This window comes from Dysgonomonas sp. 521 (genome assembly GCF_010501055.1).
In the GTDB taxonomy this organism is placed as follows: Bacteria; Bacteroidota; Bacteroidia; order Bacteroidales; family Dysgonomonadaceae; genus Dysgonomonas.
The window spans coordinates 1-41,805 of sequence record NZ_QVMO01000040.1; the positions used below are offsets into that span (position 1 = coordinate 1).

The following is a 41,805-nucleotide window of genomic DNA, read 5'->3' on the forward strand; positions in this document are numbered from 1 at the left end:
TTTTCAAATATGGACTTAATCACATAATGCAAGTGTTGTTAAATGCTAATAATCAGAATGATATTGATATCTTTAAATTTTTGTCATGTACTTAGAAAATATTTATTAAAAAACTCCGTGAAACTCCTTTTACTCCGTGGTTTTATAAAAGTCGAAGCGACTTCAAAAGAATAAAACAGAAAAAGTACGTATGAAAAAAGTATTATTATGCTTGGCCTTACTCATAGGGTTATCAGGCATCAATGCCCAAACTACAGGAAAAAGTAAATACACTATTTTATTGACAGGCGCATCATTTGCCTCGTCTAACAACGGATGGTTCGAATTAGGATGTAAGGAGCTGGATGCGAAATCTTTGAATAAGGCAGTGCCCGGCACAGCCATAGCGGATGCAGCCAACCTGATGGCAACGCAAGAGTTATATAGCCGCGAAGAACTTGAAGAAATTGACGCCCTTGTTATTATGCATGTACATGATAAAGATGTAGCCAGCGAAGCAGGACTAAAGAAGACGTTTATGGATTATCCTGTGCCGTTTGACAGGTCTAATTATGCCGCGGCATACGACTATGTGATCAAGCGTTATATTTCGGAATGTTACAATCTGAAGTTCGACAAGAACTCGAAATATTATAACACCCCAAGCGGTAAGCCCGTAATCGTGGTTTTGTGTACACACTGGCATGATGTACGCACCATATTCAATCCGGCGGTGCGCAAGCTGGGCGAAAAATGGGGATTCCCGGTAGTCGAGTTTGACAAGTATATCGGATTTTCGAAAAACTCGCCGCATCCCGTTACAGGAGAACAGTACAGCATCCTGTATTCCCGCAATAATGAGACTATAGGCGGAGTAGAATACGGATGGCATCCTTATGAGGGAGAGAACCAGTATATCCAGCAACGGATGGCTGCCATTTTTGTCGATTTGATGAAAAAAGTTTTACCTTTGGAAGCAGATAGTAACCGATAAATATATAGGCCTGCGACCTTATGTTATATTTCAAGAATTACATAACGGATTCTACATTGTTAGGAATATGGATAGTAGAGGAGGACAGGCAAGGACTGCTCTCCCTGCTCTCCCGTCACGACTGGATTCAGAACATATACACTGTAAGGTCTGAATCGCGTGTTCTGGAAATCCTGTCGGCACGCGTACTGATAAAGGAACTTACAGGAGAGGAAAAAGAGGTTTATTACAATAAAAGCGGTAAACCCTTTTTGGCTGATGACTCTTATTATATCAGCGTATCGCATACCAAAAAGTATGTCGCGGTAGCGATCAACAAAGAGAAGCCTGTCGGCCTCGATATAGAATACATTTCCGAAAAGATAAGGCGCGTACAAAGCCGCCTGGTAGGAGAAGGCGAATACATCGACTCCGGAAACGAACTGGCGCACCTGTTGCTTCACTGGTCGGCTAAAGAGGCCATGTTTAAGTTTCTTGACGCAGAAGGGGTAGACTTCCGGAAGCACTTGTTCGTCAGTAAATTTACTCCGCAGGAAGAAGGTATATTTTCGGCAAAGGAAGTTCGCTCATCCAAAGAGATTGACTTCAAGGCCTATTATAAGGTGGGGAAAGAATTTGTTATGGTCTGTATCGAAGAAGAAGATCAGAAACCATAATATACATAACGTCCTTTATATTGTCCTTTCTCTATAACCCACACGACTATATAGCCCCCAGCCCCGTCACTGTTTGTGCTTTGCAGGTAAAGTATATCATTATCCTTATCATGATTGGCTTCTGTATTTTCTAAATTCGGATTATACAGGTTCTCTAAAGCCGATTGCGGAAAATCTATATTTTTTTTACCCAGACGGATCGAGATGGATTTATATTCTCTTTTGGGTATTTCGCCATCCGTACCCCATATCTCCTTACCGTTTATCTTATAAACAAAGCCGTCTTTTCTGCTGATTTTATTTTGCATAGGGTCAAAGTCTGTTTGGGTCAGGGTTATAACGATAGAGTCTATTTCTAATACAGCCTTCTGTTCCTGAATAGCATCAATCATTTTGAAAGGAATTGAATCAAAACCGGATAAATCAAACAATCTGGATTTATGGATATATTGCCCGCGATTTTCCCCATCTTTAGTAACTGTTTAAATTTTATTCGTTCAAATTTTTAGAGATGTTTTAGAGATGCTTTTTTCTTCCTCGAAACGATAATAGCGGGCTATTTGAGTTGAGAGAAAGGAAAAAACAGCCGAAAACAGACTAAAAATGAACGAAGAAAAAGGTATAATAAAATATTCGTATAAAATTTAAACAGTTACTTAGTATAGTCAATACTTTCCCATCCATCCACATCTCCATAGCGATAAACGACTTCGCCGGAAGACAACTTATCTACAATCCGTTTGTCTTTATCACGCACATTCACATATCCATCCTTATCTACAACAATGGCCAATTGTGAAAAGGAGTCCTGAATAGCGAAAAACATTATTAGTAAAAGGATATATCGTATCATATTCTGATTAGTAACTCTTCAGTAATTTCGACGGAGTGGATTTGTTGATAAATATAATCAGGTCGTAGTCATTTACTATATCCGATTCATGAAACTCGTTATCAGTCTTCAATGCCCCGGTTGTTCTAAACGGTAATTTAGAATGGAGCCATTTTACATTCTCTTTTTTATTTTCCCTGACTTTGCGTAGGTCTAAAATGAATATAGGATAATCTACTTTGTTGAAATAATACTCATAAGTGCCCGGATAAGCAGCCTGTGCTTCATAAGCAGTTAGTCCGTTGCCTCCCATTGCAGTATAGCTGCCTTCATAGAACGTAAATCCTATATTGATATAATTGCCTAGTAATTCTCTCGACAGGTGGTGTCCCATTGCCGTGCCACCTTTCGATATATGAGCGTTATGCCCCCATATCACAAATTTTGATTCGGGCTTGTAATGATTCATAAGCCACAGGAAATTGTCGGCCATAGCCTTATCCCTGCCCTCATCGCTGGTATCCAGAGACTGCGTAATGACTCTGATTTGTTGTATTAGCCAGTCTTTCTCTTCCTTCGATTTTTCTGATTTTTCTATTTGTATAGATATCCTGTTGTTAAGTTCATCAATATTTTTCTTTAACGCAGGAGGTACAGAGTCATGAAAAGCCTTATTTTTCATTATCCTTTGCATATTTTCCGACAGCTTATTTTCCAGGGATTTAATCAGGGGTAGTGTCGCTTTATCGCTTAAGAAAGATTTTCTTAGTTCATCTATTGCACCCTGATATATCTGCATATCGAAACCTGTAAACACCATCTTATTGCCTGCCTCATTGTGTTTCTTCATCCAGGTTGTAAAGTCATACATCTCCTGTGTATTCCATGTCCAGAAGGACAAATTATCCAATAATGCGTTTACACTGTCAGCTTCATTGATTGTATATTCATTTATATTATGAGCTTTGGCCATATCCGCCTCTAAAGAGAAAATATTGAAATCTTTTTTCTCTGCCAGATATTTAATGATCCGGTGTTTCATCCTGAATATCTCGCTAGAGCCGTGAGTAACCTCCCCCAGGGCAACCACTCTAGCATCTTTTATCAGGTAATTCAGCTCTTTCAGGTCATCATCCGATGTGTCGTCAGGGTTATATGATTTTAGCGGATGAAGGTTGCTTTTCAGCCATACCAACTCACTGATGGCTGGCTCACCTCCTTTTTTATCGATGAATTTTTCGCCATCGATATATACCTCAAAATTATTGAACCATGCAACTCCTTTGCCATTGAGTACACCTGCAAAATTGAAGCCTTCGGCATCTTCGGAAATCAATTTCTCTACAGACATCTCTGTCCAGTCCGCGGTACCCGTTATGGCTGTCTCTTTCCACTCTGCAAAATCCATCGGCCCATATGGTTGGTTTATCCCGCACCATAAGCCTGCATGGCCGGAGGTAACGTTATCGGTTTTAATACGGGCTTTTATCAGCACCTTCTTCCCCTTAATAATATCTACAGGTATATGGTTGTTTATCATACCAAAATCGCCGGGTTGCGGAATTGCGCTATATATCTTCATCGCATAGGTTTGTCCATCGGGGTTCAGCATTCTCCTGATGTCATAGCCGCTTTCTCCCAGAAACCATCTTTCAGGTTTTTCTGTTCCGGATATTGTCTCTTTGAAGTCTAAATTAAGAAAAGGTAATCTACTATCTGAACTTATATTTCTCTTACATCCCGATAAAAGAATAAGGCATAATAGAATATTAACAAACAGGTATTTATTCACGGTGGTATGGTTTTACGATATTAATAATTATAAGTTTGCAAAGATACGGTTATTTAACAAAAAAATCCGATGTTCTTTTTCCATAAATTTAAAGAACATATACAGGCGGTATTCAAACTCCAGACCGTAATGTATTTTAGAGTCATAATCGATATTCACTTCATAAATATCGGGGTTATAATGCAAGGGCTGGTTATGGCGGTAGTTCCATTCATTTACCATAAATTGATTCTTTGTTTTCAGTGAGGATATTGAATAATATTCTTTAGGCTTTTGTGTCAGTATAAAAGTTTCGTAGCCGGGCTCGAAGACTTCTACTTCATATAATTCAGGATCAACAGAAGTATTGCCTTTTGTAGTTATTAATACTACACCTTCAAAACGATTAGAAAATATTGATGGCGGATTCTCCTTCATTATAGAAATAGACTCTATACTTTCAGCATTTAAATTACGTAAACTATCCGGATGCATAATTAATCCATCAACGATATATAAGGGCGGACTATTTGTAATTGTTGGCATATCTACAAAAGAGCCATTCCATTTAACCGGTTCGCCAGGTATATGTAGTTTGACAGAATTGTAAGATATTGGGTAAACTGCTAATACTTTCATCCTATTCTCTATCCTTATATCTGCATCAGAGACTTCTCCCTGCCCGAAGCATAAACACGGAATAACGAATAATAAAACAATAATCATCTTTCTCATAGCAGCACAGTTTATGTAGGTTGCTTTTTCAAATATAGTTATTTATGTGAATCAGTATTTCGTTTTGTTTAAATTATGTGTTCTTTTATTTTTTACACAAAGGCTATCCTAGGCTAAATACATTAGTTGCAGCTCCCTACTGCCGCGCCCTCCCGGGCTTGTCCCTTCTTTTGGCATTGCCCAAAAGAAGGCAAAAGGCTAGTGCTTTGTCCCTCGGCGACCCACCAACGGCTTGCCGGCTAAACGGGACGAAACTCGCCTTCGGCTCGGACAACATCCCGTTTCACGCCGCCTGCACCGGGTGGGTACCCCGCCTGCGGAACTTATGCACGGAGTCGCAACGCAACGTCAAGACAGAGGATAGACCCTGCAAATCAGGCGTCAGCCAGCGCCGTTAGCAAGCGTACGGGGTACCCACCCGGTGCAGGCGGCGTANAGGCGGCGTAGAATGAAGTGCGGGCGCTTTTAAGCATCGTCTGCCAATTATCGCAATGATGAATCTTTCATCACTTCATTCAGCCGGCCAGCCGATGGTGGGTCGTACGGCAAAGCGGGGCGCAATGCTTTTTTGCTTACTTTTGGAGCTTTGGCCAAAAGTAAGGTAAGCAATCTGCGATTGCGCGCAGGATAAAAAATAAAAGAACATTTAACTTATCAACTACTGATTGATATTATTTATAACAAAAATAGCAGAAAAAACGGGACTGCCTCTAAAGTCTGTCATTCCGCGCCTGACATGGAATCTCCCAAGAAGCCAGCCTGGATTATGAGGGTTTGCAGGTCGGGCCCGCAATGACAATTACTCTTTTTTTTGACTTTTGGTACCTCCCCATCTCAGTTCTTTTTGCAGAAAGGTTGTTAACTCAGCCGGCTGACCTCCTTAACTCCTTTTACTGTCTTTAGCTTCTTTATCAGTCCGTTCAGCATATCCGTGTTATTCAGCATTACGGAAACATTTCCCTGAAACAACCCGTCATTGGAATCGATGCTGATAGAACGCATATTGATACCGTTCTCCTTGGCTATGATAGATGTCAGGTTGTTGATAATGCCAATATCGTCATTGCCGATAACACGGAGAGTGACAGTGTAAGTAGAGCCCGACTTACCCGACCACTTGGCAGGAATCACGCGGTAAGCAAAACGCGAAAACATATCCTTCGCGTTCGGGCAGTTCATCCGGTGAATCTTTATTCCCTGCGATGATACAAACCCAAAAATCTCATCCCCATAAATAGGGTTACAACATTTTGCCAGCTTGTAATCCACACCTGTCAGGTTCTTGTCAATAATCAGTTCTTCCCGTTGTGACGATTCTTTCTTAGGGTCAGGGGCATGAACGACGTAATTCTCAGCGCTTACAGCTTCATGCCTTTCGTGCTGCTCGGTTTCTTTCTTCTCCAGTTCCAGATACTGGTCTATTACCGTATTCACATCAAGGCTTTCTTCAGCTATCTTGATATAAAAGTCTGTAATCGTTTTGAATCCGAGTTTCTTAATCAACCGCATCATAATAGACTCGTTAAGTTCTATCTTGCGGTTCTTTACCCGGCGTTTAAGCTGTTCTTTGGCTATCTCAACCTGCTTGTTCGCCTCTTCTTTCAGGCTCTGGCGTATTTTGTTTTTCGCTTTCGAAGTTACTACAAAGTTGAGCCAATCCTGCTTCGGCGATTGGTTCGGCGAGGTCAGTATCTCTATCTGGTCTCCGTTTTTCAGTTTATGGCGGATCGATACATTTCGACCGTTTACCTTACCCGATACGCAGGTAGACCCGATACGGGAATGGATGGAAAAAGCAAAATCGAGAACAGATGCCCCATAAGGTAATTTATGCAAATCCCCTTTCGGTGTAAACACATAGATTTCTTCGTCATAGAGATCCAGCTTGAAATTTTCCAGTTTTTCATCTGTGCCCAGATTTTTGTTTTCCAGCATTTCGCGTAACCCTGTCAGCCAGTCATCCATCTTCGACTGGCTTTTTACGCCCTTGTACTTCCAGTGGGCGGCAAGTCCACGTTCGGCTATTTCGTCCATCCGGCGTGTACGTATCTGCACCTCTACCCAGCGCGACTCATGTCCCATCACAGTGGTATGCAGCGACTCATAGCCGTTGCTTTTGGGTATGGAGAGCCAGTCTTTCAGGCGCTTCGGGTTAGGCGTGTACAGGTCGGTTACTATCGAATAAGCCTGCCAGCACTCGGCTTTCTCCTTATCTAAAGGGGAGTCCAGTATAATGCGTATAGCAAACAGGTCGTAGATGGATTCGAAGTCTATCTTCTGTTTCTTCAGCTTATTGTTTATCGATGATATGGACTTTACCCGTCCTTTAATATCATATTTCAGTCCGGTTTCTTTCAGTTTGGCGTCTACCGGGGCTATAAATTCGGCAATGTATTTGTCACGCGAAGCCTTGCTCTCGCTTATTTTTCCCACCACGAAATTGTAAGCCTCCCTGTCGGTATATTTCAGGTAGAGGTCTTCAAGCTCCGTTTTTATATTATACAGCCCTAGCTTGTGAGCCAACGGGGTATACAGGTACGAAACTTCAACAGCCAGTTGCAGACGGTATTGTTCGTTGTACTTTTCAGCATTGCGGATGCGGTGCAGGCGGCTGGCCACCTTGATAAGGATTACCCGCATATCTTCGGCCAGCGTAATCAGCAGTTTGATATAATTGTCCGAAGCGATAGCCGATTCTGTTACTTCCAGCGCATTGATTTTTATCAGTCCGGCAACGATATTGGCAATGTCTTCGCCAAACACCTTCGAAACCTCATCGAGCATTACAGACTTGTGCATTACCGGGCGATAAAGAAGCAATGCCAGTATGGAAGCACTCTTTAAACCAAGTTCCTCCATCAGGATAATGGTAGTGCTTACGGTCAGGTCGGTAATACTGCCAATCTTTTCGTCTTTGGCATAAACACCGTCAGTCAGGGCTTTTTTTACAACTTTCCTGATTTTTTGAAGTTCATCGGGCGTAAGATGGGTATCCAGCCCTTTTACCAGTCTTTTAAACTTGGAATAAGTTAGTCCGGCATCGTTGTATGTGGGGTAATTGCTATTCATCTCCTATTACAAATGCTGAGTATAAGTAATAAATTGACAGGCACAGAATATTATAACCATTTTATCTCCTATCCGGCTGTAAAATTAACTCTTTTTTGAATGTAATGCGTATTTTTTATAACAGATGTTTTTATTCTTTCATATTTAGAAACTTTATGTATTTGGGGCGTCATTTAATCAATAAAGGATTTTAACTTTGCTTTCATTAATAGAGTTTATATTCAATAAGATTATATATGGTTTATTCTCTGTGATTTAATTGCCTCCTGCTTTAGCTGGAGGATAATAGTCTAATCAGATAATGGCTTTAGCCAAAATGTTTTGACTAAAGTCGTTTTCTATCTGTATTATTATCCACGACTTGAAAGTCGTGGCAACTAAAACTCCTAAAAATATGCATCTTACTCTTTTATTGAATATAAACTCTAATATTTAACATAATTATTCTAAAGAATAGAGCTTGTAGGGGCAAATGTATAATTGTTTAAAAGTCAAACCAATATCATTCTATTTGATAGAGTATCTAATTTAAATGACATAATATGAAATCGAACGATTTTGCCAAACTCGAAAAAAATTACGACTTCAAAAGAAGTTATTTCAATAATACACTGTGGTGGAAAACTTTATCGATGCTACCGCCTGTTCTGCTTCTCTTTGTAGGATTGGTCGGCATTTTATACCTGTTCAATAGCGATATGCTGGTATCATGGTATGTTATTCCCTATCTGCTGTTATTCATCGTTGGCACTATCTGGCTGAAAGCGATGAAGAAGTACATACTGAAGGCATCGATGGCCGCCGAAGGGGCTTTTCATATTTGCCTCGCCGCGCCTATAGGCGATAAAGATAATTACACGTATGCCATATTCGTAAATAATAACCGCAGGCATGATAAGTATTATATTACCAATCTCGCAAAAGAGATATCACTCCATGATCTTTTGGCAAAGAATAATGCTCCGTTTAAAAAGGAAGCCATATCCGTACATGATGAAGAAAGCGGATACGACATATATGTAAAGGCATATCCGAAAAAGGAAATCAGTAAACGGAACGCGGGATGGAGCCTCGCCGAAGGTTATTTCCCTGTGCTGTATATAAATAGTAAAGGTGTTCCTGTAATAAAGAGGAGAGACTTAGTGCAGTGAACAGTCAACAGTGAAGGTGATCCCTTCGTCCTTTCGGATTATAAATCCGAAAGTTGTTGGTAGCGGATTTAAAATTTGCAGTTAATAAGCCATTGGATTATAAATCTGATGAGGCAGAAGAACAGAGTAGAGTAAGCAGTAAACAAAATTCAAAATTATGATTACTGTTAATTATTTACTGTTTACTGCAAACTGCAAACTGTTTTTTATACTTTTGATGCTCAATTAATCAAAGAATATAATTTATGTTCGAAAAAGACTCACAAAACAAGAAATTTTCCACCCGTATTATCAGTGAGAAATTTTCTAAAAAAGATGTACATGGAGCAATTTCCTTGCCCATCTATCGCAACGCGGCATTTGAGTTTCCCGATTCGGAAAGTATCGCTGCCGCTTTCCAATACAAAGAAGAAATAGTATCGCACACCTATACACGCATAACGAACCCGTCTGTCGAAAACCTCGAACGGAAAATAAAAACGGCATCGGGTGCCGAGAATGTTATGATGGTAGCATCCGGTATGGCTGCCATATCCAATGCATTTCTTAGTATAGCTTATGCCGGGAGTAATATTGTGACCTCCCCGCACCTCTTTGGCAATACATTTTCGCTTTTCAAATTTACACTGGCTGCATTCGGAGTAGAGGTACGGTTTGTAAACACGGATAATATTGAAGAAATAGCTGCGGCAATAGATGAAAACACCTGCGCTTTCTTCTGTGAACTGATAACAAACCCGCATCTCGAAATAGCCGACCTGCCCGAAATATCAAAAATACTGAAAACCAGGAATGTACCCATGATAGTGGATACGACCATCGTCCCTTGGTGTGGCTTCGATGCGCGGAAGGCAGGCGTAGATATAGAAGTTGTATCTACTACAAAATATATATCGGGTGGGGCAACCAGCATTGGCGGCGCCATTCTCGATTATGGCACTTTCAACTGGGAACATAATAAGCGTTTGGCTAGTGTAGCCAATACCGGGACCATGTCACAGTTCTCTTTTAAACTGAAACGTGAAATTGCCCGCAATATCGGCGCGGCTATGGATCCTGATACGGCTTACCAGCAATCGCTCGGCATGGAGACTTTGCAACTCCGTTTTGAAAGAATGTCTGAAACAGCTTATCAGCTTGCCCAGTTTTTATCTGCCGAAGAAAAGGTTGTAAAAGTGGGTTATACCAGACTGGATTCCTCCCCTTATAAAACGATCTCCGATAGATTATTCACAGGAAATCCCGGGGCTATGCTCACTTTCAGCCTGAAAGACAAAAAGACTTGTTTCGGATTTATGGACAGGCTGCAAACCATACGCCGGGCAACGAACCTCTTTGACAATAAAACCCTGATAATACATCCCGAATCGACCATCTATGGTACATTCGCACCGGAGATGAAAGAGATGATGGGTATCGAAGATAATTTGATGAGGCTATCTGTCGGATTAGAGGATTTTAGCGACTTGCGCGATGATATTTTGCAAGCATTGTGTAAACAAAACTAATCTTCATTTTTAATTGTTATAAGATTATATCATTCAAATAAAAAATAGTACTTTTGTGCTCTGATTGAATAAAACGCAAAAAATGGGGCTAAATAGCTGATATAATGAAGGTATTGATACTGAATGGGCCAAATTTGAATCTGCTGGGGAAAAGAGAACCTGAGGTTTACGGGAATATTTCTTTCGAGACATATTTTGCAGGGCTTCAGAAGGAGTACCCTGATTGCGAATTGTCTTATTTTCAGTCGAATCATGAAGGTGCTATTATAGACAAGATACATCAAACCGGATTCACCTACGATGGCATAGTGCTCAATGCGGGAGCATATACGCATACATCCGTAGCCATTCACGATGCGATAAAGGCTGTAACTACTCCGGTAATAGAGGTACACATCTCAAATATCCATACCCGTGAGGAATTCAGGCACAAATCGATGATTGCCGCGGCCTGCAAAGGCTCTGTTGTCGGATTGGGGCTGTTGTCATATAATCTTGCGATTGACTATTTCCTGAAAGCTGACAAGAAATAGGATTGCGCGATTAAGTATTTTAAAATGAACTATATATTTAAATAAAATTCCATTTATGACTCAGAAAAAAACGAAAATTGTAGCTACAATTTCAGACATGCGTTGTGATGTTGATTTTATTCAGGCATTGTATAATGAAGGAATCAACGTTGTAAGGATGAACTCTGCTCACATGACAGAAGAAGGGTTCGTTAAAGTAATGACTAATGTACGTACCGTATCGTCACACATCGGTATTATGATGGACACCAAAGGTCCGGAAATACGTACGACAGCTACAGCTTCAGGTGAGAAAATTCCGGTGAAAACAGGAGACAAAATCAAAGTTATAGGCGATCTCAACTTCCTGTCTACACCTGAGCAAATTTCACTTTCTTATCCCAGCATTGTTCAGGACGTACCCGTAGGTGGCACTCTTTTGATCGATGACGGGGAAACTGCATTGAAAGTTATCGATAAAACAGCTGAATATTTACTTTGCGAAGTGCAAAACGATGGTACGATAGGTAGCCGCAAGAGTGTAAATATACCGGGAGTGAAGGTAAACCTTCCTTCGATTACTGAAAAAGATAGAAGAAGTATTGAAATCGCTATCAAGAATAAGGCTGATTTTATCGCTCACTCTTTCGTAAGAAATAAGCAAGATGTATTAGACGTACAGAAGATTTTGGACGAGCATAACAGCTCTATGAAAATCATCGCTAAAATCGAAAATCAGGAAGGTGTCGACAATATTGACGAGATCTACGAAACAGCATATGGTGTGATGGTTGCCCGCGGCGACCTCGGTATCGAAGTTCCACAGGAAAAAATACCGGGAATCCAACGCCTGCTTATCCGTAAGGCCGTAGAATATAAGAAACCGGTTATCGTAGCAACTCAGATGTTGCATACAATGATAGAAAATCCACGCCCTACACGTGCCGAAGTAACAGATATCGCGAACGCGGTATATTATGGAACTGACGCTGTGATGCTTAGTGGCGAGACTGCTTACGGTAAATATCCGATCGAAGCTGTTCGCGCAATGGCTCAAATCGCTGCCGCCGCCGAACAATCGAAACTGGATGAAAAAGCGATGCCTGTTCCGTTCAAGGATAAAGAATACGGACGTACTTCATTCCTTGCAAAACAAGCCGTTAAGTCTTGCAACCAACTAGGAGTGAAAGCTATCGTAACCGACAGTATGACAGGCCGTACAGCCCGTACACTTGCAGCATTCCGCAGCAAATCTCCTGTATACGCTTTCTGTAACAGGGAAGAAGTTGCCCGCTGGCTATCCCTTAGCTATGGTGTAGATCCACACTTCCAGGAAGATGCAGGTCTTACTAAAAACCATAAGGAATATTTCATGAGAGCATTGAACCAGCTTAAGTTAGACGGAGTATTAAGCTCTGGAGACTATGTAACTTACCTCAGCGGTTCTTTCTCTGACGGTAAAGGTGGTACATCTTTCCTCGAAATAGAAAAAGTAGGTTCAGTGATTGAGCAAGGCGAAAAATATTTCGTTCCGGTAGACTAAAAACAAAAATAATGAATTAAAAGTCAGAAACTGTTTCAATTTTATTCGTTCTAATTTTTAGAGATGTTTATTTACATACGCTTCGCTCCTGTGACCGCTGGTTGAGTTGAGAGAAAGGAAAAAACAGACTAAAACAGACTAAAAATGAACGAAGAAAAAGGTATAATAAAATATTCGTATAAAAATTAAACAGTTTCTCATTATTTCCCTATAAAAAAGAGATGGTAACAACATTGTTGCCATCTCTTTTTCGTTTTATATTAATGGATCGAAATGATAGGACAAAAAAAAATTGTTCAACCTCTATCGGAAGTCTGCAATACGCCCCTACATGAGCCTGAAAATAACTTTATGAATTTTGAGGTTAGCCCTGCTCAGAATTATAGTATATATCCAGAGTTACGGCATCAAAATCGGGCAGGTTTTTTAGAGTAGATGACAAAAAAAGTACCGCATAGCGGTCTTTGGTTGCCTTTAGAGGAAATTATGATATGTGAATTTTTGCTTACATTTGCTACTTGTTAAAGCAAAAAACGGAGTCTGTCTCTTTATAAGTGACGGACAACCTGTTGAACTTATGACTGCAAATATAGGGCATCTCACCCTTTAATTTGTTGCTTATTTCCGCACAATTATTATCCAATCACGCCTAAATGCCCGTTTTTTAAGCTTTTTTTAGTATCTGCAAACACTCGTTTTTCTTACAACTTTTTCCTTGTAAGATGCTTATTTACAGGTGTTTTACAAATGTTTGACAAATGGCTTAACGGGAAGTCGGATTTTTCTCTTTAAATCTGCTTGTATTATACTGATATACAGATTGTTATTCGGTGGTGATGGCGGCAAATCACTACTTTTTTGTTTGACAAATGTTGCACAAAGCTTTTTCATTTCATTTTTCAGCCTTGTAATTCATTGCTATACAGTGGTTTACAAAACGTATTTTCCGCTGTCTGTCACTTATAAAGAGACAGACTCGAAAACCTATCAGGAGACACTTCTTGTTTTTTGGCAAGAAGGCATATAAAGACGGTAGAAACGAAGCAAATAACAAATGTATTCACAACTACATTTCTATAGGAATATAGTATATCGCTATATACACAGAGGTCATATATCGTGCCCATCCGGTATATGTCCGGGAATGGGTATTTGCCTTTTTACTGCAAATATAGAAAAAGAAATAACAAATATAATTAAAAATCTAACATCCGGGGAGGGAACATCCGTATTGTCTTGTTTGTCTTCAACGTTATCTTATTTGTCTTCAATCGGTCTTTTACTGCTTGTGAAAGTCGTAAAAGAATACCTCCCCGTAATACACCCCCTCCTGCCTCCCCCAATAGGGGAGGTAGCGCGAGGCGGTCAAACCACCCCACCCGGCCTCCCCAAAAGGGAGGAGTGGCAATGGGTCAATACAAATATAAACCTAATTATAATAAACAGAGCCTCTGCTTCTTCCTCTCTTTTGGAGAGGGTTGGGGTGAGGTGTATTATTCATCTTTCCATCTCTCCTGTCTCCTCCCCTTTTGGGGGAGGCCGGGAGGGGGTGGCTTATAAACTGCTTTTATGAAAACAACTGAAACACGAACAAAAAACCGGTGGAAACAGGCAATTGCCGTTCTCGCCTTCCTAGTACTTACTCCGGGCATATATGCCCAGGTAACCGTAGGCAGCAACAAAGAGCCTGAATCCTTTTCGGTGCTGGAGATCATCTCCAATCAGAAAACCGGGCTGCGCATGGCTCACCTGACTACCGCAGAACGCAATAAAATGACCACTGCCTTTATTGGCTCTCCCGAAGAAGAACTGGCCAAAGGCCTCACTATCTACAATACCACAATCGACTGCATGGAGTTCTGGAACGGAAAGAAGTGGATATCCACTTGTGAGGGGAATCCTTTATCCATTCCTAATACCGAAGGCGAAGGCACATTCACCGGCAAGGTATGCTTCGACCTTGCACAGGGCAACAACGCAACCGAATACTGCGCTCCGCTGACCAGTCGCACGGCTAAAAAAACCACCTTTACTAACACAACCGAGCAAGACCCAGCGCAGCAAATAGCTGATGGCGCTACCACCTCCCTCTACACAGGCGTGCCCGATGCCACATTCGGATACTCAGGTGTGCAGGTATATACTTTTACCCCGCCGACAGGAGGTGTAAGCAATGTACGCTTTGGCTATATTGATATTTCGGGCAAAGTGGTGGCAAGTATCGAGCCTAAAGCCGACTATAGCGGAAATGACATAGATTCTCCCTGCAAAGCGGTAGTAACTTACAATCCTAGCCTGAGTACCGACCTGAAAAACCTGACTACCACAGAGGCACTGAAAGCCGACCTCTATGTGATATACAACGATGCAGCAGACGGCATGGGGGCGGACAAGTATCTGAAACTGGCCATTACCTTGAGCGACTGCGCCTGCTGTGGCGCGATGGCTACTCCCCTCTCTGGTAACGAGGAGCAGTTGCAATGGCAGACCTTTATGTGCTATAATCTGGGTGCCGACCAAACGCTTGATCCCTTCACCTGGAAATCGGACGGAGACGATGTAGACAACGATATCAAAGGCTACCTGTACCAGTGGGGACGCCAAAGTGACGGGCATGAGAAACGCAAGAGTGCTATATCTACAATGTTGGCTACTAATAATCAGGCAACATTTCCATTTGATGTAATCGGTAAGTTCATACTTCCAACATTTTCCCCCGGCGACTGGCTTGAGGGCTCCAATGAAATATCACGATGGGGTGACGGCTCACGGAAAGACTTATTACCTAAAGGCGTTAACGATCCTTGTCCTACAGGCTGGAAGGTGCCGACCAGAGTACAATGGAAGAGTTTAAACCAGATGGATCCGATAAACGGAGATCCTTACTATAAATGGAAGTGGACAGGTAGCGGTTATCTGATTGGAGATGATCTGTACATTCCATGTGCAGGATACAGAGATGGAAATGGAAATACTGGATCTGATTATTTTTCGATGGTTGGAACAGGTTGTAATTATTGGACAGCTAGCCCAGGTAAGACCACTTATGACATAAGTAGTGGTGTCATACTATTGTTGTATGCTGATCATCTTAGTCAATTTGTTATTACTATGGAAATGGACTTTAGTCGTGGTATGGGTTTATCTGTCCGTTGTGTATTAGAATAGTTTTTCCCGCTTTTCGGATTTATAATCCTGAATCCTGAATCCTGAATTGAAAATAGACGTTAGTCAAATCCTGAAATTATATAAACTATATATGAAAAAACTATTATTATTTACATTTATCCTGTGCATGGTCACTGCCGTATGTGCACAGGTAACGATGGGGTCGGACAAAGCACCCGAACCCTTTTCGGCTCTGGAATTGATCTCCAGCGGTGAAAACGGGCTGCGCATGCCACTGCTGACCACCGCCGATCGCAATAAAATGACGGCTACCTTTGGCACTCACAAGGAAGGACTGGCCAAAGGACTCACCATCTACAATACCACCACCAACTGCCTCGAATACTGGAACGGCACAAAGTGGATATCCACCTGCGGGGGAGAGGATTCGCCCTATACGTCTGTTACACCGGATGGCAAAGCTACGGTAACGGCGTGCGCATCACCTACCGATGAGACTTTGGGTACAGATGGTTATGCAGATGGCTATAAGATTGGCCTTCGTGCAGTAGAAGCCACTACGGGCTTTTATATGTTTACCTACCAGACGATGAGGCTGTATGCCAATTATAGCGATACGCCTGAGCCGACCTCCTACCAGTGGGTGGTAGACGGCAAAGCTATATCGGGTGCTACTGCCTCTACTTTTGCTTATACCCCGCCTGCGAATATTGCCCTCAAAAAAGACGACTTGGGTAACTATAAAAAGACAGTAACCATCACCTGCCAGATGACGGTTGGCGGCAACGATATAGAGCCTGTAGACAAATTCGATATACTGGTGGTACATGTACCAGATGAAGACAAGGACAAGGACGGACTGCGCGACCTGCAACCTATCTATGTATGGGGGCATGAAAACGGTGTAGCCGGAGCAGACAAGGTAAAAGTAACTTTTGCTCATGTCAACCTGGGCGCTGAGAATGATAACGACCCATGTAATTGCTTGGGTGACTTATATCAGTGGGGACGTGTGGCTGACGGGCATGAAAAGCGTACAAGTGCCGGTTATCCGACTAATGATACTTCCTCCGAAAATGGGATTGCTGCCAACGAGGACTTGGATATAAACGGGCAGATAGCCGAAGGCAATGCAAGCGAGGGTAAATTTATCAAGCAAAAAGATGATCCTTACAGTTGGCGTCCCGTTGATGGAATGATTGGCCTTTGGGGTGACAGTTCTACCGAATTTTCGGCGAATTATAATCAAGCTAAGGGAACTGTCGATCCTTGTCCTACAGGTTGGAAAGTTCCCAGTCAGAAACAATGGGGGGCTATTTATCGGGGCGGAATTGCCAGTGGTGACCCAGGTTCCGCGACTTCTAGTAGCTGGAATTATCTTGGTAGAACTCTTATATGGGAGAGATGGGGTAGTACCAGCGGTTACAAAGTCGCTGAAGCCCTTTATTTGCCCCTCTGTGGTTACCGCTCACACGAAACCGCACAAACGTACTTAGTTGGTCACTATGGTGCTTATTGGTGTAGTACAGTCCTCAGTAACAACGCGTACTATTTGCATCTCGATGGCGGTAGTATTATTGTCCCAGGTGGCAATCGCCCTCGTGCCTACGGCTTTTCTGTGCGTTGTGTCCCAGAATAAAAAGCGAGCGTGTTTAACCCCGAAGTCTCTACCATCAGGATTTGTAATCCTACAAAAAGAATCGAAAACCAAAGAAACAGGCTGTTCCTTAAAGCCTGTTTCTTTCCCTAATGCCCGTAAGAACTATATACTATAGCCCACTGGCAACGCCTTACGTAATAAATAGAAGCTATCGAGGGGTGTCCTGGATCAACGGAATAGAGTGGGGTCAAGATTAACACCCTCCCTTTATCTTTTATTCACAGTCAGTCCGGTCGTTTGTCGAATCGTTGTCGGGCTGCGATACAAGTATAAAATCGATAGGCTCTGATGTTTCATTCGCAATGTAATGTTTTACCATCGGGTCTATCAATATTCCCTGTTGCTCGTTTACAACCTCGGGCTCGCCTTCGATATAAAATACGGCCGTACCTTTTACCACAAAGAAGAATTGCCGCGCAAGAGAGTGATAATGTAAAGTCTCCCTTGTTCCCGCAGGCATAGTTTCTATTTTTACAGATAACGAATCCCTACTCATCAGGATCCAACTGCTACATTTATCTCCCCAGTAATAATGGGGCGCTGAATTTTTATCTACTGCTCTACCCATGATATTATAATTTAAAAAATGTAACAATATGCTAAGTAATTGTTGTCTAACGCCGGAGGAGTGTCTCTTTATCAACCGTATGTGCAGCGCAGCGGAACTTAGGGCGATGCCACATACTCTAAAACGTCTCTAAAAATTTGGTCGAATAAAATTTAAATAGATTCTAAATATAAGAAATAAATTGAATAAGATTGCTTTTTTCAATCATTATTTCTAAATAAATATCTTAGTTTTGTAACTTACACCAAATATTTGCAGGTTATGACAAGAAAAGAACTGATACAACTTGTGGAACAGATTCTGGATGTAGAGAAATACTCCGAAAAACAATTGGATGATATGCTGGAACTGTTGCACAGGAATGTTCCACATCCGGCTGTAGCCAACCTGATTTATTATGACAACCTATCCCCCGAAGAAATTGTGGATAAGGCACTGGACTACAAACCTATTCAATTATAAATCTATTCATACTATGGATAAAGACCTGTTCCATACTATTATACAAATAGCAACCGGAAAAGATCCGGATATTTCAGAAGCCAAAACACTTATTCATACAGGAGGTAAAGAGATATCAGGATTCATACAAGAAGTAATGAACAAAGAAGAAGACGAGTTTACAAAAGCAGAGATAGCAGAGGATTATGTACAGATAGCAACAAAAGAAGATCTACCGTTTTTTGAAGAAACTCTGAGTAACATGAAAGTCAAACACTGCATATCTGTACTTGAAAATTGTATATCTACATTAAAGAAAAAAGCATAATGTCACTCGAAAAAGACGAAGCTATAGAAAATTATATCCTTTCGCATATCGACCAGGAAGGCGAATTGCTAAAACAGCTCAACAGGGATGCCCATGTCAACCTGCTCAAGCCACGTATGCTCTCAGGGCATTTGCAGGGGCGTATGCTCAAGATGTTTTGCCGGATGATGCAGCCAAGATATATACTGGAGATAGGGACTTATACGGCTTATGCCACCCTTTGCCTTGCCGAAGGCGCTGCTGACGATGCCGAGATACATACACTGGAAGTGAATGACGAACTGGAGGATTTTATCATGAAATATCTGCACCAGACAAAGCTGAAAGATAAGATACACCTGCATATAGGCGATGCTATGGACATTATTCCAAATATAGACCGTATATTCGACCTTGTATTTATCGATGCCAACAAGCGGCATTATATAGAGTATTACAACCTTATTTTCGATAAGGTGCGTCCGGGCGGACTTATCATTGCCGATAATACCCTCTGGGACGGGCATGTGCTGGAAACGCCAAAGCCGTCGGACAAACAAACGATAGGTATACAGCAATTTAACGATATGCTGGCAAAGGACGGCAGGGTAGAAAAAGTGATTCTGCCTGTACGTGATGGACTTACATTAATCTGGAAAAAATAAAAAATACCATGAATACACAGTTTAAACTGACAGGGCAAACCAATATCATCACTTACTCATCAGACGGGAGCCTTATTATTATCAGTGATTACGACGGAGGATTTAAAATCTACGATGTGAAAAAAGAAAAACTGATATTTAAAACAAAGATAAAAGGGAAAAAAAGCGATATTATAATCCATTATCATGATATAAGCTGCGACAACCGGTTTGCTGCATTCAGTTGCGATTTTAAAGTTTTTATAGTTGATATCGCAAAGAAGGAGATAATTAAAGAAATATCATATTCCAAAGAAATTGAGAGGCAGGCAACTTCCCCTTTCTGCTTTTTCCGCACCTCTGCCAAAATTGCGATTCCCAATGGCGGCGAATTGATTATCTATGATATAGAAACGGAAAACAGTATCCGGATAAAACTGCCATCCGGTGCAGGCTGGACCGACTGCCTTGCAACAAATGCAAATGATACGATTATTGCTTACAAAAGCAACAATGATGAACTGAGAGATAAAGTTTATATTTACGATTTGGCAGATGGCAAATTATTAAATACGGTAAAAGTACCTTACCCTATAGGATACCGGCAGGAATATATATGCAGGGATATCAGGTTTGTAGATGAAAAAACATTCGTGATATTGCGGAAAGCTTTTGGTATCTCACATTTCGATGCAGATTCGGGGAAAGAAGTGCAGACTATCACATGGGATACGATGGGGTTTAGGACTGTACATGCATTTTGGGAATCTGCTATATTGGATGATTGCAGGTATATTCTTTTCTATAAAGAGACTAATACTGCAAACGACCCTGACGAATGGCATGTAGACCCTGAGGAGGTGGAGCTTATACTATACGATTCGGGGGAAAAGAAAATCGTAAGCGTTAAGAAAACCGGAATGTGTCCGGCCTCTTTTTATGTGCCGGACAAGCGGTTAGCTTATGTAAAGAAAGTTTATGATGAGAATTACAAAATCAGTAGATTTTTAGTGACAGAGAATCTATAGGATAAAACATTACGAAACAAGCCAGGTAGTATTTGCTTTTCAATTAATTACGCAAATCAGGGGTTGCTTTGGGTTGCAGTATACTATTATAAATCATGCGAATCAAGGGTTAAATGTGCTATTAGGCACATCATATTGGTAGAAAGATGAATGAAATTCGTTTTTTGTGCCGTCAGGTACAAAATGTGAATTGTTCTGTAGATATTGCGTACCTGACGGCACGCAATTAACCGGTTAAAGCTTCTTTCTACCAACATTCAGTCCCTAAAGGGACAAAAAATAGCACATTTGACCCTTGATTCGCATAAATCAATCTTCTGTTTTGCAGCCAGGGTTCTAAGTCCACGAAGTGGGCTAATATGGATAACTACGGGTAAAACCCGTGGAAAAATCGGATAGGGAGAGGCCGTCTCCGTAGGAGGCGAATAGCATTTGTTTTTGCTATTTGCCTCCTATGGAGACATATTTCCCAGCCAGTCCCTGTCACGGGTTTTGCCCGTGGTTATCCACCTTCAGTCCCTTTGGGACAATAAGTTACTGTGTTTTTTAACCCTTGATTCGCATTAATTATAAATGATATATTATTGTATTCAATATAATATCTATTATTTTTACAGCTACGCAAAAACATTGCATAGCCATCTGTTTACCTTTGTGATATAATCCATAAAATGATGGAACAGTTATACCAAACAATAAAACAAAGGAGAAGGCCCGAAGATATAGCCCAGATGATTCTGGAAATTCAGGGAGATAACTTAGCTGCTAAGGAAAGGAAGGTGCTGGATAAAGCCGCTTCCGGTTCTATAAAAAAGAGCATCTGGGGATATAGTTCTATGGCTATGTACTTTGCAGAGCCCATAGGTGCAAAAAAACAAATGGAGAAAGCTATCGAGTTATTTAAACCGGAAACGAAGGTACTATACGACCCCAATAACGCAGAAAGCATCCGTGCGTTTATCGCTGCGGTTTCTTCTATCTTGAAAAAAGAAGAAGGTGCAAACAATTTCTTATCCGACAGGATGAATAAAGAGGCACGCAAAGAATCGGGGCTCGATTTATCGAAAAGGGCATATAACAAAAGATGGCGCCTGCTGAAAAGATTGGAAAATAAATTATTGAAATTTATAAGAGAAAACCGCAATGCTGAGTTTCAGAAGATAGCGAAACATGGCATTATACATCGGTTAGATTACAATACTTTTGCTTCTGATACCGATTCGGCCTGCTTTATCGCTTATTATACATCCAGATGTAATCTCAGGAGTGAGTTTACAATTTATGGACAACAAAGAGCCTTTGACGAAATCAGCGAAATGCTTTATAATCGTTGTATTAATAATCAAAATACAAATTGGTGGGCTATATCCCATGTATATCCTGCTATCGAAGTATTAAAAAACCTGAGCGATGAACAAAAAGGAATTTTGCTGGGCGAATGGACTTCCATACTGAAAGATATATCCACTCTGCTGGAAGAGGTTTGGAACTCGAACCAGATAAACAGGAACTCGATGGTTGTCAGAAAAGGCAATGACTCCACCACATGGAACAATACGGCGGGGGCATGGAATAAATCGCGGGACAACTGGATGAACCTGATTTATGCGATGGGCATGGACGATATTCTGGATACCATTTGTTTCGGAAAGGTGCTGCGATTGATGGCCGGAGACGTGGTTTACTGGCACATCCGCACCGGAGGAAAACTAGACCCCAACACAGATGTATGGAACAGCGTGCCTTTGCCTTGGGAGGTTTTTGAAGGAAAAACTGTTTGTAACCGTAAAATAATTTCGGATAGCTGTAAGAAGGCGGGGCTAAACCCTAAAAAGTCCGGGTGGATAGCACCACGCGAACATAAGGCCGTACCTTTCAGCCCAACGCCGGAACTGGTACATGGCGTTACAGTCAGCAATCCATTCCTTGCCGACATACTGAAAAAAGAAGGCTGGTTTTCGGGAAAGCCTGCAAAGAACAAAAAATGGTTTTGGAACTAAGAAACTGTTTAAATTTTATTCGTTCCAATTTTTAGAGATGTTTTAGAGATGTTTTTTTCTTTCTTGAAACGATAATAGCGGGCTATTTACATACGCTTCGCTCCTGTGACCGTTGGTTGAGTTGAGAGAAAGGAAAAAACAGCCGAAAACAGACTAAAAATGAACGAAGAAAAAGGTATAATAAAATATTCGTATAAAATTTAAACAGTTTCTAAGAGAGTAAGTTAGCTCAGTGGCAGAGCATCCGGCTCGTCATCCGGATGGACACAGGTTCGAGCCCTGTACTTGCTCTTTTTTAGATATTTGTATTATAGTAATCCGGCATAGCTCAGTGGTAGAGCGCCCGGCTCTGGGTCCGGGTGGACGTAGGTTCGAGCCCTGCTGCCGGATTATTTTAGTAATAGAAAATGTATGAATAAAAAATAAATTTGTCTTATATTAGTACTGCATACTCTAGAAAAGAGACAAAGAGAAAAAAATAAAATGTGTAACTTTTGTCACTTTTTCCGAATTAAAAACTTTAGAATATGAATGGTTGGGAAATAAAAAACTTTACGCAGACATTGATGGAGGCGCAGGGCGGGAATAGTAAAAAAATAGACACTTTTGTGGCTGATTATCCTCTTTGTGCTGTAAAGGCAGATTATTCGCAGGCAATTATCCTGCGCCAGTTTCATGTACAATTATGGGAGGATGAACGAAGAATACTGAATTGCAAACCGGATACTTATGGTGGAGCAAAAAGTGATGAAAAACAATGGGGTATCACTCAGGCGAACTTCGATAAAGAGAATGGCTCAGGGTCGGAAGGAAGTATGTGTATCCCGAATTATAAATATACATCCGTTACTATAAATGACGATGACAGCATCACGTTGAAATGGGACAATTCGGAAGTGACCACCAACCTGCAAGAGATGTTCCGTAAACTGAAGTATATATTTGGCAAAGCAAAGAAGGAAGAAATAGAAACTGCTTTCGCTACTCTTTGCAACGAGGTTATAACGGGACCGCCGCCGCCCGAAGTTGTTTATCGGACATTAGAAAGTGAAGTACTCGGAATGTTGACATATAATGAAGAGTATGAGTGCTATCAGACTGAAACAACAATTGATGGACACATGGTAGAAATAACCGTTGATCTCACATATCCCTCGGAATTGAAAAAGAATATCAAAAAAGTGGATAAGCTAATGTCTGCAAAATTCTACGAAAAGGCTTTACAAAAAATGGCAAAACCGATGTCAGCGCTCAAAAATGAAGTTTGGTTGGGAGAAGACGAGGACGGACAGGAAGAACCACGGATATCGGCAGATGAGTTATTGAAACGGATAAAAATAACAGCCATAGCTTTTGACGACGAATGCGAAGCAGAGATATATTGCGATGATGGCGATATATTCTGGGGACATTGTATCCTTATCAGCACCAATGCAAGGGGCACATATCAGGATGCTACCTTAGCCGGATGAGAAAAAGTAACAATAAAGAAATATAAAAAAAGTCACCTTTGTCACTTTTTATTCATAAATAGCAGATAGTAAATTTGATATAGATTCATTATGAATAATGTGAATCAGTATTTCGTTTTGTTTAAATTATGTGTTCAATTTCATTAGTCGTTTTACATACGCTTCGCTCCTGTGAACGTTGTTTGTCGTGACTCGGCATAACATAAATAAATTTTAGTTCTACTCTCGCTACTTAAAATGTTGGTAAATTTTATACGAATAACCATTTATCCCGTTAGGGACGCTATTGCGCTTTGATAAATTAATTTCTACCAGGCGATTCATTCCTAGCGGAATGATGAAAAAAGACCATCTTATTTTTTACATGTTACTAAGGAAGTTTTTCCTTACGACTGATCGTAATTTACACCAACCGTACCACAGTCTTCACAAGTAAAGAAATAATACAGGCCTTCGCTATCTTCGATGTCTGCCATGTCGAACTGTGCCGTAAAGCACATTGTCTTGCCACAATCGGGGCACGCAGGATATGAAACATCGTTTACGGCTGTAGGCATTCCGCCTATTTGAGTAAGGGTGATTTCTGCAAACTGGTGGGCTGTCCACATTGCCAAGCGCTTTTCTTCCGACAGGCGCAGCCCGTATTCGAAGCGTTCGGCTATATTCTCATCATTCTTCATGTATTCAGGGTGTTTCCGGAAAAAGCTGTCCGGTGTATTAGCCGGATGCCAGTGAATTCCTGACGCGGCTACCTTTGTAAACACCGTCTGATAACAGGAACAGTAAAGGCAGGTTGCCAGTTTTTGTTTGTCATCGAAAACAAGTGTTAGCGGTTGTCCACAAAAACCACATACTTCCGATAGGATAGTAACAGGTAATAGAGCGGATGATTTTTCCTTGTCACATCTTTCGAATGCTTTGACTTCTTCACCGAACAATATTCGGGGAATTCCGTCCTTTGTCGTTTCCCAGCCACCAACTTTTGCGTAGTCTTTTGGCAGTATATATAACTTCTCAGCCCATGCGGGGAGTGGTGTCCGACTACTTTTGATGAGAAAGTCATTTGTCTGCTTACATGGTATCATGGCAAGGGCACAAAGGATATGGTTGATTGCTAAACGATGGCTTTCGGGGTCGTCTAATTCTTCAAGCAGGGCAATCAGTTCATCCGCGAATTTATTATCTGCACGCAGATAAATTTCGCCATAGTAAAAAATCTCATTGTCAATCAGGTAACGATATAGCTTGTCCGGCAATTTATCTCCACAGGAATGGGCATAAAGAGCCAGATACAGCAAAAGATCAATACGCTCGTCTGTTTCTGTTTCGTCAGCAATAAACAGGTCTATAAATTTGTAGATCTCCTCAGGTGAAAGGATAGCATAGTGTTTGTATAGTTCCTTCTTATTTCCATGCCTTATGTGATAGTCGTACAGGTTGGCAGCCTTAGTCAGGTCTATTTCCGGTTCATTTTTTGGTGGTTTGAATCCTCCCATCGTCAGAATGCTTCCTTGTTCGAATGTAAAATCATCTTTTACAGACACATACATTCTGTATTGATAATCATTAAAGTATCCCATAAAATCCATAGTAAACGCACCTTGAGCAGGGTAGAATGTAACTCTGCTTACATTAATTCCGCGGAGTTGCTCACGAATCATGATTTCGTCATCTGCGGGAACATTCTTTTTCTTCTGTTGGCGCATATCTTCGAACTCTTTTGCAAGCTGTACACTCAGGTAATCTTTGATATGCTCCATATTTTCATAAGCCCAGTTCCATGCGCGTCTGACGATGGTGTCAGCTTCTGCCTTTTTATCGTTTCCAAGATTGTTAACGATAAACTCAAGGCTCCCGTCTTTGAATGATACGGTCTGAGAAAAATACTTTATGCCATAACCTTTGTCTAAATACTGTAGGTTGATGTCGATTTTTTCCATAAGGATTTTATTTTGCTGTTTTTGTTTTGTTTATTAGGTCATCAATAATAGTTGTTTCGCCCCCTACATTGTCCGGAATATGTTGTTGATCTCTATTAATCGTGATAATCATAGATAAAAATCGTACAATTCTCTTTTTCATTGAAAATGCAATATTCCACGCCCATATCCGTCGAAAATTCCAAATTCAGATTTTTCTTATTTTTGTAATTGTAATTAATGGTTAAAGAGTCAACGTCTTCATGTGTTATCATTTTATATTCAAGGTCTTCTGAAGGTAATTCCGGTTGCATATATCGTTGTAAACTGTTTTCATTTTCTTTATAAATGATTTGATAAACTTCCGCCAGTGTTTTTCCAAAATAGTAACACTTTTTTTTGCCGTATCCATCTCTTATTTCTTCACAGACTGTCCCTTCTATTTTCTTAACACCTTTATATGTGTTTGTGGTATAACGGAATAATTGTATAGAATCGGATGATATGCTGTCTCTTACAACCTCATTCTGTTCGCTTTCTTCAAATTTGTAATCAGTAAACAAGGTAAGGTCGGGAAAGCCATTGGATTTGTGGTCTGTAGCTACCAACCGTGTGTTATATTCTTCAAACCAGCCATTGCCGTTCGCGCCCCCGTCATTTTCGCCACGGTATTCTCTGGCAGTATAACTCAAAACAGGTAACAGCGAATCGTTTTGCTGAACAAATAACTCACGAGAACGATGACCGCTGGGGTTAACACCTGAACTGCCATTATATCCTGAGCTGATACCAAATATTATCTTATTGTCGTTCAATCGGTAATCGAGTGTGTCAATCCCAATACCTGTCAGCATATAAGCATCTGAACTATAAGCGTCCGGGGTGTAATGACGGCTTACCACTTTTCCCGTTTTCGTATCAGCAAGCAAAACATAACAATCTAAGCTGAATGATTCGTTATTATAGTTATCTTTTTCAAGAGAAATTATTTTTGGAATTACCCAGATTGTAAGGTCTTCATTTGCGGGTACAGTTTGTTCCGATACAAATTCCAGATAGCAGTCTTTGCATTCCAGACCTAATTGTTGTAAGATCGTATTGAATGTCTCGTTTGCAGGTGCTCCTTCGCATATAGTATCTGTCGTTTCGTCCGCATTGTTTTTGCTTGCCTGATTACAACTGGCCGCGACTAATATAATTATTAAAATGATTATAGTTCTTTTCATTTGTGTGTTGAATGTGCCTCTAAAGATAAGAATAAAAATATTACTTCCCGAACCTTGCTACTGTCATCTTTATCTATAAAAATTATCTTATAATATGCTCTTTGATATTATAGATGATAATAGATGTATGTTTCTTGATCGACACTGTAAGAGTGTGTTAAGGTGTAAAAAAAGCACTCTTTCTTACTTTTTCCTTTCTAATTATTACAAAGAATACTCCAATTAGATAATTATTACAGGATAAAATGCAAAGTCCTATTTGATCGGGAATAAAAAAAGTAGTTTATGTAATCCACAAACTACTTTTCTTATTTTAATATAATATTTTGGCTATCACGTAACCATTACCATATCTCCTGAGAGGTCTGTATATATTGATTTACAATATTCTTGTATTGCTCAACACCGATGGAAATATTTTTTGCCGAATTGGGCGTACCCACACCATACACTACCAAAGGGGTTTTCCACACCATGCCCGCATATGTAAATCCGGCCTGATAAGGACGTAATAGTTCATCTACGGTAAAGCCTATTTTTCCTCCGGCCCTGTATGACTCCTGGCTCCATCCGGTTGTAGTTACCACCATGCAAGGTTTTCCTGAAACGGCAGGTGTTTTAGCCAGCGTATTCAATACTGCGTCTTGCCACTCCTTGAGCTTAGCCGGTGCCGACATCCAGTAAAAAGGGAACTGGAATATAACAAATGAAGCCTTCGTCATTATGTTGGCCCATTCTGTTACACTATATTCCTTTCCGCCATACAGATTAAATAAAAGCACATCGGCAGGATTATAAACAGCTTCAAGCAACTGTTTATTAGCCTCGGATTCGTCAAGGCCGGGATGTGCCAGCAATAGAACTACTTTGCTCCTTTCATTAATGTTTTCAAGTTCCATATTATATTCATGTTGATTGTGAAATTCTCTTTTGACAAATGTACATTATTTCTTTATATTTTATGATGATTTTTTCAGAACATTGTTAAAAATACACAAAAAAAAGTAATTGGTGATTAATCGAATGGTTGTGATTTTCACTTATCTTTACTGCTTGTATGCCCGGATATAATTGTACTCAAAGAAGAGGGGGAAACATATATTTTTACATAGATGCAACATTAATTCCTGATATTGCATCATTAACATAAGAAGCTAACTTAACTAAATAAAAAACGAATGAAAAAATTACCTTTTCTGACACTACTGATTGGTATTATATTTTGCTCCTGTGATGATAAGGACGAAAAAAAAACTTACCCTCTTACTTTCGAAAAAGATTATTACGAAGCAAGGATTGGACTTATTGAATATATAACTATTCGTTCGGGGAATCAGGATTATACTGTTACTGTTGAAGATAATGATATCCTGACAGCGTCTCCTGCCATTGTTGAAGGATATCCGGCTTCGGGAGATATAAAAATATATGGGAAAAAGAAAGGGAAAACAGTTGTTCAGGTAACAGATAATCTGACCGGCGACAGAGTTAAACTAGAGGTGAAAATAACAGATACTTATATTGCTAATAAGTTATCGAGTAGTGAACATCCGTTGTTTGACGGGAGTTATTGTTTTTACCTTATTAAAAATGAAGACAAAGACTTCTATATTTTTTCAATGAATCAAACACAAGATAAGCTTACTCTAATGAAAAAGGGGAATTACAATTTTTCGGTCGAAAATAATACTCCTTATCTTTCCTTTAGCTATACAGATTTAACAAATGGTGATATGACTTATAAGTTTAATATGGGAGAAACACTAGGTAGCACCCTTGTGATACTGAACGCCTTTTACGAACTTGGTTGGGATGATAAAAAGGACGATCTGAAAATGTCTTCGTCTCCTGTTTATACTTTGAGTTTGAAAGATGAAAATACGAATAAGGGAGCTGATTGTGTATTATTCCCTTCCCTACTGATGCCGGAGGGAATACTTGACTAACCGGTTCCGGATTCTTTACGCTAAACTTGACCATAAAAGAGGAGGGAGCATCAGGCAATGAACCCGATGCTCCCTCCTTTTATAATAAATCCTTATAGATTGCTTTCTTTCAGCGCCTTATCCATCGCAGCCGCGGCTTTGCGTCCGTCTCCCATGGCAAGGATCACAGTGGCGCCACCACGTACGATATCGCCTCCGGCGTATACATCCGGCAGGTCAGACTGCATCGTGTCCTGGTTGACGATGATAGTTCCCCATTTAGATACCTGAAGCCCTTTGAAGGTAGAAGGAATCAACGGATTAGGAGATACACCCACGCTGACAATTACCTGGTCTACATCGAACCATTCGGTAGCCCCTTCGATAGGTACAGGCTTGCGGCGTCCCGAAGCATCCGGCTCGCCCAGTTCCATTTTTTGCAGAAGCATACGCTGAACGCGTCCGTTTTCATCTCCTTCATATTTAAGAGGATTATGTAGTGTGTGGAATATTATTCCTTCTTCCTTAGCATGTTTTACCTCCTCTATACGTGCCGGCATTTCTTCTTCCGAGCGGCGGTAGACGATATATGCTTTCTCCGCTCCAAGCCTTTTGGCCGTACGTACAGCATCCATCGCTGTATTTCCGGCTCCGATAACGGCTACTTTCTTACCCATCTGTACAGGAGTGTCGCTCTCAGGATTAGAGGCGTCCATCAGGTTGACGCGGGTAAGGAACTCATTACATGACATTACTCCGATAAGGTTCTCTCCCGGTATATTCATAAAGTTAGGCAGCCCCGCGCCACTGGCAGCGAATATGCCTTTAAATCCTTCGTCCAGCAACTCTTCACGCGTAATGGTCTTACCTACGATGCAGTTGTTGACAAACTTAACTCCCATATTGCGGAGTACATTTATCTCAACATCTACAATCTCGTTTGGAAGGCGGAATTCTGGTATACCATATTTCAGTACACCTCCGATTTCGTGCAGTGCTTCGAATACAGTTACATCATAGCCCAACTTTGCCATATCTCCGGCAAAAGCTAAACCAGCAGGACCTGAACCTACAGCAGCTATCTTGATGCCATTAGACGGGGCAAGTTGCGGTACGGCAATCTGCCCGCTTTCGCGTTCATAGTCGGCAGCAAAGCGTTCCAGATAACCGATAGCCACCGGTTCTTTTTTCATCTTTTGTATGTAGATACACTTTGCCTCGCACTGCTTTTCCTGTGGGCATACACGTCCGCAAACAGCAGGCAGGGCGCTTGTTTCCTTCAGCACTTTGGCTGCTTCGAGAAATTCGCCACGCTCTATGTTTTTTATAAAAGACGGGATTTGTATTCCTACCGGGCATCCTTCCATGCAAGTAGGGTTGACGCAGTCGAGGCAGCGTGCAGCTTCATACACAGCCTGCTCGGCTGACAAGCCCAAGTTTACTTCTTCCTTCAATGAATGACTCCGGTATTCGGCGTCTAGTTCAGGCATGTGTACCCGTGCACGTTCTCCACGTTCTTTGGCTTTCATGTTTTTACGGAGTTCGTCTCTCCACGGTTCACTTCTGCGTGCCTGTATATATTCTTGTTCGGTCATATTTTTGAGCCCCTTCCACCTCCCCAAGGAGAGGTTACTGAGAGGATATTTTTATTGGTTAATAATTGTTTTACTTCTCACTTTCATTTATTCTCTTGCTGTAGTTACCCTAAGCCTCCCCCAAGGGGAATTGGGAAGGGCTAATTATATGCTTTCAATCTCATCAGCATTTCATCGAAGTCTACTTCGTGTGCATTAAACTCAGGCCCGTCGACACAGACGAATTTCGTTTTTCCGCCTACCGTAACACGGCATGCGCCACACATCCCTGTTCCGTCCACCATGATGGTGTTCAGCGAGGCCATTGTAGGTATGTTGTATTTCTGTGTCAGCAACGAAACGAATTTCATCATAATAGCAGGGCCGATGGTTACACACAGGTCTACCTTTTCACGGTTGATTACCATTTCGATTCCGTTTGTTATCAACCCTTTGTGCCCGTACGAGCCGTCATCGGTCATTACGATCACTTCGTCCGAATATTCGGCAACTTGTTTTTCAAGTATTACCAAATCTTTGTTGCGCGCAGCAAGGACAGATATAACCCTGTTGCCTGCTCTTTTCATCGCTTCTATAATCGGAAGCATGGGGGCAATACCCACACCACCTCCGGCACAGATAACAGTTCCATAATTTTCGATATGTGTAGCCTGTCCCAGCGGTCCCACTACATCGGTAATGTAATCGCCTACATTCAGGTCACAAATTTTTTTCGAAGAAGCTCCTACAGCCTGAATAACAATAGTGATAGTTCCTTTGTTAAGGTCGGATGCAGCAATGGTTAAAGGTATGCGCTCGCCTTTTTCGCCGACACGTACAATGACGAAGTGTCCGGCTTTGCGGCTTCTTGCGATAAGAGGTGCTTCAACCTCAAACTTGACTACGTTTTCAGAGAAATACTCTTTGTCTACAATTTTATTCATCAAAACATTAGTTTAATCCAGTATAAAGATAATATAGCTATTACAAACCAGAGAATAATACCCAGAAGAAAAGTGTTAAGGCCTGTTTTTTTCACTTCTTCGAGGTTGATAGAGGCTCCTATAAAGAACAGGGAAACCATCATTCCTTTTTTGCCGAGCCAGCTAAGGTGTCCGTTTGTTTCGGCCATGCCGGGAATATAATTCCCAATGATAATGGCGACAACAAACAGGAAAATAAACCACGGTATACTTATTTTTGAGGTTTTATTTTTATTAAAAAAAGCTATACATAACGCTAGCGGAATAATCCAAAGCGTACGCGTCAGCTTTACTGTAGTCCCTACTTGCAGAGCCTGTTCGCCATAAGCGGAACATGCGCCCACAACAGAACTGGTGTCGTGAATGGCAATAGCTGCCCAGTATCCGAAATGAATCTGATCCATTTGCAGCAAGTGCCCTATAACCGGGAATATAAATAACCCGACTGCATTCAGCACAAATATCACAGCAAGAGAAAAACTGATCTCGTTGTTCTTAGCCCCCAATACTGGCGCAACCGCAGCAATGGCACTGCCTCCGCAGATTGCCGTTCCGCTGGAAATGAGCATGGTCGTATTTTTACCGACTTTCAGTAACCGCCCTAATCCGATACCGGCCAAAACGGTTACCACAACCGACACTATAGTAATCATAAAACCGGTTTTGCCGGTCTGGATGACATCGTGTACCGACATCGAGAATCCCATACATACGATGGATGCCTGCAACAGATACTTGGTCAGCTTACCCGTTTTTGCGACTTCTTCCCCCTTGTAAAAAACAGCGAGCAAAATACCCAGGAACAAAGCCAGAGGTGCCGAAAAAAACGGAAAAAGGCAAAGGACAGGTACTATATAGTATAATTTACCGAGATACTTTTGCACGACTTTTATACCTCCAACATTTTTAATGCCTTGTTTTCACATTCGGTCATATATTCTCTTTCGCCGGGGCCTTTATCGTTGATGCCACACAAGTGGAGTACCCCATGTATAATAATACGATGAAGTTCTTCATTATAATCCGTTTTAAACTTTTCCGAATTGCTTTTTACGGTATCCGTACTGATAAATATATCGCCCGAAATGGTTTTATTTTCGCTATAGTCGAAGGTTATTATATCTGTATAATAATCATGTTGCAGGTACTGATTATTTACCTCCAGAATCTTTTTATCCGAGCAGAAAACAAAAGCAATATCGCCAACCTTCCTGTCATAAGAGGCGGCAACCAGTTTTATCCAGTTCGTAGTTTCTCGTTTTTTTATAGCAGGAAATTTCACTTCCTCAGCCTGATATAGTATGGCCATGATAGCTATAGATAGTTTTATGGTTTAGCCTATTTATTAAAAAATGCTATATAATATAGATTTTTAATAATTGAGGGACAAAGGTACAAAAATAGAATGTACATTTACCGAATTGGGGGCTAAAAGATGTGAATTTGTTTTAGTTAAATACTTTTTACTGTCTGTTTGTTATGAAAATGTATATTCTGATTAAAAATAGTGTTCCGGATAAGATGGCTCCGGTTATTGCCGCACATACCTCTCAGTCTTGTTCCTTGGGGAATTCCGTGTGAGGTATGGAATGACAGGCTTTTGCCTCCTCTCAACGAGAAGTTTTTTAGGGTGTGAACACCTGGATATGTTAATAAATAAGCGTATATTTCCTGCTTAAATACCAACAAACTTTATTATATGAGAAATGCAGTATTGTTATTCCTTCTGGTCTTTACTCCTGTCTGTTTCTATGCGCAGGCTCCGATACAGGGTACAGTGATTGATAAAGACAGTAGGAAACCTGTTTCTGATGTCATCGTGCAATATGGTGCTACTTCCCGCGATTATTACAACACCGATAATAATGGGAAATATACAATCCCTGCAACCAGCGAAGACGTTATTCACTTTCAGTGTATCGGCTATAGGGCTAAATCCATACCAAGAAGTACACTCGCTTCCAACCCTGTTGTCACATTAGAGTTAAATCCTGTGTCACTCAACCCGATTGTGATCAGTCCGGGCGATGCCGACGCTCTACTTGATGAGGCTATGGAAAACACGAAGAGGAAACTCTTACTGGATCTTCATCTGGGCTATCTCCTGCACTTTCTGCAAACAAAAACAACTGATACGTTGCAGAATGAAATATATATGAAATATACGACTACGCTCAGTGAAAAAGATCTGAAAAAGAATATAAAGAAAGAGCGGGTGCCTTATGTGTTCAATATTATAGATATAAAGCGGATGCAAAGAACCGAAACCCCTACTTCGGAACTGTACGGGGCGGAGTATCACGCGTCACACCTTTTCACTTTCGGCAAAAGTGTGAATAACGAGACAACACGCTCTTTTACATCCGACAGTTCTCTCATTATTTTGCAGATAGAGCCGCTCGAAGGCCGCGACGGATGGGCAAGAGGGGAAATACTGATAAACAAGGACGACATGACAATCGCCTCTATGGAAATAGAATCGATCGACTCCGTCCTGGCCGACCAGCCATACAAGAGATATATGGGAAAACAAATCAAAATAATGCGGAAAGTAGGACGGTTCTCATTCAAAAAGGTGGCCGGCAAGTACTATATGTCGGATTGCTATACATTCTACCGCTTCCGTGCAATTGACGAGTTTGGTAAAGAGGAAGAAATTTCCTACTTCTGCGATGTGGAATTTAAAGGTTTTGTAGAGAAGAAACAGCTAAGAAAAAGAAGGCTGAGCGGTTTCTGTCAGGAGTTATTTTATTTTCCTGATTCTACTACCAAGGAATTCTGGAATCAGGACTTCGATCAGGATCTTGAAACATATTATCAGGGTTCGGGCATCGCTGGAAACAAGAAGAAACCTGTAGGCAAAAAAATACTCAACGTAGCCATGTTTGCCGTGCCTGTAGCCCTTATTGCAATTCTGGTCAAGTGATGAATGCTGACTTCTTGTATAAAAGCATAGAGGAACTTTGCAAAGAGGTACATAATTATGATGATTATGGGGAGCAATTCAGCAAAGGATGGGATCTGATCGCCCGTTTTTAAGGAAGAGGGTGGAGACCGGAAAGAAGCTTATGATACGATTCATCGTTTACATTTGAAATATATGGAAAAGGATGAAGATGAGCAAAAGATGAATCTGGTGGATGATTTACTTGATTGTATTTATCCCTATATCGGAAATAAAGAGTTGTGGATATGGTAATTGTTATAAATTATCAGAATGATGTGAGCAAAATGGCAGCTTACTTTGTTGTATAACAATAACACATTAAAAGTAAAGAATATGGAAGACTATGAATATGAACCAATAAGTGAAAAGCAAGTCCTTGAACTGAAAGCATTGAAGCGTAAGAACAGAAGAAGGAATGCATTCTGGCTATTGATGGGAATGCAGGTGGGTTCCCTGATTATTTCCTATTATCTGGGACGATCACATAAATAAGTGGATAATTTGCCTGGATCATCAGGTTTATATAAGGTTTGTTTGTATTTTATCGCTACGGCCCTTTAGCCGTAATTATTGGTACATATAAAGGACTTTAGTCAGAATCTTATTGACTGGAGTCTTTTTTTATTTGCTTTTTGGCCTGTATATACATTTACCTTTATTATTTATTCACAATACATGTGCTTTTATTACATATTTGCGCCCAAAACACAAAAAAGTCTTTTTAGATTGATTCTAATGTATTATTTTCGTTATGCAAATTACTTGGAAGAGAATATAAACATACAACTAGCACGCAATTTTACCAACTGATTCTTATTAGTCAGTTTATTTTTATCTAATGAAGAGATTATATAACTAACTACAAAACCGGAAAAGACAAAGTAATAAAGACAACAGGTACAAAAAATAAAAAACAAGCATCTTAATTTAATTTTTACTATCTCTTAAATATTATTACCGCCTTTTACAAGATAGTATTAATATTAATAGGGCGATCGTCTCCCTACTACAGGTCCAGTAGTTTACTAAATAACATCCAACATGAAACTAAAACAATTCTTCCTCACATTAATGCTAATAACCGGTTATACCGGCTATCTGTGTGCACAGCAAGTATCTGCCATTCAACAACCAATAATAACAGATGGCATTATCACTCATATTGTAGCCTCGGGCGAAACCATTCACGCTATTGCTGCCACATACCACACTTCGGTGCAAGAAGTGTACAAGTTAAATCCCGAAGCACGGCGGGGAATTATAGCTGGCGACAGGCTCTCGCTCCGGCATAAACCTCTTACAGGATACAACCACCACCTTATCGAGACAAATGAAACCCTGTATTCTGTTTCAAAAGCTTATAAAGTATCGGTGAATGACGTAAAAGAGGCAAATCCGGGTCTGGACGAAAAAACATTCCATATAGGTAAGACTATCAAAATTCCTGTTTTTGGAGATAAAACGTATGTGGTAAAGGAGGGTGAGACCATTTATGATGTCGCTGTGGCGAATAATGTATCCGTAGAAAAACTTATTGCAATCAACCCTGTTTTGATGAGGGAAAGAGTAAAAGACAATATGATACTGGTCATACCTCATTAATAGCTTTAGAAACTGTTTAAATTTTATACGAATATTTTATTATATCTTTTTCTTCGTTCATTTTTAGTCTGTTTTTGGCTCTTTTTTCCTTTCTCTCAACTCAAATAGCCCGCTATTATCGTTTCAAGAAAGAAAAAAACATCTCTAAAACATCTCTAAAAATTGGAACGAATAAAATTTAAACAGTTTCTTATTTTTCTGTTTATTTGAAATTCATAAAATTATAAACAATTGAGTAGTAGAACTCATCTTAATTTTTTCAACACAGACTAAAAAGTGGAGACGACTTCGTAATATAAAATACTAAAAAACTTATAAAGTCTTGTTCAGATATTTTACTAAAAGAGGAACAATCCTCCCGTAAAACAGAATCTGCGGATTATTCCAATCCGCAGATTTTATTTATATAGATTCGTTCTTTCATTTGATGTGTTTACCAACTCACAAGCAACTTTTACACATTCTGCCAGAAATGTTATAATATAAATCGATACATTTGAAAAAGAAAGACTAAGAGCCTGTTTCAATTTTAGCGAAAATTTTTATTACAGGTTCTGGTCAATAGTTCTTAGCAATTTTTTTTATGCTCTTTTTAGCGTCTATTTGGCTCCGCCGATTTTCAATTCCCTTTTTACTCTTGGTTTAGCCCGCTAATTAGCTCCGCTGACCGTTGGTTCGGCTAGCAAAAATGATAAAATCCATCTAAAAATAGCTATAAAAAAGATTTGCTATAAAATGTAAACAGACTCTAAAAATAAATCTTATGAAAACAAAACTACTGAGTTTAACAGCTTTGTTATTATGCTTCTCATATAGTGCCTTTGCGCAGGATAAGAAAACAGTGAAGTCAAAGCTGAATGACGCTACCGTATTTTTTCAGGGAGCGGAACTGACACATTCGGCATCGTATGCATTGACCAAAGGAGAAAATGAAATTTATATTGAGGGACTGAGCCCCAATATTGACAAGAACAGCCTGAAAATAAAAACCTCAAATGGGGTTATTGTTTCAGCTTATGAGTTTTCCGTTGACTTCCTTGCCGAAAGTAAATCGGCAAGCCCTGTTACCAAAAAGCTACAGGATTCAATTGATTTTTACCGGAAAAAGCTGGAGCAGGTGAATACCGATATAAATATTACAACAAACCTGATAGCACTGCTGCAAAAGGGTACGGATAAAAACGTAGCCGGTTCGGAGAAAGGGCTGGGAATAGATGAACTGGTGAAAACGATGGATTACTATAAAACAAAATCGGCAGAACTGCAGGCTACACAATCAGCGAACAACAAGAAAAAAAGCGATTGTGACATTGCTATAGCACGCCTGAACAAACAACTGAGCCAGGAATCCCTGAAAAACAATAAGACTTCGGGTATCCTTAAGCTGAACCTATCCTCCCCTTTGGCAAACACTTGCGGTTTCACAATCTCTTATTATACATCCGCGGCCAATTGGGTGCCTTTTTACGATGTAAATATAGAATCGACAGATAAGCCTATAAAAATGATAGCCAAGTCGAAAGTCCGCCAGACTACCGGGCTCGATTGGGAAAAAGTCAGCCTTACCCTGTCTACTGCCACCCCCAGCAATGGAAAGGTTGCTCCATTGTTCAGCGCATGGTTCCTCGAAAACTACAGGCCTCAGCCACGTATAAATAGCAGCATGATTCAGAACAGTTATTCATATAAAGATAGTCCGGCAATGATGCTCGAGGGACGTGTTGCGGGTGTACAAATAAAAAAGGCTGACGAACAACTGGGAGCGGCCAATAATATTAAAATCAGAGGCGAGTCTTCGGTCACTGGATCTCAAACTCCTTTGTATATATTAAATGGCGAGCCTGTAGATGCAGATTATTTCCAATCCATCGACCCGAATGCCATTGAAAATATAGAAGTGCTGAAAGATGCCTCAGCCACCTCTATCTATGGTGCGCGTGCCTCAAACGGAGTTATATTAGTTACGCTGAAAAGCAGTATGGACGACTTTGTTACCCAAACGGAAAATGAACTGAATATGGTTTACGATATCGATATGCCATATACGATACCGGGTAACGGGAAAGAACAAACAATCGACCTGCAAACCAAAGAAACTCCGGCGGAATATAAGTATTACTGCGCCCCAAGGCTCGATACCGAGACATACTTACTGGCCGAAATATCAAATTGGGAAAGGTTGAACCTGTTGAGTGGAAAAGCCAATATTACATACGATGGCACTTATGTGGGCGAATCGTTCATCGATGCACGCTCTACGCACGAAAAACTAACCCTTACCCTTGGCACAGATAAACGCGTGCCTGTGAAGCGCGAAAAGATGCAGGATTACAGCAGCACCAAATTCTTAGGAAATGATGTCAAGCAGGTCTTTACCTATAAGCTGACTGTGAAGAACAACCAGAATAAGCCTGTAAAGATGGTATTGAAAGACCAGTATCCGATTTCTACACAGAAGAATATAGAAGTGGAACTAATAACCAAAGATACCACCCCCTGGACAGCCAATAAAGAAGATGTAGGCGTTATCACATGGGAAGAAGAACTAAAAGCCGGGGAAACGAAAGTCTATCAGATCAGTTATAGTGTAAAATATCCGAAAGGAAGTAACCTGAACTTATAGGAATTATTCAAACTGTCATTGTGGGCTTGTTCTGCAATGACAGTCCTTTTCAGGCATTCCGGTTCTCTTTCTTTATCGACTTCTTAATCATTATCATCTTTGCCAGATCGGGCAAAAGGGTTTCATCTTTTATCGTTATCAGCATCCATCTGCCATCGTGAAGCTGTGGTGTATTATCAAAAATTTCCGTAAAGTAAGCATCGAACGATTCCCGTTGAGCATTGAATAGAATGACTTCCTTTTTGCCGTAAATAAGGATAATTGAGAAAGCGTTCTTTTCGGGGAAAATAGACACTAATGTCTTTCCGTTTTTACGGTATCGCAGCATCACGCCAAATTTTTTCCCTCCAAAATAGATTTCCTGCTCAAAATTATAGTTATTATCAAGGAATTCAAGTAATGTATCGAAAGCTTTTACAGCCTTCTTCGACTTGATGAATTTCCGGATTTCTGCTATATCCGGCAACGGTTCTTCACGGTAAATTCTTTCAGGTATTTGTGTTTCCATCTGGGTATTTATCTTAATAATAGTTGCAAAGATAACTATTATTCTTTGTATTTCTGCTTGTTACATATTAATAAATGTATAATCAGACATAGAATAACAAAGGATATGCCTGTAACAACAACTCCACCCCAGCCGTATGCACCCCACGCCTTGCCGCCAATCAAAGTGCCGACCGAGCCTCCGACAAAATAGGAAACCATATAGACGGTATTCAGGCGGTTCGAAGCTTCGGGATGTGAAGAGAATACGATTGTTTGGTTGGTAACATGCATAGCTTGTAGCCCCATATCCAGAATTAGGATACCCGCGATTAATCCGGCATACGAACTTCCACCTACGCCAAATATCGTCCACGAAAGGATCATCAGGAAGATAGCTATGGCTATCAGTTTGTTTTTATCCACTTTACCCGAAGCATGTCCCACAAGAGAAGCTGCCAAAGCCCCGGCTATACCGAATAACCCCAGTGAACCGGCGACGTCGCTTCCTTGAAAAAATGGTGCCTGTTCGAGCCTGAAAGTTAGCGTCGTCCAGAATACGGAAAATGAAGCAAAGCCTAAAGCGCCTCTCAGCGATGCCAGCCGCAGGCTGGGAATATCTTTGGTATATCGCACGATAGAGCGCATCAACTGCCCGTAAGTGCCATCAAAAGTCGGTTTCATATTCGGCAGCAGCCATGCGATAAGAACTCCCATCACAACCATAAATCCGGCAGCGATAAAGAATACGCTTCTCCAACCCAGCCAGTCTCCTACTAATCCGCTAAATACCCGTGAGGCAAGTATTCCTATCAGCAATCCGCTCATCACGATCCCTACATTCCGCCCTTTCTCTTCGGGTTTTGACAACTGGGCGGCTATGGGAACAAATATCTGAGGGACTACAGACGTTAATCCTATAAAGAAACTTGCCACAATCATTACAATCAGTGATTTGCTCAGTGCAAACACGAGCAATGAGAGCAGGATGAATACAAAGTCGATAAGGATAATCTTCTTGCGCCGGAACATATCTCCCAACGGAATGATAAGCAGCAGTCCGGCGGCATAGCCTATCTGGGTAAACATGGCGACTTTACTTGTTGCCGACTCCGATTGCCCAAACTCTCTGGCAATCATGCCCAACAACGGCTGATTGTAATAATTGTTGGCAACGACAAGTCCTGCTCCGATTGCCATCAACCAGAGTGTTCCCTTCGATAAAAACTGTTTATTTCCTTCTTCGGGCATTAACATTTAGATCTACTTTTATTCAGAATAAGGTATGTTTAGTATCCAGTTTCGCACCATTTCCCTGTCTAATATTTTACCTATAACCCTGTACTTTGAGTCATTCAAGGGATTGCGTCCAATCAGGGGTTCGGACATTACACCTATTTGCGGCCTGTAGTAGTTCGCATGCACAAAGGACATTTTACTGCTGGTATAATAAATATACCCTACATGCGAGTCGAGTCCAACGATATACAGTCCCTTCCCTTTGGCTTCGATATAGTCTATAACGTCTTTCATCGGCTTTTGTTGAAAGCGTTTGATGTCGGTTGTCACTTTCTTTATCATATACTCGGATGCTTGTTGCGCCCATTTTATACGCGGGATATTGAATCCCATATCACGCAAAGTTGTTGTCACAAAGTATCCGCAGGCGATGCTGCCCTCTTTCGGTGTCTGGCTATGTCCATGAAAAGTCCACGGGGTATTGTACCATGACCGGAAGAAATCATCGGAGACGGCTAGCAGGTATTGCTGTGCCTCTGCCAGTATGCTGTCCTGTTTTTGCTTGCCGCTTTTATTATAAAGTTCCCTGAATGTATTCCTTTTTTCCAAAGCATCTTTCTTTATGTCCGGATAGGGTTTTAATTTTTCAACGTTATCATTCCCTTGTTTTTCTTCTACAGACGCTTTCTCCTGTGACTTGGTATGGCAGGAAAAGAAGAAAAACAAACAGAGGATTATATAATATTGAAAATGCATATAGTCAGTTTTTGTGTAAGTTTATAAATAGATTCTGTTTACATTCTGTATTTTCGGCTCTTTTAATTCAAAAGTAATAAAAACTGCACAAATATATATTGTGTTTCATTACATTAAGTAATGGAAAGTATTTATTGCAACATTAGGTGTCTAACCCTTCCCTCTTTGGGGACTTCAATTACATTAGTCGTTTTACATACGTTTCGCTCCTGTGAACGTTGTTTGTCGTGACTCGGCATAATATGAATTTTTAATTCAGTTCTGCTCTCGCTACTCAAAACGTTCTTTTATTTTTTACATAAAAGCTATCCTAGGCTAAATACTTTAGTTGTAGCTCTCTACTGCCGCGCCCTCCCGGGCTTGTCCTTCCTTTTGGCATTGCCCAAAAGGAAGCAAAAGGCTAGTGCTTTGTCCCTCGGCGACCCACCAACGGCTGGCCGGCTAAACGGGACGAAACTCGCCTGCGGCTCGGACAACATCCCGTTTCACGCCGCCTGCACCGGGTGGGTGCCCCGCCTGCGGAACA

At 40.8% G+C, this 41,805-nt stretch carries 35 protein-coding genes and 2 tRNA genes; 21 read left to right on the forward strand and 16 right to left on the reverse strand.

The annotated features are described in order from the left end of the window. Window positions 1-190: 190 nt before the first annotated feature. Both D0T84_RS12160 and D0T84_RS12165 read left to right on the forward strand, forming a co-directional pair. Window positions 191-973 carry a DUF5040 domain-containing protein gene (locus D0T84_RS12160; protein ID WP_163308148.1) on the forward strand — a complete coding sequence of 261 codons (783 nt, stop codon included), beginning with the start codon at window positions 191-193 and terminating at the stop codon, window positions 971-973. Window positions 974-993: 20 nt separating this feature from the next. Then, window positions 994-1,629 (forward strand): 4'-phosphopantetheinyl transferase superfamily protein, encoded by a 636-nt coding sequence (locus D0T84_RS12165; RefSeq protein ID WP_163308149.1) that lies wholly within the window; start codon window positions 994-996, stop codon window positions 1,627-1,629. Here the strand turns inward: D0T84_RS12165 and D0T84_RS12170 are convergent. The 5 genes from D0T84_RS12170 to D0T84_RS12190 all read right to left on the reverse strand — a co-directional run bounded on the left by D0T84_RS12170 (window position 1,617) and on the right by D0T84_RS12190 (window position 8,036). Further along, window positions 1,617-2,021 (reverse strand): hypothetical protein, encoded by a 405-nt coding sequence (locus D0T84_RS12170; RefSeq protein WP_163308150.1) that lies wholly within the window; start codon window positions 2,019-2,021, stop codon window positions 1,617-1,619. The genes D0T84_RS12165 and D0T84_RS12170 overlap by 13 nt on opposite strands. 260 nt (window positions 2,022-2,281) lie before the next feature. After that, window positions 2,282-2,482, reverse strand: coding sequence for a hypothetical protein (locus D0T84_RS12175; protein ID WP_163308151.1), 201 nt, complete (start codon window positions 2,480-2,482; stop codon window positions 2,282-2,284). Window positions 2,483-2,489: 7 nt separating this feature from the next. Beyond that, the gene (locus D0T84_RS23305) at window positions 2,490-4,253 is read right to left on the reverse strand and encodes an erythromycin esterase family protein (protein WP_163308152.1); all 1,764 of its coding nucleotides are present in this window, start codon (window positions 4,251-4,253) and stop codon (window positions 2,490-2,492) included. 27 nt (window positions 4,254-4,280) lie between these two features. Next, window positions 4,281-4,967, reverse strand: a complete 687-nt coding sequence (locus D0T84_RS12185; protein WP_163308153.1) for a DUF6146 family protein — start codon at window positions 4,965-4,967, stop codon at window positions 4,281-4,283. Window positions 4,968-5,825: 858 nt separating this feature from the next. Next, window positions 5,826-8,036 (reverse strand): bifunctional (p)ppGpp synthetase/guanosine-3',5'-bis(diphosphate) 3'-pyrophosphohydrolase, encoded by a 2,211-nt coding sequence (locus D0T84_RS12190; protein WP_163308154.1) that lies wholly within the window; start codon window positions 8,034-8,036, stop codon window positions 5,826-5,828. Window positions 8,037-8,578: 542 nt separating this feature from the next. Between D0T84_RS12190 and D0T84_RS12195 the strand changes: the two genes are divergently transcribed. The 6 genes from D0T84_RS12195 (at window position 8,579) to D0T84_RS12220 (ending at window position 17,518) form a co-directional block, all read left to right on the forward strand. Continuing rightward, window positions 8,579-9,187: a hypothetical protein gene (locus D0T84_RS12195; RefSeq protein WP_163308155.1), complete on the forward strand. Its 609-nt coding sequence runs from the start codon at window positions 8,579-8,581 to the stop codon at window positions 9,185-9,187. Between the two features lie 245 nt (window positions 9,188-9,432). After that, on the forward strand, window positions 9,433-10,695 hold the full coding sequence (locus D0T84_RS12200) for a PLP-dependent transferase (RefSeq protein ID WP_163308156.1): 1,263 nt from the start codon (window positions 9,433-9,435) through the stop codon (window positions 10,693-10,695). 104 nt (window positions 10,696-10,799) lie between these two features. Further along, window positions 10,800-11,228, forward strand: coding sequence for a type II 3-dehydroquinate dehydratase (gene aroQ, locus D0T84_RS12205; protein ID WP_163308157.1), 429 nt, complete (start codon window positions 10,800-10,802; stop codon window positions 11,226-11,228). A gap of 55 nt (window positions 11,229-11,283) precedes the next feature. Beyond that, window positions 11,284-12,750, forward strand: a complete 1,467-nt coding sequence (pyk, locus tag D0T84_RS12210) for a pyruvate kinase (protein ID WP_163308158.1) — start codon at window positions 11,284-11,286, stop codon at window positions 12,748-12,750. A gap of 1,569 nt (window positions 12,751-14,319) precedes the next feature. Continuing rightward, window positions 14,320-15,918 (forward strand): FISUMP domain-containing protein, encoded by a 1,599-nt coding sequence (locus D0T84_RS12215; protein WP_163308159.1) that lies wholly within the window; start codon window positions 14,320-14,322, stop codon window positions 15,916-15,918. A 91-nt stretch (window positions 15,919-16,009) separates the two neighbouring features. Further along, complete coding sequence (locus tag D0T84_RS12220) at window positions 16,010-17,518, forward strand: FISUMP domain-containing protein (protein WP_163308160.1); 1,509 nt, start codon at window positions 16,010-16,012, stop codon at window positions 17,516-17,518. Between the two features lie 235 nt (window positions 17,519-17,753). Here D0T84_RS12220 and D0T84_RS12225 read toward each other — a convergent pair whose 3' ends face one another. Then, window positions 17,754-18,107, reverse strand: a complete 354-nt coding sequence (locus D0T84_RS12225) for a cupin domain-containing protein (protein ID WP_163308161.1) — start codon at window positions 18,105-18,107, stop codon at window positions 17,754-17,756. Between the two features lie 261 nt (window positions 18,108-18,368). Between D0T84_RS12225 and D0T84_RS12230 the strand changes: the two genes are divergently transcribed. The 8 genes from D0T84_RS12230 (at window position 18,369) to D0T84_RS12265 (ending at window position 23,999) form a co-directional block, all read left to right on the forward strand. Then, window positions 18,369-18,569, forward strand: a complete 201-nt coding sequence (locus D0T84_RS12230; RefSeq protein ID WP_163308162.1) for a bacteriocin immunity protein — start codon at window positions 18,369-18,371, stop codon at window positions 18,567-18,569. A gap of 13 nt (window positions 18,570-18,582) precedes the next feature. Beyond that, a complete protein-coding gene (locus D0T84_RS12235; protein WP_163308163.1) occupies window positions 18,583-18,876 on the forward strand; it encodes a hypothetical protein in 294 nt (97 codons plus the stop codon). Further along, window positions 18,876-19,520, forward strand: coding sequence for an O-methyltransferase (locus tag D0T84_RS12240; RefSeq protein ID WP_163308164.1), 645 nt, complete (start codon window positions 18,876-18,878; stop codon window positions 19,518-19,520). Before D0T84_RS12235 ends, D0T84_RS12240 begins: the two co-directional genes overlap by 1 nt. 8 nt (window positions 19,521-19,528) lie before the next feature. Then, a complete protein-coding gene (locus D0T84_RS12245) occupies window positions 19,529-20,527 on the forward strand; it encodes a hypothetical protein (RefSeq protein WP_163308165.1) in 999 nt (332 codons plus the stop codon). A gap of 671 nt (window positions 20,528-21,198) precedes the next feature. Further along, on the forward strand, window positions 21,199-22,527 hold the full coding sequence (locus tag D0T84_RS12250; RefSeq protein ID WP_163308166.1) for a hypothetical protein: 1,329 nt from the start codon (window positions 21,199-21,201) through the stop codon (window positions 22,525-22,527). A 217-nt stretch (window positions 22,528-22,744) separates the two neighbouring features. Continuing rightward, a tRNA-Thr gene (locus D0T84_RS12255) sits at window positions 22,745-22,819 on the forward strand. A gap of 25 nt (window positions 22,820-22,844) precedes the next feature. Further along, window positions 22,845-22,917 (forward strand) — tRNA-Gln (locus D0T84_RS12260). Window positions 22,918-23,054: 137 nt separating this feature from the next. Further along, window positions 23,055-23,999, forward strand: a complete 945-nt coding sequence (locus tag D0T84_RS12265; RefSeq protein ID WP_163308167.1) for a DUF2262 domain-containing protein — start codon at window positions 23,055-23,057, stop codon at window positions 23,997-23,999. Between the two features lie 386 nt (window positions 24,000-24,385). Here D0T84_RS12265 and D0T84_RS12270 read toward each other — a convergent pair whose 3' ends face one another. The 3 genes from D0T84_RS12270 to D0T84_RS12280 form a co-directional block, all read right to left on the reverse strand. Beyond that, on the reverse strand, window positions 24,386-25,939 hold the full coding sequence (locus D0T84_RS12270; RefSeq protein WP_163308168.1) for a hypothetical protein: 1,554 nt from the start codon (window positions 25,937-25,939) through the stop codon (window positions 24,386-24,388). A 95-nt stretch (window positions 25,940-26,034) separates the two neighbouring features. Next, window positions 26,035-27,144, reverse strand: a complete 1,110-nt coding sequence (locus D0T84_RS12275) for a hypothetical protein (RefSeq protein ID WP_163308169.1) — start codon at window positions 27,142-27,144, stop codon at window positions 26,035-26,037. Window positions 27,145-27,488: 344 nt separating this feature from the next. Continuing rightward, a complete protein-coding gene (locus D0T84_RS12280; protein WP_163308170.1) occupies window positions 27,489-28,043 on the reverse strand; it encodes an NAD(P)H-dependent oxidoreductase in 555 nt (184 codons plus the stop codon). 279 nt (window positions 28,044-28,322) lie between these two features. Between D0T84_RS12280 and D0T84_RS12285 the strand changes: the two genes are divergently transcribed. After that, window positions 28,323-29,090 (forward strand): hypothetical protein, encoded by a 768-nt coding sequence (locus D0T84_RS12285; RefSeq protein WP_163308171.1) that lies wholly within the window; start codon window positions 28,323-28,325, stop codon window positions 29,088-29,090. Window positions 29,091-29,182: 92 nt separating this feature from the next. Here the strand turns inward: D0T84_RS12285 and gltA are convergent, their stop codons facing one another. The 4 genes from gltA to ybeY all read right to left on the reverse strand — a co-directional run bounded on the left by gltA (window position 29,183) and on the right by ybeY (window position 32,935). Beyond that, complete coding sequence (gene gltA / locus D0T84_RS12290) at window positions 29,183-30,664, reverse strand: NADPH-dependent glutamate synthase (protein WP_163308172.1); 1,482 nt, start codon at window positions 30,662-30,664, stop codon at window positions 29,183-29,185. Window positions 30,665-30,804: 140 nt separating this feature from the next. After that, complete coding sequence (locus tag D0T84_RS12295; RefSeq protein WP_163308173.1) at window positions 30,805-31,587, reverse strand: sulfide/dihydroorotate dehydrogenase-like FAD/NAD-binding protein; 783 nt, start codon at window positions 31,585-31,587, stop codon at window positions 30,805-30,807. Then, window positions 31,587-32,510 (reverse strand): putative sulfate exporter family transporter, encoded by a 924-nt coding sequence (locus D0T84_RS12300; RefSeq protein WP_163308174.1) that lies wholly within the window; start codon window positions 32,508-32,510, stop codon window positions 31,587-31,589. Before D0T84_RS12300 ends, D0T84_RS12295 begins: the two co-directional genes overlap by 1 nt. Window positions 32,511-32,515: 5 nt before the next feature. Next, complete coding sequence (gene ybeY / locus D0T84_RS12305) at window positions 32,516-32,935, reverse strand: rRNA maturation RNase YbeY (RefSeq protein WP_163308175.1); 420 nt, start codon at window positions 32,933-32,935, stop codon at window positions 32,516-32,518. Between the two features lie 390 nt (window positions 32,936-33,325). Here ybeY and D0T84_RS12310 point away from each other — a divergent pair, with 390 nt between their 5' ends. The 4 genes from D0T84_RS12310 (at window position 33,326) to D0T84_RS12320 (ending at window position 38,798) form a co-directional block, all read left to right on the forward strand. After that, entirely contained in the window at window positions 33,326-34,552 is a 1,227-nt protein-coding gene (locus D0T84_RS12310) for a carboxypeptidase-like regulatory domain-containing protein (protein ID WP_163308176.1), read from the forward strand. Between the two features lie 354 nt (window positions 34,553-34,906). Beyond that, window positions 34,907-35,065, forward strand: a complete 159-nt coding sequence (locus D0T84_RS22440; RefSeq protein ID WP_185155733.1) for a hypothetical protein — start codon at window positions 34,907-34,909, stop codon at window positions 35,063-35,065. A gap of 549 nt (window positions 35,066-35,614) precedes the next feature. Then, on the forward strand, window positions 35,615-36,175 hold the full coding sequence (locus D0T84_RS12315; RefSeq protein WP_163308177.1) for a LysM domain-containing protein: 561 nt from the start codon (window positions 35,615-35,617) through the stop codon (window positions 36,173-36,175). Window positions 36,176-36,938: 763 nt separating this feature from the next. Next, window positions 36,939-38,798: a DUF4139 domain-containing protein gene (locus D0T84_RS12320; RefSeq protein WP_163308178.1), complete on the forward strand. Its 1,860-nt coding sequence runs from the start codon at window positions 36,939-36,941 to the stop codon at window positions 38,796-38,798. Between the two features lie 49 nt (window positions 38,799-38,847). On the opposite strand, the gene D0T84_RS12325 is transcribed toward D0T84_RS12320, so the two are convergent. From D0T84_RS12325 to D0T84_RS12335, 3 genes are read right to left on the reverse strand one after another with little or no spacing between them, the layout of a single operon-like run. After that, window positions 38,848-39,306, reverse strand: a complete 459-nt coding sequence (locus tag D0T84_RS12325; RefSeq protein WP_163308179.1) for a DUF3788 family protein — start codon at window positions 39,304-39,306, stop codon at window positions 38,848-38,850. A 38-nt stretch (window positions 39,307-39,344) separates the two neighbouring features. Then, window positions 39,345-40,535, reverse strand: a complete 1,191-nt coding sequence (locus D0T84_RS12330) for an MFS transporter (protein WP_163308191.1) — start codon at window positions 40,533-40,535, stop codon at window positions 39,345-39,347. 18 nt (window positions 40,536-40,553) lie between these two features. Then, window positions 40,554-41,279, reverse strand: coding sequence for a hypothetical protein (locus D0T84_RS12335; protein WP_163308180.1), 726 nt, complete (start codon window positions 41,277-41,279; stop codon window positions 40,554-40,556). Between the last annotated feature and the right edge of the window lie 526 nt (window positions 41,280-41,805).

Excerpts from the sequence above, each read along its gene's own strand:
- D0T84_RS12285 (WP_163308171.1), top strand. The coding sequence starts at position 28,323 with ATGAAAAAATTACCTTTTCTGACACTACTGATTGGTATTATATTTTGC.
- D0T84_RS12320 (WP_163308178.1), top strand. The coding sequence starts at position 36,939 with ATGAAAACAAAACTACTGAGTTTAACAGCTTTGTTATTATGCTTCTCA.
- D0T84_RS12195 (WP_163308155.1), top strand. The coding sequence starts at position 8,579 with ATGAAATCGAACGATTTTGCCAAACTCGAAAAAAATTACGACTTCAAA.
- D0T84_RS12175 (WP_163308151.1), bottom strand. The coding sequence starts at position 2,482 with ATGATACGATATATCCTTTTACTAATAATGTTTTTCGCTATTCAGGAC.
- D0T84_RS12265 (WP_163308167.1), top strand. The coding sequence starts at position 23,055 with ATGAATGGTTGGGAAATAAAAAACTTTACGCAGACATTGATGGAGGCG.
- D0T84_RS12170 (WP_163308150.1), bottom strand. The coding sequence starts at position 2,021 with ATGATTGATGCTATTCAGGAACAGAAGGCTGTATTAGAAATAGACTCT.
- D0T84_RS12230 (WP_163308162.1), top strand. The coding sequence starts at position 18,369 with ATGACAAGAAAAGAACTGATACAACTTGTGGAACAGATTCTGGATGTA.
- D0T84_RS12220 (WP_163308160.1), top strand. The coding sequence starts at position 16,010 with ATGAAAAAACTATTATTATTTACATTTATCCTGTGCATGGTCACTGCC.
- D0T84_RS12330 (WP_163308191.1), bottom strand. The coding sequence starts at position 40,535 with ATGCCCGAAGAAGGAAATAAACAGTTTTTATCGAAGGGAACACTCTGG.
- D0T84_RS12240 (WP_163308164.1), top strand. The coding sequence starts at position 18,876 with ATGTCACTCGAAAAAGACGAAGCTATAGAAAATTATATCCTTTCGCAT.
- D0T84_RS12165 (WP_163308149.1), top strand. The coding sequence starts at position 994 with ATGTTATATTTCAAGAATTACATAACGGATTCTACATTGTTAGGAATA.
- D0T84_RS12335 (WP_163308180.1), bottom strand. The coding sequence starts at position 41,279 with ATGCATTTTCAATATTATATAATCCTCTGTTTGTTTTTCTTCTTTTCC.
- aroQ (WP_163308157.1), top strand. The coding sequence starts at position 10,800 with ATGAAGGTATTGATACTGAATGGGCCAAATTTGAATCTGCTGGGGAAA.
- D0T84_RS12190 (WP_163308154.1), bottom strand. The coding sequence starts at position 8,036 with ATGAATAGCAATTACCCCACATACAACGATGCCGGACTAACTTATTCC.
- D0T84_RS12200 (WP_163308156.1), top strand. The coding sequence starts at position 9,433 with ATGTTCGAAAAAGACTCACAAAACAAGAAATTTTCCACCCGTATTATC.
- D0T84_RS12235 (WP_163308163.1), top strand. The coding sequence starts at position 18,583 with ATGGATAAAGACCTGTTCCATACTATTATACAAATAGCAACCGGAAAA.
- D0T84_RS12225 (WP_163308161.1), bottom strand. The coding sequence starts at position 18,107 with ATGGGTAGAGCAGTAGATAAAAATTCAGCGCCCCATTATTACTGGGGA.
- D0T84_RS12245 (WP_163308165.1), top strand. The coding sequence starts at position 19,529 with ATGAATACACAGTTTAAACTGACAGGGCAAACCAATATCATCACTTAC.
- ybeY (WP_163308175.1), bottom strand. The coding sequence starts at position 32,935 with ATGGCCATACTATATCAGGCTGAGGAAGTGAAATTTCCTGCTATAAAA.
- D0T84_RS12275 (WP_163308169.1), bottom strand. The coding sequence starts at position 27,144 with ATGAAAAGAACTATAATCATTTTAATAATTATATTAGTCGCGGCCAGT.
- D0T84_RS12215 (WP_163308159.1), top strand. The coding sequence starts at position 14,320 with ATGAAAACAACTGAAACACGAACAAAAAACCGGTGGAAACAGGCAATT.
- D0T84_RS12270 (WP_163308168.1), bottom strand. The coding sequence starts at position 25,939 with ATGGAAAAAATCGACATCAACCTACAGTATTTAGACAAAGGTTATGGC.
- D0T84_RS12250 (WP_163308166.1), top strand. The coding sequence starts at position 21,199 with ATGATGGAACAGTTATACCAAACAATAAAACAAAGGAGAAGGCCCGAA.
- D0T84_RS12280 (WP_163308170.1), bottom strand. The coding sequence starts at position 28,043 with ATGGAACTTGAAAACATTAATGAAAGGAGCAAAGTAGTTCTATTGCTG.
- D0T84_RS12315 (WP_163308177.1), top strand. The coding sequence starts at position 35,615 with ATGAAACTAAAACAATTCTTCCTCACATTAATGCTAATAACCGGTTAT.
- D0T84_RS22440 (WP_185155733.1), top strand. The coding sequence starts at position 34,907 with ATGGAAGACTATGAATATGAACCAATAAGTGAAAAGCAAGTCCTTGAA.
- D0T84_RS12310 (WP_163308176.1), top strand. The coding sequence starts at position 33,326 with ATGAGAAATGCAGTATTGTTATTCCTTCTGGTCTTTACTCCTGTCTGT.
- D0T84_RS12295 (WP_163308173.1), bottom strand. The coding sequence starts at position 31,587 with ATGAATAAAATTGTAGACAAAGAGTATTTCTCTGAAAACGTAGTCAAG.
- pyk (WP_163308158.1), top strand. The coding sequence starts at position 11,284 with ATGACTCAGAAAAAAACGAAAATTGTAGCTACAATTTCAGACATGCGT.
- D0T84_RS12160 (WP_163308148.1), top strand. The coding sequence starts at position 191 with ATGAAAAAAGTATTATTATGCTTGGCCTTACTCATAGGGTTATCAGGC.
- D0T84_RS12325 (WP_163308179.1), bottom strand. The coding sequence starts at position 39,306 with ATGGAAACACAAATACCTGAAAGAATTTACCGTGAAGAACCGTTGCCG.
- gltA (WP_163308172.1), bottom strand. The coding sequence starts at position 30,664 with ATGACCGAACAAGAATATATACAGGCACGCAGAAGTGAACCGTGGAGA.
- D0T84_RS12185 (WP_163308153.1), bottom strand. The coding sequence starts at position 4,967 with ATGAGAAAGATGATTATTGTTTTATTATTCGTTATTCCGTGTTTATGC.